This window comes from Actinosynnema sp. NPDC059335 (assembly GCF_042752395.1).
GTDB lineage: Bacteria > Actinomycetota > Actinomycetes > Mycobacteriales > Pseudonocardiaceae > Actinosynnema.
Genome location: NZ_JBHYXZ010000028.1, coordinates 5919 through 49635 on the forward strand (window position 1 = coordinate 5919; position 43717 = coordinate 49635).

A 43717-nucleotide genomic window follows, 5' to 3' on the forward strand; every position below is an offset into this window, starting at 1 on the left:
AACGCGCGCCGCGCCGGCGGCCCTCTCGACTGCGCGGGCGCGAGAGCGCACGAGCAGGGACTGCTGGTCGGGCGGTGGTTGCGCGCCTAGCGCCCCCCCCCCCCCCACCCCGGCGTTCAGGCCCCCTTGCGGAACAGGGCGCGTTTCTGCAGCGACTCCTCCAACGCGCGGAACGCGAGGTCCAGCGCGGTGTTGTACTCGCTCTGGTCGCGCGGCGGCACGGACTCGTCCGGCGCGGGCACCGTGGTCATGGTGAACCACCGCTCGTCCCACAGCAGCCCGACCACGGCCTCCCAGTGCTCCGCGACGACCTGCTTGACCAGCTTCTCCTGGTCGATGACCTCGGCCATCCGGTCCTGCGAGGCGGCCAGCCGCTCCAGCAGCACCCGCACCCTGGCCCGGTCGGCCGCGCGCATCCGCTCCACCGACTCGCCGGCCAGCGCGACGACCTCCCGGTACCGCTCGATCGCCGAGACCGCCTCGACCTCCGGCGCGCCGTGCCCGCCGGCGCGCTGCGCGGGCACCACTGAGGCGTGGGTGGTCATGGTTCCTCCCCGGGGTCGAACGGGATGACGACCTGCGGCCGCGAGTGCTCGAACCGGTCGAAGAACAGGCCCCGCCGCGGTCGGGGCGACCACGCGATCACCTGCTCCGGTCCGAACGACAGCAGCTCCTTGCCCTGGATGTCGAACGCGATCCACGCGCCGATGTCGTCGTAGACGCCCGGCGGCAGGCTGTTCTTCAGCCGCTGCGCGCCACGCCACCAGCCCAGCACGTGGGTGCGGTTCTCCGGCCCGTGCTTGAGCACGGTCCGCAGGTGGTCCAGCCCGGAGACCCGTGTCGTCGGGTTCTTCGCCTCCAGGAGGGTGTGCGCCGCGTCCACCGCGTAAACCACCAAGTAGTGGGGTTGCGGCGGCGCGCCCGTCTCGCCGGTCATGCTCGCGGTGATGCCGCCCGCCGTGCGCTCCAGCAGCGCCTGCACGCCGTCCAGGCCCAGCACGTCCACCGAGTGGCCCGCGTCCTCCAGCCGCTTGGCCAGCCGCTGCGCGTGCGGCCAGGCGTCCTCGGCCAGGCACGCCAGGGTGAACCGGGCGTCGCCCGGCTCGTGCTGGCGGGCCAGCGACAGCGCCGCGCCGCCCAGCACGCCCGCCGCGTCGTCGGCCAGCGAGCCCAGCACCGCGATGTTGCGGCCCGGCGTGCGGGCGAAGCGCACCTTGGCCGCGCTGCCCGCCACGTCGATCACCTGGCCCAGCAGCACGGTGGGCGCGCCGCCGTCGACCGGCCGCAGCGCCCGGAAGTCCGGCAGCGCCCGCAGCACGGGCACCTTGCTGCCGTCGAACAGGATCGGCTCGGCCAGGTCCGGCGGGCGCAGCCGGTGCAGCTCGGCCTGGAGCACGTCGAACGTGCCCTTCGCGGTGGCGTCGGGGATGCGCGCGACCTCATTGCCCGGCCGCACTCCCGACTCGTGGTTCACCACCGCGTGCCAGCGCGGCAGCTCCACCGCGGCGTCGTTCTGCGGCTCGGCCAGCACCCGCCGCGCCTTCGGCAGCGCGATCCGCACGGTGAACTGCTCGAAGATCGCCGACTTGCCCCAGAAGCCCTCGATGCCGGACACGTCCTGGCTCGACAGCACCAGGTGGATGCCCTGCGACCGGCCGCGCCGCGCCACGTCCTCCAGCAGCTGGGTGGCCTGCGCGGTGACCTGGTCGCGTTCGCCGAACAGGTACTGGAACTCGTCGATCACCGCCACGATCCGCGGCCAGTGCCCGTGCGGGTCCTCCTCGCGCAGCTGCTCCAGCTTGGTGACCTCGTGCCGCTTGGCCGCGTCCGCGCGCCGGCGCATCTCGTCGGCCAGGAACGCGAGCAGCGCCACGCCGAACTCGCGGTCGGTGTTGACGTTCACCCCGACCAGCCGGGCGTGCGGCAGCCACGTCGGGTCCTTGCGGCCCGGCGCGAACTGCGCGAACGACACGCCCTCCTTGAAGTCCAGCAGGTACAGCTCCAGCTCGTCCGGCGCGTACCGGGCGGCGAGGCTGCCGAGCATGGCGTAGAGGAAGTTCGTCTTGCCCGAGCCGCTGGGACCGCCGATCAGCGCGTGCGGCGACGTGTCGCCCAGCCCCACGTGCACCGGCTCGCCCTCCAGGAACCCGACCGGGGCCAGGACGCCCGCCGAGGAGTCCTCCGCCCAGAACCGCTCCGGCAGCAGGTCGGCGAACGTGCTGAGCCGGTTGCGGCGCTCCTCCCGCTTGTCCGCGATCGCCGCGCACGCGCGGGGCACCTGCGCGCGGGGCAGCGGCGGGTCGAGCGCGACGGTGACGTGCCGGCCGGTCATCGTGCAGGTCGCGGACTGGTCGGCGGCGACGGTCACGGTCTCGATCGGCGAGTTGACCGTGACCGGGATGTCCACGATCACCAGCTGGATCCCGGCCGCCAACCCGTTGCGCGCCACGCGTTGCAGCTGCTGCTGCTGGTCCTCCTTCAACGGCTGCCGGTTGCCGAACAGCACCGCCACCCGCCACGGCTCGGTGCGCCGCCCGCCCGCCGCCCGGACCGACTGGTGGCCCTCGGTCAGCACGCCGGTGTGCACGCGCCGGATGTGGTCGGACAGCTCGTCCAGCAGCTCGTGCAGCCGCGCCGGGTCGTGCACGGTCAGCAGGCCCGCGCGGGTCAGCGGGTACAGGCCGGGCAGCGCGCCGGTGAGCTGGCCGACGTCCCACACGTGGACGTGCACCAGGCCGGGCTGGAAGTGGCTCAGCACCCGCAGCAGCAGGTTCTCCACCAGCGCCTCGGCGGTCGCGCGGCTCTCGTGCACGGAGGAGACGTGCAGGTGCGAGTGGTCGAGCAGCGGCACCGCCACCGGGAACCGGCGCGGCTCCGGCGCGCCGCGCACCACGCCGGTGCCGATGCGCCACAACTCGGGCACGCCCTCGCCGTCGGCCGTGCCGGGCGTGCCGAGCCACGCCTCGGGCGGCCACGACGCCGGGCCCTCGGCCGCCGCGTTCACCAGCGCGGTCAACTGGTCCGGCCCGCGTTCGGACCACTCGCGGAACGCCTCGACCCGGTCGACCATCGCCTGCGCGACCTGCTGCGTGAACAGCGGGTTGGCCAGCGCCTTGGCCAGCAGCGGGTCCTCCAGCGCCCGGTCGACGCCGTCGCCGCGCAGCATCACCTCGAACATGTCGCGGGCGCGCTCGTCGGCCAGCAGGCGGTGCTCGCGCGCGGCGTTGCCGAGCGCGGCGGCGACCGCCCTGCGGAACTCCGCGAAGGAGGTCTCGATCCTCCTGCGGCGCTCGTCACGCCTGCTCACGTCACAGCTCCACGGCTAGGCGTTGGACCAGTTCCAGGCTGCCCACGATCAGCTCCAGCTCGGCGGCGAACTTCTCGCCCGCCGCCGCGAACCCGGCCGGCACCAGGGACTCGTGGTGGTCGGCGCCCGCCTCCAGCAGGATGTCGACCGCCTCGTCCAACGCGTGCTGGGCCTCGCGGACGCTGCGGTAGGCGTCCCGGAGCAGCTCGCAGCTCTGTTCCAGCGCGAGCCTGACCTCGCCTACCGACGTCACGTCACAGCCTGGAGTTGATGCTCTCGGCCTGGGAGATCCCCGCGCCGAGGTGCTTCTGCAGGTCGGACACGCCGCTGACGACCTCGGCGAACCGCGCGTTCGCCTGCTCGACGTCGGCCTGGACGCTGCCCTGGGTGGCCGTGCTGAGCAGGGCTTGCGCGTCCTCGGCCAGGTCGGCGGCCTGTTGCAGGGCGTTGACGCTCTGGCCCGCCTTCTCGACGGCCTGAGCGATCGCGTTGCGGACCTCTTCGATGCTGGCCATGTCGGCTCCCGACCCCTCCTGCGGACTGCCTGGGTTCCTATAGTTGAAAGTAGTACCTAAAGTTTCACGATTCACAAGCAAGATCGGCTGACCGGGTGGGATGTGAAAACCACTCGATCGGGGCAGCGCGAACGATCTCAGTCGGGCACCGTCCACACGAATGCCGAGGCCGGTGTCGCGGTGAGTTCCATCGCGGCGATGCCCGCCGCCGGCGCCGGCGCCGCCGACCAGCGGATCGACCCGGACGGGCCGGACCACTCGACCGGCGACCACCCCGAACGGCCCAGCGACGCCACCGCGTCGTGTAGCGCGACCGTGGGCGAACTGACGCTCGAACCGAGATCCATGTGCACGCTCAGTAGGTGCCCGTGCGGAGCCACCCGGGTGATCTTGCCACTGCGCGCGACCCGGCTCGCTACCGCCCGCGCTTGCCACTCGGCGCTCGCGGACCGGTCCGTGGCCACGTCGACGCGCAACGACAGCCGGGTCTCCGACCCCGGGTCGGCGGTGATCACCCGTTCGGGCGCGGGCGTGTCCGTCGAACGGCCCTGCGGCTCGCGGTCCCGCCCGGCGTCGGGCGCGCCGGCCTCCCGGGTGTGGTGCTGCTGCGAGGGGTCGCCGCCCGCCCACGCCTCGACCAGCAGCCGCTCCGCGCCCGGCACCAGGGGGTCGAGCAGCGCGGGGTCCTCCAGCACGGTCCACGCGGTCGGCGGCTCGCACGCCACCCGCGGGGTGGGGAACTCGTCGCCGAGCTGCCGCACGAACGCGCGCACCGCCCGCGCCAGCGCGCCGGCCACGTTGCCCGACGCCCGCTCGCCGCTGACCCGGCTGATCGTGACCGACCAGCAGCCGGGTTCCTCGTCGGAGCAGTCGAAGGCGCGCACGACCCGCCCGCCGACCCGGCGCAGCAGTGCGGCGCAGGCGGCGCGCGCCTGCTGCTCGTCGTCGGCCGCCACCACCGCGGTGATCAGCAGCTCAAGGTCCTCTACCACCATCTCGGGAACGAATTGTCCACGACACGCCTGTTGCGCGTGAGGGTGCCACTGATGTCACCCATAAGCAGGGACTTGCGCCCACCCCTCGTGATGTCCGCTGATCAGGCCGTTTTCGCCACTTCAACCTTCGTTCACACGATGCGGTCGGCGACCTCCGACGCGCCGCCGTGCGAGGTAACGATGTGAGCGCATGGCCAACGACACCAAGGAGGTTCCACCATGCGCAGCATCATCCGACTGGTCGCGGCGGGCGCGCTTTCGCTCCCGATCATCATCGGTGCCGCGGGCATCGCGTCGGCCGACGTCGAGTTCGACCAGTCCGACGTGGCCGCCACATCGCAGGGCGCCAGTGTCTACGACCAGGCTGCGGGTGCCGACGACTACGGCAACTCCTACTACTACGAGCAGTACCAGCTCGCCGGTGAGGATGGCGCCGGGTCGTTCCTGGTCGTGTCCTGGGTGTACGACGGCCACGCGGGTTACTTCGACAACTACAGCTGGTCCGGCCCCGATGGCGCGTGGACGGGCGACACCTCGGCCACCGCCGACGCCCCGGACTACTACGACGATGACGACTACGACGGTGACGACGACTACGACGACGAAGACCACTACGACGACTGATCACTGACGGGGTGGGGCGGCGCGCCGCGTGCCGCCCCACCCGTTCATGTCCGCGGCTTGACCTGGAGCGCGCTCCGGCGTGTTGGGTGGTCCCATGACGAACTTGCGGGACAAGGTCGCGCTGGTCACCGGCGCGTCGTCGGGCATCGGGGAGGCGACCGCCGTCGCGCTGGCGCGCGAGGGCGCGGCCGTGGTGATCGCCGCGCGGCGCGTGGAACGGTTGCGCGCACTGGAAGAACGGCTCGCGGGCGACGGCGCGCGGGTGCTGTCGATCGCGCTGGACGTCACGGACGAGGCCGCGTGCCGGGACGCGGTGGCGCGCACCGTCGAGGTGTTCGGCGGGTTGGACGTCCTGGTCAACAACGCGGGCGTGATGCTGCTCGGCCCGGTGGAGGGCGCGGACACCACCGACTGGACCAGGATGGTGTCGACGAACCTCCTGGGCGTCCTGTTCCTCACCCACGCCGCCCTGCCGCACCTGGTGGCGCGCAAGGGTTCGGTGGTGCAGGTGTCGTCCACGGCCGGCCGCGTCGCCCGCGCCGGCACGGCGGTCTACAACGCCACCAAGTTCGGCGTCAACGCGTTCAGCGAGGCCCTGCGCCAGGAGGTGACCCAGCGCGGGGTGCGGGTCGTCGTGGTCGAGCCCGGTGTCGTGGAGACCGAGCTGCGCGAGCACATCACGAACCAGGCGGCCAAGGAGGACATCACCGCGCGGGCGCGGGCGATGCGGCAGCTCCAGGCGGAGGACGTGGCCGCCGCAGTGTGCTACGCCGTGACGCAGCCGGACCACGTGTCGGTCAACGAGATCCTGGTGCGGCCGACCGACCAGCCCTGGTGAGCGCCCCTCAGCGCGGCCCCAGCACGCGGCGCGCGAACGCCAGCACGTCGGCGACCACCTCGGCCGAGTTGGTCTCGTGGAACACGTCGTGCCGCGCGCCGGGGTAGAGGCGCTCCTCGAACAGCAGGCCCCGCAACCGGTCGGTGCCGGTGCGGGTGTCGGCCGCCGGCACCCACTCGTCGGCGTCGCCGTGCAGCCACAGCGTCGGCAGGTGCTCCAGCGCGGGCCCGTAGTTGACCTGGTCGAGCGCGCGTTCCAGCGCCTCCAGCGTCTCCCGCCGGTACGGCCCGTGCCACACCAGGGGATCGGCCGCGTACCGCTTGCCGACCTCCGGGTCGCGCGACAGCAGCGCGGGGTCGAACGGCTCGGTCGCGGACTCCGGCGAGCCGAGCTGGTCCAGCCCCTGCCACGTGCCGAGCACCGGCGCGGACAGCACCAGCGCGGTCGGCGGGTCGAGCTGCGCGTACCGGGCGGCGACCAGCCCGCCCTCGGCGTGCCCGATCAGCACGGTCGGCAGGTCGGACGCGGCCGAGGCGACCGCGGCGGTGACGTCGGCCAGCACGCCGTCGAAGTCGGTGATCAGCGCGCGTTCGCCCTCGGAGCGGCCGTGGCCGACGAGGTCGGGCGCGACGACGAGCGCGCCCGCGCCCACCAGGGCCTCGGCCACGTCGGCGTACCGGCCGCTGTGCTCGCCGTAGCCGTGCACGATGACGGCGAGCCAGTCGGCGTCCAGGTTGGGCCAGGTGCGGACGGCGAGTTCCCCGGCGTGGCCGGGGACGTTGGACTCGATCACCTAGGCAGCGTAGAACGCGCTGATCTCGATCTTCCCGCCGGCGCACACCGGACCCAGGCCCCACTGGAGGTTCACCGGCTCGGTCTCGTCCGGCGGGATGGCCGCGGCCCGCGGCGCCTCGGCCTGGCACGGCCGGTCGACCGGCTCGTCACCGGTCGGCACGACGGTCCAGTGCAGGTTCGCCGCCGCGGCGGCCCCGGGCGTCAGCGTCACCGGCGACGGACCGGGGTCGGGGGTGCGCTGGAGGTCGGTCGGCAGCGGGTTGCCCGCGGCGTCGAGCAGTTGCAGGCCGCTGTAGCCGTTGACCGTGCACGGGGCCGCGCCGTTGTTGGTGATCACGAGCTTGCCGTACCGGTTGCCCGCGCCCGCGTCGGTCGGCTCCACGGCGCCCGCGAGCACGGCGGCGGTGCAGCGGCCGGCCGCCTGGCCGGTCGCCTGGCCCGACGACGGCGCGACCGACGAGGGCGGCACCGGGGCCGCCTCGGCGGACGAGGACGTCGAGGCGGGCGGCTCGACCCCGAGGGTCGACCGGTCCGCCGCTTGTTGGGGGCTCCCGCACGCGGTGAGCGCGACCGCCAGGGCGCCGAACGCCACGAGTCGCCTCATGTCCACCTCCCGGCTCGGAACGGGTCCTTGTTCCCAGGACGTACCCCGGCCCCGGTCGGTTGGGTGGATCGGCGAGGAATTCACCGGATCGGGGGCATCATTGACGGTTCTCGACCCAGCCGTCCGGCAGCAGCGGCATGCCGGCGACGGGGGCCGTCCACAGGTAGGTCCAGCACATCCGCCCGTCCGGCAGCGCCACGCGCACGCGGCGGTACTCGTCGCCCTCGTACTCGTCCAGCGCCGGGAGGGCCTCCTCGGGGCGTTCGAGGCGCAGCACGTGCCCCGGCACGGCGGCCTGGCCGAAGGGGTGGCGGGAGGCGTTCGGGCCGGAGGTCTCGGGCGCGGGGCGCAGCGCGGGGTAGCCGCGGCCGGTGTCGTGCAGGGCGCCGGGCAGCCGGGCGGGCTCCGGGTCGCCCACCACGAACGGGGCCACCAGGGGCCACGCGGTCGAGCCGGGCCGGAGGGTGCCGTACACGAAGAGGCGGTCGGGCCAGTCGTCCGGCGACGGGTCGCCGTGCACCGGGGTCACGTCGAGGCCGTCGCCGTCGGCGGGCCGGCCGCCGAGCCGTCGCGCGCCGCGCTGGTCCACGTCGGCGCAGCGCACGGGTCTGCCGTTGACCAGCAGCGGCATCCGCCGGGTGCCCGCGCCGGTGTAGGCCAGCACGGAGTCGACCACGGCCCCGTTGAACAACGTCACCCGGCCGGTGTGCACGCGCACGAGCCGGTACCGCAGGCCGCGCCCCTCGCAGCGGTCGAGGACGCGCAGCTGCTCCGCGGTGGCGAACCACACCGCGTGCTCCTCCTCGACGCCCGGCGCGGCGGCGAGGGTCGCCGGGCGCTGGCCGTCGGTCTTGCGCAGGCCCGCGGCCCAGACGGCGGCCAGGCCGTCGCACCGGGCGCGCAGCACGACCGCCGGGCCGGTCAGTCCCAGTTCCTCGCGCAGCCAGGTCACCTTGGCGGGGTTGGCGTTGGAGCCGTACGCCAGCACCGGCATCCGGCCGGCGAGCGGCGGTTCGCCGTGCCGGGCCAGCCACTCGTCCAGGTCCTCGCCGTCGGGCGCGACGCGCCACCCGGAGTCGGCGCCCGGGTCCGGCGTGACCGGCCACCCGGCGCCGTCGAGGTGCACGAAGCAGTGTCCCGGCCGAGCTCCCGGATAGGGCTCGGCCGGGTGACTATCGTCGGTGAACGGCTGCGTCATGGCTCCCATTCTGGCAAACCTCACTCGGAATTCATCCGTTGTTGGTTTCTACGGAGTGGAAGAGGTCCGAGCTTTCGAGGCGTCCGGAGGGAGCTGTCTCGGGTGTTTCGGCCGAACTGGATCGCTTCACATCGGATGTGTGAACGTGACCTGTCACACGTTCTCGGCCCGCCGCGCGTCGTACTCCTCCTGTGCCGCCCGGAAGTTCGGCAGGTTCTCCTCGATCCAGCCGAACAAGTTTCGGATCTGCTTCGCCGCATGGGTGCCCAGCGGCGTGAGCGAGTAGTCCACCCGCGGCGGGATGGTGGGGTGGGCCTCGCGGCGCACCAGCCCGTCCCGCTCCAGCGCCTGGAGCGTCTGGGCGAGCATCTTCTCGCTCACCCCGGTCACCGCCCGGCGCAGCTCGCCGAACCGCTGCGTGCCGTCCAGGAGCTTGCCGAGCACCAGGCTGCCCCAGTGGCCGGTGGCGTGGTTCGCGATGACGCGGGAGGGGCAGTTGCGGTCGTATACGTCACCTCGCGGCTCCATGGCGGCCACGGTACCTGGATGCTTTCCGAGTCGTCAGTACCTGACGTTCGGGTAGGTGCTTTCGAATGGTTAGCGTCGTGCCTACCGTGGGCCGCATGACGACCTTGATCACCGGCGCGACCGGCCACCTCGGCTCCCTGATCCTCAAGCACGCCCTCGACCGCCTGCCCGCCGACCGGCTCGCCGTGTCCGTCCGCGACCCGGAGAAGGCCGCGGGGCTGGGCGTGGAGGTCCGCGCGGGCGACTTCGACGGCCCCCTCGCGGACGCGTTCGCCGGCGTGGAGACGCTGTTGATCGTGTCGGTGGACGGGCCGGACGAGATCCGCGTCCGCCGGCACCTGAACGCGGTGCGCGCGGCGGCCGACGCCGGCGTGCGGCACATCGTCTACACGTCGGTGACCGACGCCGACACCTCGCCGCTGGGCCTGGCCGCGGTGCACAAGGCCACCGAGGAGGCGATCCGCGCGGTGGGCGTGCCGTTCACGTTCCTGCGCAACGGGATGTACCACGAGAACTACCTGCCGCAGGGCCCCGGCCCGATCGTCACGGCGGCGGGCGACGGGCGGATCGCCAGCGCGTCGCGTGACGACCTGGCGCTCGCGGCCGCGGTCGTGCTGAGCACGCCGGGGCACGAGAACGCGGTGTACGAGCTGACCGGGCCGCGGGCGTGGAGCTTCGACGAGCTGGCCGCGGCGGCGGGCACGACGCACCGGGCGGTGGGCGCGGAGGAGCGCGTGGCCGGGCTGAAGGGGTTCGGGCTGCCGGACTTCCTCGCCGAACTGCTGACCGACATCGAGGTGAACATCGGTCGCGGCGTGCTCTCGGAGGTCCGGCCGGACCTGGAGAAGCTGATCGGGCGTCCGCCGGTGGCGATCGAGGACGTCGTGCGGGCCTGATTCCCGGCCGTGGCGCGGCTGCTCCCGGGGGCGGGGCGGCTGTCGCCGGACGACCGTGCGCGGTCGACGATCGGCGGCTGTCCGGCCGGCGTGCGCGGTCGGCCGCTCAGCCGTCGATGAGCAGGGCGGCGTCGATCTCGCGGTGGGCCTCCGGGTGCTCCTCCCACCACTTCGCGTAGCCGGGGTTGCGGGGCAGCACCGCGCGGTACGCCTTGGCCGCGGCGGTGAAGACGTCGTGGGCCCGCCCGGCGGCGGGCCCCTCGCGGCGGGTCGCCAGGAGCAGGTCCACCATCAGCGGCGAGCCGCGCAGCGGGCGGATGACGATGCCGTCGCCGCTGCGCGACTGCGGCAGCGCGAACGACACCGCCCCGTTGGTCACCAGGCTGCGGGCGGTGCTCGCCTCGTGCGCGTGGTGGGTGAACCGGGGCGTGAACCCGGCCGCCGCGCACGCCGCGAAGATCTGGAGCCGGTTGCCGACGAACTCGTCCGGCGGCGAGACCCAGTCCCGGTCGGCGAGCTGCCCGAGGTCCACCTCCTCCTGCGCGGCCAGCGGATCCGTCTCGGGCAGCGCCACGAACTGCGGCTCGCTCACCAGCCGGCGGACCTCCAGCCCGCGCAGCTCACGTCGCTCCAACCCCTCGAACCGGTCCAGCACGGCGAGCTGCACCCGGCCGGACACGAGCAGCTCCAGCAGGTTCGACGCGCCGCGCGTGATCTCGGTGCGGACCTCCGAACACGGGATCACCCGCCGCAGCTCCTCCACGAAGTGCCCGAAGAACAACGTGGGCACCCCGCCGACCAGCAGCGGTCCGGGCGTGCCGCCCCCGCTGCGCTGACGGGCCAGCGAGACGAGCTGGTCGACCTCGTCGAGCACCAGCCTCGCCGTGCCGACGACCTGTTTGCCCAGGTCCGTGGGCGCGGAACCGCCGGGCGTGCGGTCGAACAGCCGACCGCCGACGATCCGCTCCACGGTCCGCAACTGGGCGCTCATCGCCGGTTGCGTGAGCCCCAGGCGGGAGGCCGCCTTGGTGAGGCTGCCTTCTTCGGCTATCGCGCACACCGCGCGCAGGTGGCGCAGCTCGAGCTCGGGCATAACGCTCTTCTATCCCCCTTCCGTATGAGCCGCCAGCCCTGGCGGGCGTCATAGTTGGCCAGTCCCCACTGCTGCGGAGGAGAACAGATGCGCCACCCGAGCCAGATCTACCGCACGAGCCGGATCCACTGAGCAGCGGCTCGGCCGTGCCGTCCCGTCGAGCGGCCCGCGCCCCGTTATACGCGGGCGGGGTCCGGGCGACGCCGGGGGCGGTGACGGCCAAGGGGGTGCGAGGCGGACGTCCCCACCCCGAACGGGGCCGCCGGTCGCCATTGCGGAGTGCGCGACCGGCGGCCCCGCCGCGCAGTCGGTACGTTCGAACCATGTCGGTGGTGGACAGCCCAGTCGACTGGGTGAAAGAGCACATCCGCAAGTACGTCGCGACCGGCGGCGCGGAGGGGCACGAGTGGCAGCCGGGCGTCTTCACGCTCCTGCTGACCACGATCGGCCGCAAGTCCGGGCAGCCGCGTCGGACCGCGTTGATCTACCAGCCCTACGGCGACGCGTACGTGGTCGTCGCGTCCTACGGCGGCGCGCCGAAGCACCCGTCGTGGTACCGGAACCTGGCCGAGCGCAACGAGGCCGAGGTCCAGGTCGGCCCGGACGTGTTCCGGGCCCGCGCCCGCACCGCGACCGGTGAGGAGCGGGACCGGCTGTGGAAGCTGATGACCGAGGCGTGGCCGGCCTACGACCAGTACGCGAAGAAGACCGACCGGGAGATCCCGGTGGTGGTGCTGGAGCGCGTCGGGTCGTAGGCGCGGCCCGGTCCGGATCGCGGACCGGGAGCGCGGTCCGGGCGCGTCACCCGGTGATCGGCACGGCGGAGCCCGTCACGGTGACCCGCGGGTCGTCGGGCGCGACGCAGATCTCGAGCAGGCTCGGGCGGCCCAGGTCCACGCCCTGGTGGATGGTCACGGACCTCGGCCGTTCGACCCGCCCGATCGCCCGCAGGTAGCCGCCGAACGCCGCCGCGGCGGAGCCGGTCGCCGGGTCCTCGACCACGCCGCCCACCGGGAACGGGTCGCGGGCGTCGAACACGTCCTCCTCGCGCTGGTGCACCAGCTGCGCGGTCACGGCGTCGTGGGCGCGCAGCAGGTCGGCCAGCGCGTCGAAGTCGTAGTCCAGCGCGGCCAGGCGGGCGCGGGTGCGGACGGCCAGGACGAGGTGGCGCGAGCCGCCGAACGCCCAGTGCGGCGGGTAGCGGTCGTCCAGGTCGTCGGCGGACCAGCCCAGCGCGCGCAGCGCGGCGGTGACGTCGGCGGGCGCGGCGGGCGTGGCGTGGGTCGGCACGCTGGTCAGCGTCGCGGTGGTGGGGGTGGTGGCGACGTCGACCAGGCCGGCGGGGGTGTGGAAGCGCAGGGTTCCGGGCCGGCCGAGGGCGACGGCGGCGGCCACGGTGGCGTGGCCGCAGAACGGCACCTCGACCAGCGGGCTGAAGTACCGGACGTCGAAGTCGTCCGGCTCGGCGGGCCGGGGGACGACGAACGCGGTCTCCGAGTAGCCGACCTCGGCGGCGATCTCCAGCATGCGGGCGTCGGTCAGGCCGGTAGCGTCGAGCACGACGCCGGCCGGGTTGCCCCCGGCGGGGTCGGTGGCGAAAGCGGTGTAGCGGAGCACGGTCGGTCCCTGCGCGTCGGTCATGGGACGAGCGTCCCCCAGGAGGGCGCATCGAGTCCAACGATTCCCAGTGATGTGCGCTATCGGTATTGTCGATGTGGTGGACACCCGCCTCCTGCGCACCCTCCTGGTGCTCGCCCGTACGGGCAGCTTCACCGCCACCGCGGCCGAGCTGCACCTCGTGCAATCCACGGTGACGAGCCAGGTCAAGGCCCTGGAACGGCACCTCGGGGCCCGCCTGTTCGACCGGCTGCCCAGCGGGGCGCGGTTGACCGAGGCGGGTCGGCAGGCCGTCGAGCACGCCCGGGAGGTGCTGACGTCCGAGCAGCGGTTGCGGGACGCGGTGCGGGGGAGCACGGCGGTGGAGGGCGACGTGCGGATAGCCGCACCCGAGTCGGTGTGCGCCTACCGGCTGCCGCAGCGGATCGCGGACGTGGCGATGCGGTGGCCGGGGATCTCGGTGCACCTGTCGCCGGCGGGCACCCGGCAGGCGTTGGCCGGGGTGCGCAACGGGACCTTGGACCTGGCGCTGGTGCTGGAGGACTCGCTGGCCGCGCCGGGGTTGAAGGTGACGGCGGTCGGGGTCGAGCCGATCGAGCTGGTGTCCGCGCCGGGGGTGGTGCTGGACGAGCGGTACTTCCTGCTGGAGGAGGGGTGTTCGTACTGCGACCGGTTCGTGCGCGAGTTGCCCGCGACGCCCAGCATCACGCGGTTCGGCAGCATCGAGGCCGTGCGGTCGTGCGTGGTGGCCGGGTTGGGGTGGGCCGTGCTGCCTCGGGTGGCGGTGGCCGAGCAGTTGGACGCGGGCACGTTGCAGCGGGTGCGGGAGCTGCCCGACAGCACGCTGTTCCTGGTCACGGACCCGCGCCGCACCCCCTCGGCCGCCGTCCGCGCCGTCGCCGCCGCCCTCGACTGACCCACGCGTGTCGAACACTCAGGACCCGTGTGTCCTACGTTGAGAACGCGAGAGTCCTACGTTCAGGACCCGTGAGTTCAACGCTCGCGTCCGGCTCGATGTGACACGGGCAGGCCGAAGCCGGCAGGCCCGGGGATAGTGCGTCCCGCCGCGCCTGCCGGCTCCGACCGGTCGGATCGAGCCTCAGGTGGTCGGTGGCGGGCCCGTTCGGCGGGCCCGTTGGGCCAGCTCGGTCAGCTCGGCGAGGAACTCCCGCGCCGGCAGCGGCTTGCCCTCCTTGCGGAACGGGGACGGGGCCAGCGGCACGACGAGGTCCGTCACGGGGGAGTGCAGCCAGAGCGCCATCACGTAGAGGGGGGCGATGCGGAGCAGGCGCAGTTCGAAGCCGGCCACCGCGAGCTGGGGCAGCAGGCGGACGGCCTTGACGGCCTTGTCGGTCTCGGCCACGAACGGGCCCTCGGTGAACTGCGACACCTCCTGGGCGCCGTCCGGGCCCGGGGTCGTCTCGGCGCTCGCGATGGCCTGCCCGCCGTCCTCGACGAGGTAGCGCCAGCCCACCGGTTGCGCCCGGTCGAGGCCGCCGCCGGAGGTGATGTCGTCGATCCCCAGCGTGAAGACCTGGTGCGGCGTGGAGAGGTCGAGCCGGTCCTTCCGCGCGCCGCGCAGGGCCTTGGTGGAGAAGTGGGCTCCGTCCACGAAGGAGTGGAGGGTCGCCTTGACCCGGTCGGGCAGTCCGGTCGGCGGGTCGGGCAGGTGCAGTGGCATGGCAGCTCCTTCAGCCCCGGGCCTTGGTCTTGTAGCTGACGTTCCAGAGTCCGCTGTTCTGGTACCTGTTGCGGAAGTTGTCGTAGGTCATGTCGAGGTCGCCGGACCACGGGTCGCCCACGCTGACCCACTCGACCCCGTCGCGCACCGAGCGTCCCCGCACCGCGACGATGTGGCCGCCCCAGATGAAGCCGTTCTGGTCGCGCCACGCGATGTTCACCACGACGGGCGCGGACTTCGCCAGCTCCGCACCGAGTTGCACGGTGGTCAGCGAGTCGTTCAGGCGCTCCCTGAAGTTCCCGACGCGCTGCAGCGCCGTGTCCGGCCACCGCCCTTCGTTGGCGGGCGACTCCTGACCGGCGGGGACGCAGGCGTCCTTGCGGTTGAACTCCGCGTTGGCGAGCGAGCACTGGGTCCACGGCGAGGCCGGGTCGTAGAACCTGGAGACGCTGACCGTGGCCGCGCTCCAGCACCACATGGTCTGCTCCTGGTGCTGCATGACGAAGTCGACGTTCTGGTCGGCCATGTCGAACGCGAACTCCGCGAGCGTGCTGCTGCCCGGCTCACCGGTGGCCGTCCCGCCCCCGGTGCTCGTGGTGGCGGTCAGCCCGCTGCCGTTGAGCCGCAGGAACACGTTCGGGAAGGTCGCCGACTCGATCGTGAACACACCGCCGGACTGGACGGTGAGCTTGAACTTCTCGTACAGGCCGGGCGCCCCGAATTGGCAGTTGACCGTTCCGACGCGTGAGCTGCCCGGCTCCACCCCGCTGCCGTCCAGGCGCAGGTACACGTTCGGGAAAGTCGCCGACTCGAACGAGTACGTGCCGTCGGATTGGGGACGGACCTTGAACTTCTCGGTGGCTCCGGCTTTGAACTGGGCGTTGACCTTGCCGCTGCCGGGATCGGTGAACGACGTCAGGTGAGGTTGTCCCGCGGAACACCGGTCACCGGTTCGACGGGGTGTGCCGCGGCGGTGTCACGACCCGGTTGGCGCAACGGGGTGGTCTGTCGTGGACTACGCGGGTTGTTCGGTCAGCAGACCTTCGCAGGTCCGAACGACCACGGCCGCGGCGCGGCGTTGGGCGTGGTCCAGGAGCGGGTCGGCGGCGTGGTCCCGCCAGCGGTTCAGGGTGTGGTGGAGCACGTGGTGCAGTTCGTCCGGCCGCGGCTCGTGGTCCAGGCCGAGGCGGGTCAGGGGATCGGCGCCCAGGCCGCCCACGAGGCGGGTGGCTTCGGCTTCCAGGCCGTCGGGCAGCCGGATCCGTCCACTGTGGATCGCCGCGAGGAGGCGCAGCTCGCGGAAGTCGTGGGCGGAGGCGAGGATCCGTTCCGTGGTGGTGGCCAGGGTGGCGGCGGTGGGACGGGGTTCGGCGCGCAGGACGACGTCCAGGCCCAGGAGGGCGGATCGGGCCTTGAGCACGTCGTGGCGTTCGGTGAAGTGGATGCCGATCGAGTCGCGCAGTTCGCCCAGGCCGCTGCGCTGCACCAGTTGACCGGTGAGCTTGACCTGGGTGTCGAAGCCCTGGCGGATGAGGGTGGTGGTCAGGCGGACGCCGAAGATGCCGAAGCGGTCGACCAGCGCGCGGCGGGTGGCGGGGTCCAGGGGGACCGGGAAGTCGTCGCCGACGAAGCGGTCGGCGGAGAGCAGGTGCTCCTCCAGCGCCGTGCGGGGCAGGCCGGCCAGCGTGGCCAGGGCGGCGAACTCGTCCGGCCGGACGGTGCGCGCGGCCACGGCGAGGAGGCCGGCGACGGCGACGACGTTCTGGCACAGCGGGGTGACGGCCGCCTCCCGGCGGTAGCGGCGGGCGATCTGCTTGGCGGAGGTCAGGGCGTCGATCCGGCCGCCGCCGATCTCGTCGGCGCGGGAGAGCACGACGACGGTGTTCACCGGGGTCGCGCGGGCGACCGGGTGGTCGTGCGCGGCCTGGAGGAAGCGCAGGTCTGTGTTGTGCATGTGCCGGGTCAGGTAGAGCACGGCGTCCGCTTCGCCGTAGACGTGCTCGACCGGGGCGCCGGCGGGGGTGTCGATCAGGGTGACGTCCCGCAGCGAGCGGGAGGGCCACTCGACCACGACGCGCTCGGCGTCCGGGGCGTCCACGAACGCCCTGCCGTCGCGGCGCACGACCGGGACCTCGTAGTGGCCGACGTGGGCCTTCGGCTGGGGGCCGTCCTGGTACCAGGTGGTCGCGCCGGTCGAGGTCAGCTCCTCGCCGATGAGGGCGCTCACCACGGTGGACTTGCCCGATCGCGGCGCGCCGGCGACGGCGACGCGCAGCGGTTCGGCGAACCGGGCGCGGTGCGCGCGCAGCCAGGTGACGGCACGGGGGCTGTCGCGGTAGATCGCCAGGGCGTCGTCCAGCAACGCCAGGACCTCGTCGGCCAACCCCATCAGGCGCTGATCCCCAGCGGTGGCGCCTGGCCGCCCGCCAGCGCCTGCACGCGCTGGTAGAGGGCGACCAGCTCGTCCAGCTCCCGCCTGGCGTCACGGCTGCGGCGCTCGCGTTCCGACGTGTCGTCCTGGACCGCGCGGCGGGCGCTGCGGGCCGACTCGAGCAGCGTCTCCTGCAACTCCTCGGCCAGCGTGGAGAAGTGGTTGCGCAGGCTGCGCTGGATGTGCCGGGCCGCGTCACGGCAGTCCTTGCTGAACTTCACGAAGAAGTCGTCCACGTGCCGGGCGGCGGCGGCCTTGGCTGCGGCCTGCCGGCGGCGCAGGCGCTGGTCGCTCTCGTCCATGATGGACTTCCCGCCGAACAGCGCGCCGGCGCCCAGGGAGATCGCGTTGATGAGCGGCATGCCGGCGAGGCTGGTGGCCAGGCCGAACATCAGCACGCCGCCGTAGGAGCCCTTCAGGCCGGTGAACGCCTTCTGCGCCAGGCTGAACTTCTCGATCAGCGGCTTGTCCATGGGCGCGACGCGGTCGAGCACGTCGTCCGGGAAGATCGACTCGGGCAGGAGGTCGTCGCGGGCGACCGGGAAGCTCTTCGCGACCTTCTCCGCCACCCACTCCGAGCGGTCCAGGAGCCAGGCGAAGTTGGTGGTGGCCGCCTCGGTGAGGTTGTCCTCCAGCCACGTCTCGAACCTGTCCCAGCCCAGCGCCGGGTCGGCGGTCTCGAAGGTCTTCTCGACCTCGCGCATGATCCTGCGGGTGCGGTCGCGCAGGTCGTACTCGATGTCGGAGACCAGGTCGGCCATCTCGTCCGCCAGCACGGTCTGCCAGCGGGCGGAACGGCGGCGCAGCTCGTCGATCCGGCGCTGCGCCTCGTTGAGCGCGGCGATGGTCTTCTCCGGGCCCTGGGCGGCGCGGGTGGACAGCTCCTCGCGCACCGGCGCGACGAGCTGCCGGATCGCGGACGCGGCCGTGACGGCGACCGTGCGGCGGGCCAACTGGTCGGCGGCGGCGAGGATGTCCTGCCGCACGCACGCCAGCAGCTCGGGGAAGCCGGACTCGGCGTTGAGCGCCTTGTCGCCCGTCCTGGCCGCGCGCAGCCGCAGCGCGGCGGACACCGGGATGAGCTTCGCGGTCACGCCGGCGCGGGCCAGGTGGGCGCGGTTGCGCTCGACCACGCGCCGCCACTGCGCCGCGATGTCGATCTTGGTGAGGACCACGATCACGTTGGGGCAGGACGTCATGACCTGCTTGATCAGCTCCAGCTCCGAGCCGGTCAGCTCGGTGGTGGCGTCGGAGACCATGAGCACCGCGTCGGCCTGCAGCAGCGCGGTGAACGTGCTGGCGGTGTGCGCGGGCCGCAGGTCGCCCACGCCGGGCGTGTCGATCAGCACCAGGCCCGAGTCCAGCAGGGCGCGGGGGATGCCGACCTCGGCGCGCACCAGCTCCCCGCCGTGGTGGCTCGCGCTGACCTCGCTGGCGAGCCGGTCGAGGGGCACCGGGATCCGCTCGGTGGGGGTGTTCGCGACGGACGCGCCCCGCACCAGCGCGGCCGACGGTGTCTCCGCGTGCTGCACGAACGTGGGAACGGTGGTCGTGACGTCGTCACCCACCGCGCACACCGGGGCGTTCACCATCGCGTTCACGAGCTGGCTCTTGCCCTGCTTCGGCTCGCCGATCACGAGCACGCGGAGCTTGGGGTCGAGCTGGCGGGCGCGCTTCTCGCGCAACCGTTCGGCCAGGTCGGGCCGGTTGTGCGCAGCGCAAGCCCGGATCGTGTCGTCGAGCACGTCGAGCCAGGGCGCGGACATCACCTGGCAGAGTGTGCCCGCAAAAGCACTCCGGGTGAAAGTCCGGACGGGGCGAGGGCCGGTCCCGCCCCCCACGGGCAGGACCGGCCCTCCGGTGGTGGATCAGTCTCAGAAGAGCAGGTCGTCCACGCCGAGCGAGTCGACGACCGGCAGGTCCAGGTGGTCGACCGTGCCGGTGACGTTGCTCACCACGCCGCCGACGCCGGCGGTGTCCGCGACGCCCGCGACGGTGTCGGTCACGCCGGACAGGGGTGCGGCGCCGGCGAGGTCGGTGGCGCCGGAGACGTCGAGGGTGTCGCCGAGGTCGGCGACGTTGCCCAGGTTGGCGGGCAGCGCGCTGGTGAGGCCACCGGTCACGGAGCCGACCACGCCGTGCAGCGTGTCGACGGCGCCGAACGCGGTGCTGGTCAGGCCGTCCGCGCCGGGCAGCGAGCCGGTGACCCCACCCGCGGTGGCGACGGCACCGTCCAGCGTGCCGGTCGCCGTGGCGGTCAGGTCCGAGACCTGACCGGTGGCGGTGTGCAGCGTGCCGTCCAGGGTGTCGGTCACGTCACCCACCGCGGAGAAGTCACCCTCGACCGACAGCTCCGCCGCCGCGGAGCCGTCCAGCAGGTCCCAGCTCGACACGCCGCCGAACAGGGCCAGGCCGTCGGCGTCCGCGCTGAGCGTGCCCGCCACGGCGGCCTTGACGTCGCCCGCGCCGGTGGCGCCCGACACGGCGAGCTGGTCGGCGACGGCCTTGAGCCGGAAGATCGCGCCGGCCTGGCCCGCGTCGACCAGGTCGAGCGGCAGGTCCTCGAGCAGCGCGCCGTCGAGAGCGGGCAGGCTCCCGGTCGGCACGTAGTCGAGCACCAGCGGGATGACTTCCTGCACGTCCAGGGCGCTGATGTCGCTCAGGCCCGCCGCGGCCAGGGAACCCTCGGCGTCGGCCTGGAAGTCGGCCAGCGCGGTCGGGTCGCTGAGCAGGTCGAGGACGAAGTCGTGCAGCGTGGTGGGGCTGGAGCCCATGATCGATCTCTCCTGGTCGAGTAGGACGCGGGAAGCCGGCCCGGCAGGGGTGGGATCCGGCCTGGACCACGCTAGGAGCAGGCCGCCGACCGGCCATCGGGGATTACTCCCCGTAGATGCCGCAACCACTATGGGGTGGGACTCGTTCACTCCCTAGGGGATTAGGGGATGGACTTGTGACCATCTCGTGACCCGTGTAGGCACTGGCCGTAATTCGTTCAGGTGAGTGAGGAGGCCGCCGCGTTGCCGTACGTCCTGGGGGTCGACGTGGGCTCCACGCGCACCGCGGCGGCCGTGTGCCGGCTGGGCGGCGCGGGTCGCGGCGAACCGGAACCGGTCGACCTGGGCGGCCCCGGCGGCGGCGTGGCCTCGACGCTCCAGCTCACCCCCGACGGCGCGTTCGCGGTCGGCGAGCCGGGCGACCCGCGGTGGACCGCCACGGGCTTCGTCCGCCGGCTCGGCGACACGACCCCGGTCGTGCTCGGCGGCGTCGAGCGGATCCCGGCCGAGGAGCTGACCGCGCTGCTGGTCATGTGGGTGGTCGACCAGGTCGCGGCACGCGAGGGCGAGCGCCCCGAGCACGTCGTGCTCGCCCACCCGCCCGGGTGGGGGCCGCACGCCAAGGGGTTGGCGCACCGGGCGCTGCGGTCGGTCGGGGTGGCGGCGTCGCTGGTGCCCGAGCCCGTCGCGGCGGCCGAGAACCACGCGTTCACCCGGTCGCCCGTCGGCCCGCTCGGCGTGTTCAGCCTGGGCAGCCACGCGTTCAGCGCCTCCGTGGTGGGCCGGGGGTTCGAGCTGGTCGCCACCGCCGACGGGGTGGACCAGGCGGCGGGCGCCGACTTCGACGACGCGGTGCTCGCGCACGTGCGGACCTCGCTCGGGCGGGAGCTGACCGACCTCGACCCCGACGACCCCCGCACCCGCGGCCTGCACGCGCGGCTGCGCCGCGACTGCGAGGCGGCCAAGCGCGTGCTGTCCGGCACGGTCGAGACGGCGATCCCGGTGCACCTGCCGTCCGGGCGGGTGGACGTGCCGATCACCCGGGCGCAATTCGAGGACCTGGTCCGCGCCGACGTGGAGCAGGCCGTGTCGCTGTTCACCAGGGTCGCGTCGGGCGTCGCGATGACCGTGCTCGTCGGCGGCAGCGCCCGCATCCCGCTGGTCGCGGCGTCCGTGCCGGGCCGGGTGGTGCTGGAGGCCGCGCCGGAGACGTCGGTGGTGAAGGGCGCGGCGCTGGCGGCCCGCCGGCTCGTGGTCGGCCCGGACGCCGAGCCCGAGCCGATCGAGACGTCGGTGCTGGTGCGGGACGACGACCCGCTGCTGAGGTTCCCCGTGGGCAGCCTGGACGTGCCGGACGCGGAGTTCACCGCGCCGCCGCCGCGGCCACCCGTCGACATCACCCCCCTCGACCTGCCCGAGCGGCGCACGGTGAAGCGCGTCGTGCGCGGGCTCGTCGTGACCGGTGGGCGCCGCGCCCGTGATCCCGAGGATGGCCGTTGAGCTTGAGCACGACCGCGCGTCCGGTGTTGTCCCCGGAAGTCACGCAGGTCCTGGACGCCGTCGCGGCGGGAGCCGTCGTGCGGCTCGGCGTCGTCGCGCCCGGCGGGCACGGCAAGACCACCGTGCTGCGGGAGCTGGAGCGGGCGTTCGAGGACGCGGGCGCGTCGGCCACGGTGGTGGACGACGCGCACCTGCTGCCCGACGCCGAGCTGCTGTCCCTGCGCGCCCGCGTCGAACGCGGTGACGCCAACGTCGTGGTGGCCTACCGGCCCTGGCCGCGGTCGCGGGCGCTGGCGGCGCTGGCCGAGTCGCTGGGCCGGGCCCGGCCGGCGCTGGCGCTGGAGCCGTTCACCCGGGAGCAGGTGCGGGCGGTGCTGCCGCCGTCCGCGCGCGGGCTCGCGGACTTCGTGCACCAGCAGACCGGCGGCGTGCCGCGGTTCGTGCGGCGGCTGGCCGGGCTGACCGCGGCCGAGCTGACGCCCGAGGTGGTGGCGTCGTTCCGGGCCGACCTGGACTGGCTGGACGCCGACGTGCAGAAGTACCTGCTCGCCGCCGAGGCGGGCGCGGCGCTGCGGCTGGACCTGCTCGGCGGGCTGCTCGGGCTCGACGCCGACGCGGTGGGCGACGTCATCGAGGCGGGCCGGGCCACCGGGCTCGTCGGGGCCGACGGCGCGTTGCCGCCCGTGGCCCGGGTGGCGGTGGCGGCGTTGAGCCGCACGGACCGGCGCATCGCGGTGCGGCAGCGGCTGGCGGAGTTGCAGCTGCGGTCGGGCGGACCGGTGCTCGACCTGGTGCGGCCGCTGATCGGGGTCGCCGGGCCGGAGCTGGGGCGCGTGTTCCGGGCGGCGGCGGACGAGGCGTTGGCGACCGACCCGGCGCTGGCGGCGCGGCTGCTGGAGTCCGTCGGCACGGCCGGTCCCGACGTGGCCGTGCGGCGCGCGGTGGCCTCGGCGATGGCCGGCGACCTGGACGCCGCGCTGCGGCTGGCGGACGGCGTGCTGTCCGGCGGCGACCCGGAGCACCGCGGCGCGGCGGCGGAGGTGGCCGCGATCGCGTTGGCGCACCGGGGCCAGCTCGCCCGCGGCACGGAGCTGCACCGGTGGTCGTCCAGCGCCACGTCGGCGGCGTTCGCGGTGATCGGCCGGGTCGGGACGGGGCGGTTGCCGGACGAGGCGCTGCCGGAGGCGCCGCCGACCATGCTCGACGGCGGCGCTTCCCTGATGGCGCAGGGCGTGGTGGAGTCGGTGACGTCGTCCGCGACCACCGCGCTGTCCACTTTGGTCCGCGCGGCGGGGTTGCTGGAGCCCGCCGGGCGGGCCGTGCTGCTGCCGGACACGCCCGCCGCGCTGGCCGCGCTGGTGGCGTTGCACAGCGGCGAGCCGGGGATCGCCGAGTCCGTGCTGGACCGGGCGCTCGCGACCGCGTCGGGCGGCGCGCTGATGGCCGTGCGGCACCGGCTGCTGCGGGCCTGGATCGCGATGCAGCGCGGCGACCTGCCGCGGGCCCGCGAGACGTTGGCCGCGCTGCGGAAGGCGGGCCGCCCGCTGGAGCCGCGCGACTGGCTGTTCGCGGTGGCGCTGGAGATCGGCGTCGCGCGCCGCACGAGCGACCTGGCCACGTTGAAGCGGACGTGGGAGCAGGCGTGCGAGGCGGTGCTGCGGCACCCGGTCGACCTGTTCACGTTCCTGCCGCTGGGCGAGTTCGCCACCGCCGCCGCGCGGCTGCGCGACCAGCACCGGCTCGCGCCGCACCTCGCGGCGGCGCGGACCCTGTTGCGGGACCTGGGCGATCCGAGCCTGTGGTCCGTGCCGCTGCACTGGAGCGCGCTGCACGCGGCGATCATCGCCGAGGAGACGTCGGTCGCCGAGGAGCACGCGGCGTCGCTGGCCGCGTGCCGGGACCGCAGCCGGTACGCGCGCGTCGTGTCGGCGGCGGCGGAGAGCTGGCTCGACGTGGTGGCGGGCAAGGTGGACGCCGACCAGGTCGAGGAGTCGGCGCGCGGGCTGCAGGCCGTGGGCCAGTGGTGGGACGCGGCACGCCTGGCCGGCCAGGCGGCGATAAGGACGTCGGACCGGCAGGCGATGGTGCGCCTGCTCGACTGCGCCCGGCTGCTCCAGGGCCGGCCCGCCGCGACCGCGCGCAAGCAGCCCGAACCCGTGGCGGAGGTGGACGCGGGCAAGCTCAGCGACCGCGAGCGCGAGGTGGCGGAGCTGGTCGTGGGCGGGCTGACCTACAAGCAGGTGGGCGACCGCCTGTTCATCTCCGCGAAGACGGTCGAGCACCACGTGGCCCGGATGCGGCAGCGGCTGGGCTGCGCCAGCCGGGCCGAACTGCTCGACCAGCTCCGCCAGATCGTCGGCTAGGCACGGCAAAACCGCTGCTCCCGGCCGGGCCGTCAGGCGGGGAGACGGCCCCCGGTCCGGAGAGGTCAGTCGCGCTTGCCCGCGTGCAGCAGCACGAGCCCGAGCGCGGCGATGACGAAGTTCTGGAACGCGGCCGACAACCCGTTCCAGTCCTTGGACTGCCACATGACGAACCACTCGCCGCCGATCGCGATGAACCCGCCGCCGAACAGCAGCACCTGCATGACCCAGCCCGCGGACGACAGCCGGCGCGCCGACTCCTCGCGCCGCCGCAGCCAGGCCACCAGCCCGGCCAGCAGGACCAGCGCGGTCACCGCCTCCCACGCGATGATCAGCACGTAGGCGACGGTCACGACGGTCGGGTTCGTGATCGCGCGCCACGACGTGTTGGGCGAGCCGAACGTGGTGTCCATGGCCAGCACGTGTTGCACGAACGCGTGGTTGGTCTCGTAGTCGGTGATGTTGCCGAACACGACGAGACCCATGTAGAGCGCGGTGATCCCGGTCAGCGCCGTGATCGCCGCCTGTGAGGTCCCCACCCTGGCAAGTGCGCGCATGTTCTGTAGAACCTAGTCACGATCCACCGGAAGTCCACGGGAAGAATTCACCAGTCAAGACGACCGTTCGGGGTGCCGTCCGCCGGGTCGCCCCGTCACGGGCACGGCGGCTCGTAGTCGAGCTGCGGCAGGTGCTCGCGCCAGCGCTCCTCCGGCAGCACGCCCTTGGTCTTGCTGCACAGCCGCTCGATGACGTGGTCCAGGTCCAGCTCCCACAGCCGCACCGTGCTGTCGGAGCTGGTGGAGGCGAGCCGCTTGCCGTCCGGGCTGAACTGCAGGTCGCGCAGCCCGCCGTCGTGCCCGGTCAGCATCCGGCCGACCGCGATGGGCCGCTGCGCGTCGTGCACGTCCCACAGCCGGATGGTCCGGTCCTCGCCGCCGCTGGCCAGCGTCGTCCCGTCCGGGCTGAACGCCACCGCCACCGCGGCCTCCACGTGCCCGGTGAGCGGCCGGCCGAGCGGCTCGGGCCGGTCGGGCCTGCTCACGTCCCACAGCCGGACCGTCCGGTCGTCGCTCGCGGTCGCCAACGTCCGGCCGTCCGGGCTGATGTCGGCCGCACCCACCGCGCCGGTGTGCCCGGTCAACGGGTGCCCCGAGGGCTGGGCGGCGGCCGGGTCGGACACGTTCCACAGCCGCACGGTCTTGTCCGCGCTCGCCGTGACGAGCGTCCGGCCGTCCGGGGCGAACCCGACGTAGTGCACGTACTCGGTGTGCCCGACGAGCGGGTTGCCGAGCCGTTCCGGGTGCTCCCGGTCGCTGATGTCCCACAGCTGCACGGAGGTGTCGGTGGCGCCGGTGGCCAGCACCTTGCCGTCGGGCCGGAACGCCACCGGCGAGCTGTAGCGGGTGCCCACCTCGATCGGCTCGCCCAGCGGGCGCGGGCGCTCCGGGTCCGACAGGTCCCACAGCCGCACCGCCTTGTCGCTGACCGTGGCGAGCGTCAGCCCGTCGTCGCTCAGCTCGACCGCCCACACGGGCGCGCCGTGCGACACCACCGCGGCCGACTCGGGCGTGGCCGGGTCGCCGGTGTCCCACACCCGGACCGACCGGTCCTCGCTGCCCGACACCAGGTGGTGGCCGTCGGGGGTGAAGACGGGGCCCACGGTGCGCGCCGAGTGGCCGACCAGCACGCCGTGCGGCAGCGACCACAGCCGCACCACGGAGTCGTGGCTGCCGGTGGCCAGGGTCCGGCCGTCCGGGCTGAACGACACCGCGTAGACGATGCCGCTGCGCCCGGCCAGCGGCCGGCCGAGCGGCTGCGCGCGCTCCGGGTCGGTGACGTTCCACATCCGCGTGGTGCCGTCGCCGCCCGCGGACGCCAGCACCCGGCCGTCCGGGCTGAACGCCACCGACCACACGCCCTCGGTGTGGCCGGTCAGCGGGCGGCCCAGCGGCCGCGGCGCCGCCGGGTCGGCCACCCCGAACAGCCGCACCGTGTGGTCCTCGCTGCCGACGGCCAACACCCGGCCGTCCGGGCCGAACGCGAGCGAGTGCACGCGGTGGTCGAACCCGGTGATCGGCGCGCCGAGCGCCTTCGGGGCGGCCCGGTCGCGGAGGTCGAAGAGGATCACGGTGTTGTCGTCGCCGCCGGTGGCCAGCAGCGCGCCGTCCGGGCTGACCGCCACCGCGCGCACCTGCGCGGTGTGCCCGCCGAGCGGTTCGCCCAGCGGTCGCGGCGCGGCCGGGTCGGCCACGTCCCACAGCCGCGCCGTGCCGTCGGCGTTGGCCGTGACCAGGGTGCGCGAGTCCGGCGTGAACGCGAGCAGGTAGACGGTGTCGTTGCCGCCCGTCAGCGGCTGGCCGAGCGAGCGCGGCCGCTCCGGGTCCGTCACGTCCCACAGCCGCACGGTCTGGTCGTTGCCCGCGGTGGCGAGCGTCCGACCGTCCGGGCTGAACACGGCCGAGGTGACCCAGCTGCGGTGCCCGGTCAGCGGCGAGCCGAGCGGCTTCGGGTCGTCGGGGTCGCGCAGGTCCCACAGCCGCACGGTCTGGTCGAAGCTCGCGGTGGCCAGGAACCGCCCGTCGGGGGAGTACGAGGTCAGGTACACCGGACCGGTGTGCCCGGCCAGCGGGATCGCGAGCGGCGTGGTCTGCGTGGACAGCAGCCGGGTCTGCACGTCGCGGTCGTCGGGCCGCATCCGGTGCGCCACCAGGGCGAGCTGCGCCGACAGCGACGGGTCGGACTCCTGCAACCGGTCCGCCTCCGCCACCACCTGCCGGAACACCGCGTCGTCGCGCTGCCGCACGGCCACCACCGCGGCCGTGGCGGCGATGAGCGCGAGCACCACCACGCACGCCACCGCCGCGCGCCGGCCCCACGCGGCCCGCCGGCGGTACTGCATCGACACCGCCAGGAAGTCCTGCGCGGTCCCGGTCAGGCCCTCGGGTCCGGCGGCGTCCGCCCAGTGCCGCGCCGTCTCCAGCCGTGCGCCCCGGTACAGCAGCGACGGGTCGCGGTCCTGGCCCGCCCACGTCCCCGCGTCCTCCTCCAGGCGCTGCCGCAGGAGCTGGCCCTCCCGGTCCTGGTCGATCCAGCTCCGCAGGCGCGGCCACGCCTGGAGCAGCGCCTCGTGCGTGATCTCCACCGAGCCCGCGTCGAGCGTGACCAGGCGGGCCCGCGCGAGCACCTCCAGCGCCTCCTCGCCCGCGGTCCGGTTCGCGGCCTGCTCGACCAGCTCGTGCCGGGTCGAGCGGCGGCGGGTGTCCTGCGTGTCCTCGCCGACCCGCACCAGCCGCAGCAGCAACGGCCGCGCCGCCTGCTGCGCGGGCGGCGCGAGGTCCGCCCACGCCCGTTCCGCGGTGGCCGCCACCGCACCCTGGATGCCGCCCGCCGACCGGTAGCCCGCGATGGTCAGCTTGCCCGCCTGCCGGCGCTGCCAGGTGGCCAGCAGGGCGTGCGACAGCAGCGGCAGCGCGCCCGCGTCGTACGCGCCCTGGCCGCCGCCCGCCTTCGCCCGGCCGCTGCGCACGCCGAGGTCGCGCAGCATCAGCTCGATCAGGCCCGGCTCCAGTTGCAGGCCCGCCGCCTTCGCGGGCCGCGACACCGCCTCCCGCAGCTCCGCCGACGTCATCGGCCCCAGCACCATCTGCCGGTCCTGCAACGCGTCGGCCAGCTCCGGGAACGCCAGGCAGCGGCCGTAGAAGTCGGCCCGCACGCCCACCAGCACCACCGCGGGGGCCGTGCCGCCGGGCACCGCGGGCGTGCACGCCACGTGCAGCGCCTGCACGAACACCTGCACCCGGTTCTCGTCCGAGGACAGCGTGAACGCCTCCTCGAACTGGTCCACGACGACGACCACCCGCTCGCCGCCGTGCCGCGCCGCGTACGCCGCGAACGCGGCCCGGATCCGCGCGGCGAACCGCGGCACGCCCAGCAGCGCCTGCCCGAGGAACGTGTCGGGCCCGTGCCCGGCCGCCACCAGGTCGTGGTCCACCGCGTCCGGCGTGAGCGCCAGGTCGAGCACGTCGGACAATTCCGGGATCTGCCGGACCAATTCCTTCACCGGGTCGACGCCGGGCGTGATGACCACCGCCGGCCAATTCGTCGAACCCTCCAGCGCCAACGCGCCGTCGCGAATGGACGGGATCACGCCGGCGCGCACCAGGGACGATTTCCCGGCGCCCGACGCGCCGACCAGCATCACGATTCCGCCGGTTTCCGCGGCACTGCCCAGTCGGGACACCAGCGCGGCCGTGCTGCGTTCCCGGCCGAAGAACCAGCTCGAATCCTCCGGCTGGAACGCGGCCAATCCCCGATAGGGGCACACGCCGATTTCCTCGGAACTCGGCGGGTCCTCGACGTCCGACGAGGACACCGGGCTGGCCAGCGCCTCCTCCCACAGCGCGCGCCACGCGTCCAGGTCGTACAGGCCGGGCGCCGGCGGCTGCGGCCGCGACTTGCGGGCCTCGCCGATCAGGATCTCGAGGACTACCGAGAGTGCCGGAAAACGGGCGGGCACGTTTCGCCCGCGACGCCAGTCGCTGACCCGCTGCGCGGTCGCGCGGACCGGGCGACCGCGTTCGTCGGTGCGCCGCGCGCGGGCGACGGACTCGGTCACCTTCTTCAAAGGCGGGTCGCCGGCTTCGGCGTAGAGCAGCGCGAACCGCTCCGCGAACAGGGCGCGGGGACCCGACCCCGGACCGGAACCAGCCATCCGCGACGTGCCTCCTCAAGATCCGGCGTTCCGGACCGGAAAACCGGATGTGAGCGCGTGAACAGGTCGTTTGCCGACCGGTGGAGCCCTTGTGAGTCCACCCTAACGACTTGCGCCGACAAACTGGTCGAGACGTTCCGATGACGTCGTCGAGGGCATGCGGAGGGACCGGTCGAAGTGGTGTCGCAGGCAACTACCGCGAGTGGCAGCTCGTTCGTCGCTGAGGGGTCCTGGGGGTCTTCTCAGCGGTGCGCCCCCCACCGGCACGACCGGTGGAACGGCGCGGCGACCTGCCACGCCGGGCGGAGTTGACCCGGTGCGGCCCGCGCCCGTGCCGGTCACGGCCCGTGAGGACCGGGGTGTCCCCGGTGAAGCACGGGTCTGCCCGATCGTGAGGACGGTGCTGGACGCGCACGGTCGGGACCGTGCCGAGGTGGGTCTGGACCTCCTGGCCAGGCTCGCCGTCCCGACGCACCGCTAGCCGGTGTCGGGCCCAGGGGCCGCCGAGCCCTCCGGGTGCGCCGCACGACGCGGTGCGGCGCGACCCGTCCGGCCCGGTTTTCCGCCATGTCGCATTTCCGCCGGCCACCGGGTGCCGCTTTGACCGATGCTGGTGCCGTGCACGAAGAAGCGGAACGCTGCGCCCGGGCCGTGCGGTCGAAAGACGCCCGGTTCGACGGGTGGTTCTTCACCGGGGTCCTGACCACCCGGATCTATTGTCGACCGAGTTGCCCGGTCACCGCGCCCAAGGTCGAGAACATGCGGTTCTACCCGAGTGCGGCGGCCGCGCAACAAGCGGGATTCCGGGCGTGCAAGAGGTGCCGTCCCGACGCGTCGCCGGGGTCCCCGCTGTGGAACCACCGCGCCGACGCGGTGGCGAAGGCCATGCGGCTGATCGCCGACGGCGTGGTGGACCGCGAGGGCGTGCCCGGCCTGGCCGCCCGCCTCGGCTACAGCGTGCGGCAGCTCGAACGGCTGCTGATGGCCGAGCTGGGCGCGGGACCGCTGGCGCTGGCCAGGGCGCAGCGCGCGCAGACCGCCCGGCTGCTCATCGAGACGACCGCGTTGCCCATGGCGGAGGTCGCGTTGGCGGCCGGGTTCGCGAGCGTCCGGGCGTTCAACGAGACGGTGCGCGAGGTGTTCGGCCTGTCGCCGACCGACCTGCGCGCCCGCCGGCGCCCCGCGCCCGACACGCCGGGCGTGCTGTCGCTGCGGCTGCCGTTCCGCGCGCCGCTGCGGCCGGACAACCTGTTCGGCCACCTCGCCGCGACCGGCGTGCCGGGGGTGGAGGAGTGGCGTGACGGCGCGTACCGGCGCACGCTGCGGCTGCCGCGCGGGCACGGCGTGGTGTCGTTGACGCCGCAGGCCGACCACGTGGCGTGCCGGCTCGCGTTGAGCGACCTGCGCGACCTGTCGATCGCCATCGCGCGGTGCCGGCGGATGCTCGACCTCGACGCCGACCCCGTCGCGGTGGACGAGCGACTGCGCGCCGACCCGCTGCTCGGACCCGTGGTGGACGCCGGACCGGGCCGCCGCGTGCCGGGCACGGTGGACGCCGAGGAGTTCGCCGTGCGCGCGGTGCTGGGGCAGCAGGTGTCCACGGCCGCCGCCCGCACCCACGCGGGCCGGCTCGTGGCCGCCGCGGGCGAGCCGATCACCGACGTCGGGCTGACCCACCTGTTCCCGACGTCGTCGGCGCTGGCCGCGCTGGACCCCGCCGTGCTGGCGATGCCGCAGGCCCGCAAGACCGCGTTCCGCGCGCTGGTCGAGGCGCTGGCGGACGGGAAGATCGACCTCGGGGTCGGCGCGGACTGGGCCAAGGCGCGGGCCGACCTGCTGGCCTTGCCCGGGTTCGGGCCGTGGACGGTGGAGGTGATCGCGATGCGGGCGCTGGGCGACCCCGACGCGTTCACCCCCACCGACCTCGGCATCCGCATCGCCGCCCGAGCCCTCGGCCTGCCCGACACACCCGCCGCCCTGGTGCGGCGGTCCGAGGCGTGGCGCCCGTGGCGGGCCTACGCCGTCCAGTACCTGTGGGCCACCGGTGACCACGCGATCAACCGGCTGCCCGCCCGAGAGGACGTCCGTCGATGAGCCACACCACCGTCGACAGCCCCGTCGGACCGCTCACGCTGGTCGCGCGGGACGGCGTGCTGTCGGGGCTGTACCTGGCCGAGCAGCGGTACCGGCCGCCGCACGAGTCGTTCGGCCCCGAAGACCCCTCGCCCTTCGGGGACGTGATCGCGCAGCTGGCCGAGTACTTCGACGGCGCGCGGACGTCGTTCGACCTGCCGCTCGACCCGGTCGGCACGCCGTTCCAGCGCACCGTGTGGCGGCTGCTGCGCGAGATCCCGTACGGCGAGACCACGACGTACGGCGAGCTGGCCCGGCAGCTGGGCCGGCCGTCGGCCGCGCGGGCCGTCGGGTTCGCCAACGGGCACAACCCGATCAGCATCATCGTGCCGTGCCACCGGGTGGTCGGCGCGAACGGCGGCCTCACCGGGTACGCGGGCGGGATCGTGCGCAAGCGGCAGCTGCTCGACTTCGAGCAGCGGTCAGACGCCTACCGGCTGCCGATCTGAGGCCGGGGCGCGGCGGGCGCGGCGCCTGCGGGCGTCGCCCCGTTCCAGCCACCACTCGGCCAGCAGCAGCGGGATCGTCCAGCCGAGCCACGCGGCCAGCCCGGAGACCGTCTGGAGCAGGGCGACCTCGCTGCCGCCGAACGCGGTGTCCAGCCGCGGCGACAGCGTGATCGCGGCGACGGCCGCCCAGATCCGGTTGCTCATGATCGACGCGGTGAGCGCGAAGCTGCGGATCATCCACCGGCGGTGGTCGACGTGCCGGCGTTGGCGCGCCATCCGGAAGCCCGCCACCGTGAACGCCAGCCACAGCGCCCCCATCAGCACGTTGCCCACCTGGTTGAGCGGCCCGAACGGCGAGACCGCGCCGATGGCCAGCGCCGTCACCCCGCCCGGCAGCACACCGGCGAACACGTAGACGCGCCCGACCCGCCGGTGCGCCACCGGGTACCGCTGCCGGAACCACGGCCACACCTGCACCACGCAGGTCAGGATCGCCACCGACCCGAACAGCACGTGCGCCACGAGCACCGGGAAGTGCCACGGGTGCGCGGGCACCTCGGGCACCCGCGACAACGCCGGGTCCAACGTCACGTACGGCGGCACCGAGAACGCCACGAACACCAGCACCAAGAACCCGAACGGCACCACCCAGGGCCGCCGGTACCACTTCGTCATCCCCATGCCCGCACCCAACCGCCCCCCGCTGACCAACCACGCACCATCCCCGCACAACCCGCGTGTCCTACCTCCAGAACGCGCGTGTCCTACGTTCGCGCACCCCGAGTTGAACGTTCAGGACGACCGGCCTTGTTCTGAACGCTCAACTCGGCCGTTCCGGACGTAGGACACGCGTGACGCGGACGTAGGACACGCGCGGCCGACAAGGTCTGTTGGCTTGACAAGAGAAGTTGTCGGTGAGAGGGTTCCGGCATGTTCGAAGTGGCGGTGATCGAGGACCCGGCGGTGGCCGAGGTCTCGTTGGACCCGGTGCGGGCGAGGTTGTTGGCCGAGCTGGCCGAACCGAACTCGGCGACCACGCTGGCGGCGAAGATCGGGCTGCCCCGGCAGAAGGTCAACTACCACCTGCGCACGCTGGAGCAGCACGGCCTGGTCGAGCTGGCCGAGGAACGCCGCAAGGGCAACATGACCGAACGGGTCATGCGCGCCACCGCCGCGTCCTACGTCATCTCGCCCACGGCCCTGGCCGCCGTCCAGCCCGACCCGGAACGCGCGCCCGACCGCCTGTCGGCCCGCTGGCTCCTGGCCGTGGCCGCACGGCTGGTCCGCGACGTCGGCACGCTGATCACCGGCGCGGCCAAGGCGGACAAGAGGGTCGCCACCTTCGCCCTCGACGGCGAGGTCCGCTTCGCCACCGCCGCCGACCGCGCGGCGTTCGCCGAGGAGCTGGCCGCCGCCGTCACGACCCTGGTCGCCAAGTACCACGACGAGTCCGCGCCCGGCGGACGACCACACCGCGTGGTCGTCGCCGTCCACCCGAGCATCCCGAAGGAGTGACGATGGGTCACGCGTTCGAAGGCGTCAACGAAGCCGAGCTGGACGGCGTGACGCCGGAGCAGGTCTGGGAGGCCATCGCCACCGGCCCCGGCATCGACTCCTGGTTCATGGGCTCGAACGAGGTCGAGCCCGGCGAGGTCGTCCGGCAGGCGTTCGGCGACTACCGCCCCGCCCACTCGATCACCGCCTGGGAGCCCGGCAAGCGCCTCGCCTACGGCGGCGACGAGGAGCCCGACGGCCGGTTCGTCGCCTACGAGTTCCTGATCGAGGGCCGCGACCGGGGCAGCACGGTGCTGCGCATGGTCGCGAGCGGCTTCCTGCCCGGCGACGACTGGGAGGACGAGTTCGAGGCCATGCTCGCGGGCGGCGAGATGTTCTGGCAGACCCTCGTCACCTACCTGCGCCACTTCGCCGGCCGCACCGCCCGCCCGGTCACCGCCTTCGGCCCTCCGGTCGCCGACTGGCCCGCGACGTGGGCGAAGCTCGGCCGCAAGCTCGGCCTCGACCGCGCCCCCCGCACCGGCGACGAGGTCGCGCTCGACGGCGAGCCCGGCGTCGTCTACTTCGCCAACGCCCAGACCGCGGGCATCCGCACGGACCGCGCGCTGTACCGCTTCTTCCAGGGGATCGCCGGCTTCCCCACCGCCATGCACCACGTGTTCACCGACGACCACCGCGACGAGCGGACGTGGTCGACCTGGATGGAGGACCTCGCATGACCACGGAACGGGTCGTGTCCAAGGACGGCACGACGATCGCCTGCACGCGCGTCGGCTCCGGCCCCGCGCTGATCATCGTGGACGGCGCGCTGTGCCACCGCGCCTTCGGCCCGGCCACGGCCCTGGCGGGCGAGCTGGCCGCGCACTTCACCGTCTACACCTACGACCGGCGCGGCCGGGGCGAGAGCGGCAACGCCACGTCCTACGACGTCGAGCGCGAGGTCGAGGACATCGCCGCTCTCATCGAGCACGCGGGCGGCTCGGCGCACCTGTTCGGCATGTCCTCCGGCGGCACTCTGGTCGCCGAGGCGGCGCACCGCGGCGTGGCGGCCGAGCGGATCGCGATCTACGAGTCGCCGATGATCGTCGACGACACCCGCGAGCCCATGGCCGACGACCTGCCGGACCGGGTGCGCCGCGCGCTCGCCGAAGGCCGCCGGGGCGACGCGGTCAAGCTGTTCATGCGGTACGTCGGCACGCCCGGCCCGGTGATCGCGCTGCTCCGGGTCATGCCGCCGTGGCGGAAGCTCAAGGCCGTCGCGCACACCCTGCCGCACGACTTCGCGCTCGTCGCCGAGTTCCAGCGCGGCACGCCGCCGGCCGCCGACCGGTGGGCCGGCGCGGAGGCGCCCGCGCTCGTGATCGCCGGCGGCAAGAGCCCGGAGTACCTGCGCAACGCGCAGCGGCGACTGGCCTCGACCCTGCCGAAGGGCGAGCTGACCGTGCTCCCCGGCCAGACGCACATGGTCAAGGCCAAGGTGACCGCGCCGGTGCTGGTCGACTTCTTCCGCCGCTGACCGCGCGGAACCGGGTGGTGGGCGGGGTCCCCCGTCCACCACCGCCGCACGCGACGCCGTCAGGGCTTGCGGCCGACCGCGCCCGCGATGCAGTGGCTCACCGCGTCGAGCGCCTTGAGCCGCGGGCCGTCCGGCCACCAGTCCGCGCAGATCACCACGCCCGGCTCGACCAGTTCGAGCCCGTGGAACAGCCCCTGCAGCTCGTTCATCGTGATGAACCGCCCGCTGCCCATCGGGGAGTGCAGGAACGTCTGCTCCATGCGGCGCGCGATGGCCGAGTGCTCCTCGGTCTCCGGGTCGAGGAAGTGCGAGATCGCGACGTACGAGCCGGACGGCAGGGCGTCGATGTACTCCGCCATGATCTCGGCCGACGTGGGCGAGTCGCCGTTGTAGTGGTGCAGCGTGCCGAGCTGGAACAGCGCCACCGGCTCGCTGAAGTCGATGTGCTTGCGCACGACCTCGTCGTTGAGGATCTCCCGCGGCTTGAAGATGTCGGCGGCGGAGAAGTGCGTCTGGTCGTTCTCCTCCAGCAGCGCGCGACCGTGGGCCAGTACCACCGGGTCGTTGTCCACGTACACCACTCGTGCATCCGGGTTGATCCGTTGCGCCACTTGGTGGGTGTTCTCGGCGGTGGGCAACCCGGACCCGCAGTCCAGGAACTGCGAGATCCCCGTCTGGCTCGCGACGAACCGGGTGACGCGGATCAGGAAGCTGCGGTTGTCCACGGCGAGCGTGGCCGCTTCCGGCGCGACCTGCTGCACCCGGCGCAGCACTTCACGGTCGATCTCGTAGTTGTCCTTGCCGTTCAGGAAGGCGTCGTAGACCCTGGCGATGCTGGCCTTCGTGGTGTCGATGTAGACGGGGGCGGCGGCGTCCGAGGACGAACCCGGCATTGTGGTGACCTCGCATTACGGGGATGGGAGTGATGTCTTGTGCACCGCGTCACAGTCCGCTCAGCGTAAGGGTATGGGCTCAACGCGTGAGTGGGACTCATACGTCTGACCGGGCAAGATCATGGGTGTACGTTCAGTGACGATGCGAGTCGGCACTCCCCGGACGCAACCGCTGTTCGGGTGGGACGGTCACAACGGGCGGGAGGATCGGCGATGGCGACGGACGAACCCACCCCGGAGCGGGACAGCGGTCCCACCGCGCTGCGCATCGTGCTCGGGGCGCAGCTGCGCAGGTTGCGGGAGGCGGCGGAGATCAGCCGCGCGGACGCGGGCTACGCCATCCGCGGCTCGGAGTCGAAGATCAGCCGGATGGAGCTGGGCCGCGTCGGCCTGAAGCCGCGCGACGTGGGCGACCTGCTCACCATGTACGGCGTCGAGGACCCGGGCGAGCGGGAGAAGTTCCTCGACATGGTCCGGCGCTCGAACTCCCCGGGCTGGTGGCACCGCTACACCGACCTCATGCCGGACTGGTTCCACGACTTCGTCGGCCTGGAGGAGGCCGCGTCGCGGATCCTGGTCTACGAGACGCAGTTCGTGCCGGGCCTGCTCCAGACCGAGGAGTACGCGACGGCGATCTCCAGCCACGGCCGGCCCGAGCTGGTCACGCCCGAGGTGCGGCGGCGGGTGGCGCTGCGGATGCAGCGGCAGCGGATCCTGGCCCGGCCGGGCGCGCCGCGGCTCTGGGCGGTGGTCGACGAGTCGGTCCTGTACCGGACGATCGGCGGCCGCCAGGTCCTCGTCAACCAGATCGACTACTTGCTCAGCGTGACGAAGGACGGCCCGGTCACGCTCCAGATCGTGCCGTTCCCGTTGGCCGGGTACGCGGCCAAGGGACCTTTCGCGATGCTCAGGTTCGGCGAGCCGGACCTGCCTGACATCGTGTACCTCGAACACCTCGCCGGTGCCCTCTACCTGGACAAAGTCGAGGAGCTGGAGATCTACAGCAGGGTGTTCGACCGGCTGACGGTGGACGCCGAGACGCCCGACCGGAGCCGGCAGATGCTGGCCAAGCGGCGGGCGGAGCTGTAGCTGTCGTCCAACCGGGCGAAGTTCACGCTCCGCATCTGCACGTGCATTTACCCGTGCAGTCGCCGGTGCTACGGTCCGTGCACAACCGGATGCACGTGCAGATGCATCACATGGCTCGGAGGGTGATCTCGAATGGCCATCAAGGTTCACAACGGCATGTCCGCGGCCGACCTGAACGGCGTCACGTGGACCAAGAGCTCCCACAGCGACGCGATCGGCAACTGCGTCGAGCTGGCCGCGCTCGACGGCGGCGACGTGGCGATGCGCAACTCCCGGTTCCCCGACGGTCCCGCGCTGGTCTACACGCGGGCGGAGATCGCCGCGTTCGTGGCGGGGGCCAGGGACGGGGAGTTCGATGACCTCGTCCACTGACCACTCGTCCCGGACGACGTTCCAGCTCCGGGAGCTGATCGCGCGCGGGTTCCAGTTCCTGCACCCGCGTGACGCCCGGGGCGAGTTGGCGGCCGTGGTCGGGGTGCGGGCGCACGACGCGGTCATCGACGTCGTGCGGTTGCACACCGAGGACGACGCGGTCGCCATGCGGATGCCCGCCGACGAGGTGAACGTGCTGTCGCCCAGCAGGTTCTCGTGGCGCCGTTGCGGACCGGCCACGCACGTGCTCGAAGAGCTGCTCGACCTGCCCGACGACGACCGGGTCGGGTGAGGCTTCCCGTCCGCGTCCGCGGTGGCGGACGGGACCGAGGGGGTTGGCGGCCCCCTCACGGCGAACTTGACCTGGAGACGCAGCGGGAGTCGACTCCGCGCCCGAAGACGTCGACGCCACGCTCGGAGCGCAACTCCGTGTTCGTCGCATCAGCGGCGTGGGGGCCGAGGTCGGCTTCGGTCCCCACGCCGGCCACCCCGTCTCGGCCCGTCGTTCGGCGGCAGGCTGTTGGTCGGCGGCGGGTCGTTCAGGAGCGGGTCGTTCAGGGGCGGGTCGCTCAGGGGCGGCGCAGACCGCTCAGCACCACGTCCAGGCCGCGGCGGAACTCGAGGTCCGGCGTGATCGTGCGCGCCGTCGCGGCCGTCTCGGCCAGCAGCGGGTACCGCTCGCCCAGCGCGGCCATCGCCTCCGTGCCCGGTCCGGGCAGCGGGCTGCGGTGCTCGATCTCGGTCGCCCCGATCACGTAGCTCAGCAGCGCCCGCAACGCGATGACCCGCTGCTCGCCGGTGAACCCGGCCGCGGTCAGGACCTCCAGCACGGACTCCGACCAGCGCAGCAGGCTCGGGCACCGGTGCCGGTGCGCCATCGTGAGCGGCACCGCGTTCGGGTGCGCGGCGATCGCCGCCCGGACCCGTTCCACCAGGACCGCGACCTGCTTGTCCCACAGCGCCCGCGGCGGCCGGGTGTCCACATCGGACAGCATGTGGTCGACCGCCAGCGCCTCCAGCTCGTCCCGGTCCGCGACGTACCGGTAGAGCGACATCGTGCCCATGCCCAGCTCCGCGGCGACCGCGCGCATCGACAGCGCCGCCAGGCCCTCGCGGTCGAGGACGGCGAGCGTGGCGGCGGCGAGCGCGGCCGGGGACAGCGACTTGGGACGCGGCATGGCGCACGACAGCGTACTGGAGTTGACAGCGTACGCAGTACGCGCATAGCGTCGTGAGCGTACAGCGCACGCTTACCGGACCAGGGGGAACGCCGTGAAGGTCGACGCACGCGAGTGGGAGTCCGTCTCAGGTGGCGCGGTGCGGGTGCCGGACCCGGACCGCCTGGTGCACCTGCAGTTCCGCCGCTTCGCCGGCTGCCCGGTGTGCAACCTGCACCTGCGGTCGATCGTGGCGCGGCACGACGAGATCACCGCGCACGGCGTCACCGAGGTGGTGGTGTTCCACTCCTCGGCCGCCGAACTGCGCCCGCACGTGGCCGACCTGCCGTTCGCCGTGGTCGGCGACCCGGAGAAGCGGCTGTACGTGGAGTTCGGCGTCGAGTCCGCGCCGCGCTCGCTGCTCGACCCGCGCGCCTGGGGCGCGATCGCGCGCGGCGTGGTCCGCGACCTCGGCCCGGTGCTGCGCGGTCGCCGCCCGCTGCCGAAGCCGGAGGGCGGACGGCTCGGCCTGCCCGCCGACTTCCTCATCGCGCCGGACGGCTCGGTGGTTGCGGAGAAGCGTGGACAACACGCGTACGACCAGTGGTCGGTGGAGGAACTGCTCGCCCATGCACAGGCCCTGACCAGCAAGGACTGAGTTGTCCACAGGGTTGTCCCCAGTTGTGGACGGTCGAACACCCGTTCGACCTCGGCCCGGGGGCCCCCCCCCCCCCCCCCCCGGGGGGGGCCCCCCCCCCCGGCCGGGCTCAGCGGGACGGGTCGCGGTTGAACAGGACCCGCGCCCTGGCGTACCCGACCGCGGCGAGGACCAGGCACCAGCCGACCGCCCAGTACCCGCTGTCCCCGATCGGCGTGCCGACGAGCAGCCCGCGCAGGGTGTCGCCCACGGTCATCACCAGGATGCCCGGCACCAGGTAGTCCACGTAGGACGCGCCGGCGCCGGCGGCCGGGCCGAGCGAGCCGCCGAAGACGTGCACGAACAGCAGCATCATCATCACCGGCATGCCGATCGTGCCGATCGACATCATCGGGAAGCGCTGCATGTGCCGCAGGTTGCGGCGCAGCATGGTGGTGGTGTCGCGGATGGCCGTGGTGCTCATCGCCGTGCGGTCCTCTCGGTGGTGAGGGCGAAGAAGACGTCGTCGAGGTCGGGCGTGTGCACGGACAGGTCCTGCACGTCGACCGCGGCGCCGTCCAGCCGGTCGAGCAGCGCCCGCAACTGGTGCACGCCGCCGTCGCCGGGCACGTCCAGGGTCAGCGCCGCGTCGTCGGGGGAACCGCCGAGCGCCCTGGCCGCGAGGTCGAGCGTGCGCGCGGTCGGCGAACCGCAGCCGCACGTGCCCGCCCGGGACCAGCCGCTTCAACTCCGCCGAGGTGCCCTCGGCGACGAGCCGGCCGCCGTTGAGCACGGCGATCCGGTCCGCGAGCTGGTCGGCCTCCTCCAGGTACTGCGTGGTGAGGAAGATCGTGACGCCGTCCGCGACCAGGCCGCGGATGACCTCCCACATGGCGTGCCTGCTGCGCGGGTCCAGGCCGGTCGTCGGCTCGTCCAGGAAGATCAGCCGCGGCTCGCCGACCAGCGTCATCGCGAGGTCGAGGCGTCGGCGCAGGCCGCCGGAGCAGGTGGCGGCGGGCTTGCGGGCGGCGTCCACGAGGTCGAACCGCGCCAGCAGCTCGGCGGCGCGGCGACGCCGGTCCCGGCGGCCGAGGTGGTTGAGGTCCGCCATCAGCAGCAGGTTCTCCTCGCCGGTGAGGAGGTTGTCCACGGCGGAGAACTGGCCGGTGACGCCGATGGCCGCGCGCACGCCGGCGGGGTCGCGGACGAGGTCGTGGCCCGCGACCACCGCCTCGCCGCGGTCGGGGGAGATGAGCGTGGACAGGATCTGCACGGTCGTCGTCTTGCCCGCGCCGTTGGGGCCGAGCAGGGCGAACACCGTGCCGGGCGCGACGCGGAGGTCGAGGCCGTCGAGCACGACGTGGTCGCCGTAGGTCTTGCGCAGGCCGGAGGCCGTGATGGCCATGGTGGTGCTCCTGGTCGATGAGCGGCGGCAGGCTTCGCGCGCCGGTGAGGTGGGGGCGGGGACGTCGGCTTCCGACAGCGACTCCCCGGTGGCGGACGGGAGGGGCGGTCCGCCCGGACCCGTGAGCCGGTCCGGGTGGGCGTCGAGGGCCGGCACGGTGGTGTGGTTCAGGCGCGGTGGATGACGATGTCCCCCAACGAGGTCCGGCCGTGCACCTCGACCCGCTCCTCGTGCTCGCCCGGAGCGTCCACGTTGGTCAGCTCGTTGCGCACGCGTCCGGCCGCGGACCGGATGTCGAGCCAGGCGGCCGTGCCCTCGCCGATGCCGACCTCCAGGTCGCCGGACTGCGTCCGCAGCACGACCGACCCGCGCACGACCTGGTCGAGCCGGATGTGGCCGCTGGCGGTCTTGGCGTCCACGTCGCCGCCGCAGCGGCCGACGGAGATGTCCCCGTTGGCGGCGCTGATCAGGACGTCGCCGGTGAGCACGTCGAGCGCGAGGGTGATGGGTTCGGGCGTGGCGAAAGAAGGCATGGCTGTCCCCTGTGAACGGGTCTGGTGGGTGTTCGGGCTGCTAGCGGACCCAGCCCGTGAAGTGCCGGCCGGGCGCGACCGCGCCGGTGGAGGTCCGGCCGCGACGACCCAGGCCGGCCGCGGCGGTGCGCACCAGCCAGGCGTTGACGGAGACGCCCTCGCGGCTCGCCGCCTCCTCGACGCGCAGCTTCAGGGGCTCGGGCAGCCGCAGGTTGATCCGCGCGACCGGGCCCTCGTCCGGGCGCCACAGTGGTGCCATGGCAAGCCCGCGTGGCGTCACGGCAGTGTGTGGTGAGGGTTGAGGCGTCTCCACCCGTTCGGGTGGAATAGTGGGGTTATGGGACCACTGGTCCATTCCGGAACGTGACGGCGTGCGGTGATCGTTTTATTCCAGCTCTCCTGGGGTGGAATCGAGCACCTCGCGCCGCACGCGTGGCGGAATATGCGTCGGCAGTGTTCCGACTATCGGCCAGCACCCACTTGACCAGCGCAGATGACCTGATCAACGGGCGATGGCCCGTAATCTTGCGGAACGGTACGAAAGTAGTGACTCGTTCGGCCTAACGGCCCATCTGCGTCGATGTGTAGTGAACTGCCAAGTAACTTCACTTCGTCCCGTGAACGCCTTGCCAGGATGTCGGCTCCCGGTGCAAGCTTCCCGCCATGAATTTCCGCCCCCTGCCCGACGGGCAGTGGTCGCCGGTGGCAGGGCTCCCCGGCATCCCCGAAGCACTGCGGCGTGAAGGCGCCTACCTGCCGCCGCCGCTGCCCTCCGACCTGACGCTGCCCGCCGCGACCTACCGCGCGTGCGCCGAGGCCGAGCACGCGCTCGGCCGGCTGGACGAGGCGGCCGACCGGCTGGGGGTCAGACCGGCGCTGGTGCGGGCCACGCAGGTCCGTGACGCGAACAGCTCGGCCGGCCTGTCCGGGGTCGCGGTGGGCCTGCGCGAGACGTTCGCGGCCGACCTGCTCGCGTCCGAGGACGGCCCGCCGCCCACCGACAGTGCCGCGCCGTCCCAGCTCGTCGCGCCGTTCCTGCGGGCCTTCGCGCACGGCCTGGCCCGCGTCCGCGCCGGCGCGCCGGTCGACGCCGACCTGGTCGGCGAGGTCGCCGCGATCATGACCGGCGGCGAGCCCGGCGGCAGCGCGCGGGACGTGCTGCGGCACGCGCCGGGCCGGCTCGGCCTCAGCGACGAGCGGGCCTACCTGCTGACCGCGACCGGCGCGCACCTGGTCGCGCTGCTGGAGCAGTGGTCGACGTGGGTGCGCGAGGAGGACGAGCAGCCGAGGATCGCCAAGATCGCGCTCGCGCACTACCAACTCGAGGTGCTGCAACCGTTCCCCACCGCCAACGGCCACGTCGCGCGCACGTTCTCGACGTTGGAGCTGGTGCGGTCCGGGCTGGTGCGCGACCAGGTGCTGCCGCTGTCGGTGTGGCTGGACACCGCGCTGGCCGAGTACCAGTGGCAGATCCGGGCGGTGGTCGACACCGGCCGGGTGGACCGGTGGGTCGACTTCTTCGCCGCCGCCGTCCGCGACCAGGCCCTGGCCCAGCTCCGGCTGATCGGCCACCTGGAGGCGCTGGCCGCCGAGTACGCGGCCCGCCTGCCGCGCAAGGGGAAGCTGCCGCTGGTCGCGGCGGAGCTGATCGGCTTCCCGGCGGTGGACCACCGGTCCCTGCGCACCCGGTACGGCGTCACCGCCAAGGCCGCCACCGACCTCACCGCCCGCCTGGTCGAGCTGGGCGTCCTCGTGCCGTGGGAGTTCCGCGGCTACCGGCGGGTGTTCCTGTGCCGGGACGTGCTGCGCCTGCTGGCCGACAACCCCGACACCACGCCCTGACCCGTCACGGGTCCCGGTCCGCCTCCAGCTCGGCCACCAGGTCCCGGACGCGCTGCGCCGCTTCGTCGTCGGCGCCGATGAGCAGCGCCAGCGCGCGGTTGAACCGCCGGTGCGCCACGGCCCGGTCGCCCGTCAGCCACAGCGCCCGGCCGAGCAGGGTCAGGCACTCGGCGCGTTCGACGGTGGTCGCGGTCGTGGGGCGGGGCAGCTCCTCGAACACCTTGTCCGCGCGGGCCAGGTAGGTGACCGCCGAGTCGGGGCGGCCCACCTCGACCATCAACGCGCCCAGGTGCGCCAGCGCCCGCGCCGTGCCGGGCCGGTCGTCGTGCAGCAGGCACAGCTCCAGCACCTCGTCCGCGCACCCGACGACCTTGTGCATCCGGCCCTCGGCGCGGTAGGTCGCGGCCAGGTCGTGCAGCGCGCCGGCGGTGGCGTCCGGGTCGTCGTCCCGCAGGCGGTGGATCGCCAGCTCGCGCATGCCCGCGACGGCGGCCAGGCGCAGCGACCCCCGCGCCCGCAGAGCCTCGGCGGCACGGCGGAAGCCCGCGGCCAGCAGCAGGGACGTGGGCAGCGCTGCGGCGAGGTCCGCGCCGACCGCCAGCAGGTCGCGCGCCCACGTCTCGTCCACGTCGTCGGGCAGCGCCGGCCACACGTCGGCGAACAGCGCCGCCGCGGCCTCCGGCTCGGCCACCGCGTCCCGCAGCGCGGCCAGGAGCCCGTCGCGGTGGGCGGCGAACCAGGCCGGCCCGGTCGTCCGCCGGTCGGTCGGCAGCTCCCGGCGCCACCGCGCGACGGCGTGCCGTGGTTCGTCGCTCACCTCGTGCCACCCCCGCTCACGTCACTTGATCACGAGTGTCGCCCAGACGGGTGAGGGCGCACACCGCTGATGTAGCGGACTCTCGGCGGTCCGGTGTCACACGGGCGCGGGACGGCAAGGCCACGGACCGTCATCACCGCTGCGTGGGGACGATCTCGAACAGGTCGTGGAACTGCATCGGCGCGAGGGCGGTCAGCGCGCCCCCGATGAACGCCGGGCCCGGCTGGAGGTCGCCGCTCAGGACGCGCGCGACCGTGGAGCGGTTGACGTCCATGGCCTTCGCCAGCGCGTAGTCGGACGAGAACCCGGCGAGCCGCGCGGCTTTGGTGAAGACATCGGTGCGGAGCTTGATCGTGTTCGGCATGGGCCAGCCTCGTGTTGTGCATACCCAACGCGTGTTGTGCGGACCCAACCTAGCAGTGAGTTGTGCTCGCGCAATGACAGTTGTGTGCGCACAACGTGCAGGTCGGGGGTTACCTGTGGGGAGCGCGCAACACCCGTTGCGCACACGCATCTACGATGGCGCGGTGACCACAGACAAGAGCGCGGGCGCGCCCTGGTGGGACTTCGTGCAGCGGCAGCTGGACGACCGGGGGATGACCACGGCGGACCTGACCAAGGCGACCGGGATCGACAAGAGCCGCTTCACGCAGTGGCGGCAGGGCAAGCGGGCGTCGCTGGACAGCGCCCGGCTGATCGCCAAGGCGTTCGGCATGAGCCCGTTGGAGGTGATGGTGGAGGCGCGGCTGCTCACCGCCCAGGAGGTCAACCTCGACCGCGTCTCGCCGGACCCGGCGCAGTTGACGAACCAGCAGCTGCTGGCCGAGCTGGACCGACGGCTCAAGCGTTTGGACTGACCGGGCGTCCCGGGGCGGACCCGTGCGGGGGC

The 43717-nt window shown here is 73.5% G+C and carries 44 protein-coding genes and 1 pseudogene; 18 read left to right on the forward strand and 27 right to left on the reverse strand.

Annotated features, from left to right (window positions below; translation table 11 throughout):
• Nucleotides 1–116: 116 nt before the first annotated feature.
• From ACFXGA_RS11665 to ACFXGA_RS11685, 5 genes are all read right to left on the reverse strand, one after another.
• On the reverse strand, nucleotides 117–545 hold the full coding sequence (locus ACFXGA_RS11665; RefSeq protein ID WP_378086802.1) for a hypothetical protein: 429 nt from the start codon (nucleotides 543–545) through the stop codon (nucleotides 117–119).
• Nucleotides 542–3307 carry an FtsK/SpoIIIE domain-containing protein gene (locus ACFXGA_RS11670; protein ID WP_378086804.1) on the reverse strand — a complete coding sequence of 922 codons (2766 nt, stop codon included), beginning with the start codon at nucleotides 3305–3307 and terminating at the stop codon, nucleotides 542–544. The genes ACFXGA_RS11665 and ACFXGA_RS11670 overlap by 4 nt, the downstream gene beginning before the upstream one ends.
• Nucleotide 3308: 1 nt before the next feature.
• Entirely contained in the window at nucleotides 3309–3560 is a 252-nt protein-coding gene (locus ACFXGA_RS11675; protein WP_378086807.1) for a hypothetical protein, read from the reverse strand.
• A 1-nt stretch (nucleotide 3561) separates the two neighbouring features.
• On the reverse strand, nucleotides 3562–3822 hold the full coding sequence (locus ACFXGA_RS11680; protein ID WP_378086809.1) for a hypothetical protein: 261 nt from the start codon (nucleotides 3820–3822) through the stop codon (nucleotides 3562–3564).
• Nucleotides 3823–3959: 137 nt separating this feature from the next.
• Nucleotides 3960–4817, reverse strand: coding sequence for a hypothetical protein (locus tag ACFXGA_RS11685; RefSeq protein ID WP_378086811.1), 858 nt, complete (start codon nucleotides 4815–4817; stop codon nucleotides 3960–3962).
• A gap of 219 nt (nucleotides 4818–5036) precedes the next feature.
• Between ACFXGA_RS11685 and ACFXGA_RS11690 the strand changes: the two genes are divergently transcribed.
• A complete protein-coding gene (locus ACFXGA_RS11690; RefSeq protein WP_378086814.1) occupies nucleotides 5037–5441 on the forward strand; it encodes a hypothetical protein in 405 nt (134 codons plus the stop codon).
• Nucleotides 5442–5535: 94 nt separating this feature from the next.
• Entirely contained in the window at nucleotides 5536–6279 is a 744-nt protein-coding gene (locus ACFXGA_RS11695; protein WP_378086816.1) for an SDR family NAD(P)-dependent oxidoreductase, read from the forward strand.
• Between the two features lie 7 nt (nucleotides 6280–6286).
• Here the strand turns inward: ACFXGA_RS11695 and ACFXGA_RS11700 are convergent, their stop codons facing one another.
• The 4 genes from ACFXGA_RS11700 to ACFXGA_RS11715 form a co-directional block, all read right to left on the reverse strand.
• A complete protein-coding gene (locus ACFXGA_RS11700; RefSeq protein WP_378086818.1) occupies nucleotides 6287–7072 on the reverse strand; it encodes an alpha/beta fold hydrolase in 786 nt (261 codons plus the stop codon).
• A complete protein-coding gene (locus ACFXGA_RS11705; protein ID WP_378086820.1) occupies nucleotides 7073–7678 on the reverse strand; it encodes a DUF4232 domain-containing protein in 606 nt (201 codons plus the stop codon).
• A 97-nt stretch (nucleotides 7679–7775) separates the two neighbouring features.
• Entirely contained in the window at nucleotides 7776–8804 is a 1029-nt protein-coding gene (locus ACFXGA_RS11710) for a gamma-glutamylcyclotransferase (RefSeq protein WP_378086822.1), read from the reverse strand.
• Nucleotides 8805–9029: 225 nt separating this feature from the next.
• Entirely contained in the window at nucleotides 9030–9404 is a 375-nt protein-coding gene (locus ACFXGA_RS11715; RefSeq protein WP_378086824.1) for a winged helix-turn-helix transcriptional regulator, read from the reverse strand.
• A 95-nt stretch (nucleotides 9405–9499) separates the two neighbouring features.
• Between ACFXGA_RS11715 and ACFXGA_RS11720 the strand changes: the two genes are divergently transcribed.
• Nucleotides 9500–10300: an SDR family oxidoreductase gene (locus ACFXGA_RS11720; protein WP_378086826.1), complete on the forward strand. Its 801-nt coding sequence runs from the start codon at nucleotides 9500–9502 to the stop codon at nucleotides 10298–10300.
• Between the two features lie 106 nt (nucleotides 10301–10406).
• Here ACFXGA_RS11720 and ACFXGA_RS11725 read toward each other — a convergent pair whose 3' ends face one another.
• Entirely contained in the window at nucleotides 10407–11393 is a 987-nt protein-coding gene (locus tag ACFXGA_RS11725) for a LysR substrate-binding domain-containing protein (protein WP_378086828.1), read from the reverse strand.
• Between the two features lie 323 nt (nucleotides 11394–11716).
• Between ACFXGA_RS11725 and ACFXGA_RS11730 the strand changes: the two genes are divergently transcribed.
• Complete coding sequence (locus ACFXGA_RS11730) at nucleotides 11717–12148, forward strand: nitroreductase family deazaflavin-dependent oxidoreductase (RefSeq protein WP_378086830.1); 432 nt, start codon at nucleotides 11717–11719, stop codon at nucleotides 12146–12148.
• A gap of 46 nt (nucleotides 12149–12194) precedes the next feature.
• Here ACFXGA_RS11730 and ACFXGA_RS11735 read toward each other — a convergent pair whose 3' ends face one another.
• Entirely contained in the window at nucleotides 12195–13034 is an 840-nt protein-coding gene (locus ACFXGA_RS11735) for a PhzF family phenazine biosynthesis protein (protein WP_378086832.1), read from the reverse strand.
• A 76-nt stretch (nucleotides 13035–13110) separates the two neighbouring features.
• Here ACFXGA_RS11735 and ACFXGA_RS11740 point away from each other — a divergent pair, with 76 nt between their 5' ends.
• Nucleotides 13111–13926 (forward strand): LysR family transcriptional regulator, encoded by an 816-nt coding sequence (locus tag ACFXGA_RS11740; RefSeq protein ID WP_378086834.1) that lies wholly within the window; start codon nucleotides 13111–13113, stop codon nucleotides 13924–13926.
• Nucleotides 13927–14109: 183 nt separating this feature from the next.
• Here ACFXGA_RS11740 and ACFXGA_RS11745 read toward each other — a convergent pair whose 3' ends face one another.
• From ACFXGA_RS11745 to ACFXGA_RS11765, 5 genes are all read right to left on the reverse strand, one after another.
• On the reverse strand, nucleotides 14110–14691 hold the full coding sequence (locus ACFXGA_RS11745; RefSeq protein ID WP_378086836.1) for a hypothetical protein: 582 nt from the start codon (nucleotides 14689–14691) through the stop codon (nucleotides 14110–14112).
• A gap of 10 nt (nucleotides 14692–14701) precedes the next feature.
• Nucleotides 14702–15481 (reverse strand): papain-like cysteine protease family protein, encoded by a 780-nt coding sequence (locus ACFXGA_RS11750; RefSeq protein WP_378086838.1) that lies wholly within the window; start codon nucleotides 15479–15481, stop codon nucleotides 14702–14704.
• Nucleotides 15482–15706: 225 nt separating this feature from the next.
• Nucleotides 15707–17080: a GTPase domain-containing protein gene (locus ACFXGA_RS11755; protein ID WP_378086840.1), complete on the reverse strand. Its 1374-nt coding sequence runs from the start codon at nucleotides 17078–17080 to the stop codon at nucleotides 15707–15709.
• Nucleotides 17080–18888: a dynamin family protein gene (locus ACFXGA_RS11760; protein WP_378086842.1), complete on the reverse strand. Its 1809-nt coding sequence runs from the start codon at nucleotides 18886–18888 to the stop codon at nucleotides 17080–17082. The genes ACFXGA_RS11755 and ACFXGA_RS11760 overlap by 1 nt, the downstream gene beginning before the upstream one ends.
• A 108-nt stretch (nucleotides 18889–18996) precedes the next feature.
• Complete coding sequence (locus ACFXGA_RS11765; protein WP_378086844.1) at nucleotides 18997–19896, reverse strand: IniB N-terminal domain-containing protein; 900 nt, start codon at nucleotides 19894–19896, stop codon at nucleotides 18997–18999.
• Nucleotides 19897–20118: 222 nt separating this feature from the next.
• Here ACFXGA_RS11765 and ACFXGA_RS11770 point away from each other — a divergent pair, with 222 nt between their 5' ends.
• Nucleotides 20119–21396 (forward strand): Hsp70 family protein, encoded by a 1278-nt coding sequence (locus ACFXGA_RS11770; RefSeq protein WP_378086846.1) that lies wholly within the window; start codon nucleotides 20119–20121, stop codon nucleotides 21394–21396.
• Nucleotides 21393–23759 (forward strand): LuxR C-terminal-related transcriptional regulator, encoded by a 2367-nt coding sequence (locus ACFXGA_RS11775; RefSeq protein WP_378086848.1) that lies wholly within the window; start codon nucleotides 21393–21395, stop codon nucleotides 23757–23759. The genes ACFXGA_RS11770 and ACFXGA_RS11775 overlap by 4 nt, the downstream gene beginning before the upstream one ends.
• 65 nt (nucleotides 23760–23824) lie before the next feature.
• On the opposite strand, the gene ACFXGA_RS11780 is transcribed toward ACFXGA_RS11775, so the two are convergent.
• Nucleotides 23825–24298, reverse strand: a complete 474-nt coding sequence (locus ACFXGA_RS11780) for a DUF2165 domain-containing protein (RefSeq protein WP_378086849.1) — start codon at nucleotides 24296–24298, stop codon at nucleotides 23825–23827.
• 113 nt (nucleotides 24299–24411) lie between these two features.
• Nucleotides 24412–28470 (reverse strand): AAA family ATPase, encoded by a 4059-nt coding sequence (locus tag ACFXGA_RS11785; RefSeq protein ID WP_378086851.1) that lies wholly within the window; start codon nucleotides 28468–28470, stop codon nucleotides 24412–24414.
• Nucleotides 28471–29088: 618 nt separating this feature from the next.
• On the opposite strand from ACFXGA_RS11785, the gene ACFXGA_RS11790 reads away from it, so the two are divergent.
• Both ACFXGA_RS11790 and ACFXGA_RS11795 read left to right on the forward strand, forming a co-directional pair.
• On the forward strand, nucleotides 29089–30564 hold the full coding sequence (locus ACFXGA_RS11790) for an AlkA N-terminal domain-containing protein (RefSeq protein ID WP_378086853.1): 1476 nt from the start codon (nucleotides 29089–29091) through the stop codon (nucleotides 30562–30564).
• Nucleotides 30561–31052: a methylated-DNA--[protein]-cysteine S-methyltransferase gene (locus tag ACFXGA_RS11795; protein WP_378086855.1), complete on the forward strand. Its 492-nt coding sequence runs from the start codon at nucleotides 30561–30563 to the stop codon at nucleotides 31050–31052. The genes ACFXGA_RS11790 and ACFXGA_RS11795 overlap by 4 nt, the downstream gene beginning before the upstream one ends.
• Here the strand turns inward: ACFXGA_RS11795 and ACFXGA_RS11800 are convergent.
• Nucleotides 31026–31733, reverse strand: a complete 708-nt coding sequence (locus ACFXGA_RS11800) for a DUF2306 domain-containing protein (protein WP_378086857.1) — start codon at nucleotides 31731–31733, stop codon at nucleotides 31026–31028. The genes ACFXGA_RS11795 and ACFXGA_RS11800 overlap by 27 nt on opposite strands.
• 249 nt (nucleotides 31734–31982) lie before the next feature.
• Between ACFXGA_RS11800 and ACFXGA_RS11805 the strand changes: the two genes are divergently transcribed.
• The 3 genes from ACFXGA_RS11805 to ACFXGA_RS11815 are packed head-to-tail and all read left to right on the forward strand — an operon-like array spanning nucleotide 31983 to nucleotide 34083.
• Nucleotides 31983–32567, forward strand: a complete 585-nt coding sequence (locus ACFXGA_RS11805; RefSeq protein WP_378086859.1) for an ArsR/SmtB family transcription factor — start codon at nucleotides 31983–31985, stop codon at nucleotides 32565–32567.
• 2 nt (nucleotides 32568–32569) lie between these two features.
• Complete coding sequence (locus ACFXGA_RS11810; RefSeq protein ID WP_378086861.1) at nucleotides 32570–33286, forward strand: SRPBCC domain-containing protein; 717 nt, start codon at nucleotides 32570–32572, stop codon at nucleotides 33284–33286.
• Nucleotides 33283–34083: an alpha/beta fold hydrolase gene (locus ACFXGA_RS11815; protein WP_378086863.1), complete on the forward strand. Its 801-nt coding sequence runs from the start codon at nucleotides 33283–33285 to the stop codon at nucleotides 34081–34083. Before ACFXGA_RS11810 ends, ACFXGA_RS11815 begins: the two co-directional genes overlap by 4 nt.
• Before the next feature lie 59 nt (nucleotides 34084–34142).
• On the opposite strand, the gene ACFXGA_RS11820 is transcribed toward ACFXGA_RS11815, so the two are convergent.
• Nucleotides 34143–34976 (reverse strand): SAM-dependent methyltransferase, encoded by an 834-nt coding sequence (locus ACFXGA_RS11820; protein WP_378086865.1) that lies wholly within the window; start codon nucleotides 34974–34976, stop codon nucleotides 34143–34145.
• A gap of 213 nt (nucleotides 34977–35189) precedes the next feature.
• On the opposite strand from ACFXGA_RS11820, the gene ACFXGA_RS11825 reads away from it, so the two are divergent.
• From ACFXGA_RS11825 to ACFXGA_RS11835, 3 genes are all read left to right on the forward strand, one after another.
• Nucleotides 35190–36065, forward strand: coding sequence for a helix-turn-helix domain-containing protein (locus tag ACFXGA_RS11825; RefSeq protein WP_378086867.1), 876 nt, complete (start codon nucleotides 35190–35192; stop codon nucleotides 36063–36065).
• Between the two features lie 132 nt (nucleotides 36066–36197).
• Nucleotides 36198–36437: a DUF397 domain-containing protein gene (locus ACFXGA_RS11830; protein WP_378086869.1), complete on the forward strand. Its 240-nt coding sequence runs from the start codon at nucleotides 36198–36200 to the stop codon at nucleotides 36435–36437.
• Nucleotides 36421–36729 (forward strand): hypothetical protein, encoded by a 309-nt coding sequence (locus ACFXGA_RS11835; RefSeq protein WP_378086871.1) that lies wholly within the window; start codon nucleotides 36421–36423, stop codon nucleotides 36727–36729. Before ACFXGA_RS11830 ends, ACFXGA_RS11835 begins: the two co-directional genes overlap by 17 nt.
• 277 nt (nucleotides 36730–37006) lie before the next feature.
• On the opposite strand, the gene ACFXGA_RS11840 is transcribed toward ACFXGA_RS11835, so the two are convergent.
• Nucleotides 37007–37615: a TetR/AcrR family transcriptional regulator C-terminal domain-containing protein gene (locus ACFXGA_RS11840; RefSeq protein ID WP_378086872.1), complete on the reverse strand. Its 609-nt coding sequence runs from the start codon at nucleotides 37613–37615 to the stop codon at nucleotides 37007–37009.
• Between the two features lie 94 nt (nucleotides 37616–37709).
• Between ACFXGA_RS11840 and ACFXGA_RS11845 the strand changes: the two genes are divergently transcribed.
• On the forward strand, nucleotides 37710–38252 hold the full coding sequence (locus tag ACFXGA_RS11845) for a peroxiredoxin-like family protein (protein ID WP_378086874.1): 543 nt from the start codon (nucleotides 37710–37712) through the stop codon (nucleotides 38250–38252).
• A gap of 109 nt (nucleotides 38253–38361) precedes the next feature.
• Here ACFXGA_RS11845 and ACFXGA_RS11850 read toward each other — a convergent pair whose 3' ends face one another.
• The 4 genes and pseudogenes from ACFXGA_RS11850 to ACFXGA_RS11865 form a co-directional block, all read right to left on the reverse strand.
• Nucleotides 38362–38715: a hypothetical protein gene (locus ACFXGA_RS11850; RefSeq protein WP_378086876.1), complete on the reverse strand. Its 354-nt coding sequence runs from the start codon at nucleotides 38713–38715 to the stop codon at nucleotides 38362–38364.
• A pseudogene (locus ACFXGA_RS11855) lies at nucleotides 38712–39636 on the reverse strand (ATP-binding cassette domain-containing protein). Before ACFXGA_RS11855 ends, ACFXGA_RS11850 begins: the two are co-directional and overlap by 4 nt.
• Before the next feature lie 167 nt (nucleotides 39637–39803).
• A complete protein-coding gene (locus ACFXGA_RS11860; protein ID WP_378086878.1) occupies nucleotides 39804–40169 on the reverse strand; it encodes a DUF4097 domain-containing protein in 366 nt (121 codons plus the stop codon).
• A 40-nt stretch (nucleotides 40170–40209) separates the two neighbouring features.
• On the reverse strand, nucleotides 40210–40428 hold the full coding sequence (locus ACFXGA_RS11865) for a toxin-antitoxin system HicB family antitoxin (protein WP_378086880.1): 219 nt from the start codon (nucleotides 40426–40428) through the stop codon (nucleotides 40210–40212).
• A 404-nt stretch (nucleotides 40429–40832) separates the two neighbouring features.
• Here ACFXGA_RS11865 and ACFXGA_RS11870 point away from each other — a divergent pair, with 404 nt between their 5' ends.
• Nucleotides 40833–42011 (forward strand): Fic family protein, encoded by a 1179-nt coding sequence (locus ACFXGA_RS11870; protein ID WP_378086882.1) that lies wholly within the window; start codon nucleotides 40833–40835, stop codon nucleotides 42009–42011.
• A gap of 4 nt (nucleotides 42012–42015) precedes the next feature.
• Here ACFXGA_RS11870 and ACFXGA_RS11875 read toward each other — a convergent pair whose 3' ends face one another.
• Together ACFXGA_RS11875 and ACFXGA_RS11880 are read right to left on the reverse strand one after the other, a co-directional pair.
• A complete protein-coding gene (locus ACFXGA_RS11875; RefSeq protein ID WP_378086884.1) occupies nucleotides 42016–42828 on the reverse strand; it encodes a tetratricopeptide repeat protein in 813 nt (270 codons plus the stop codon).
• Between the two features lie 133 nt (nucleotides 42829–42961).
• Entirely contained in the window at nucleotides 42962–43192 is a 231-nt protein-coding gene (locus ACFXGA_RS11880; RefSeq protein ID WP_378086886.1) for a transcriptional regulator, read from the reverse strand.
• Nucleotides 43193–43355: 163 nt separating this feature from the next.
• Between ACFXGA_RS11880 and ACFXGA_RS11885 the strand changes: the two genes are divergently transcribed.
• Nucleotides 43356–43685, forward strand: coding sequence for a helix-turn-helix domain-containing protein (locus ACFXGA_RS11885; protein ID WP_378086888.1), 330 nt, complete (start codon nucleotides 43356–43358; stop codon nucleotides 43683–43685).
• The last annotated feature ends 32 nt before the right edge of the window (nucleotides 43686–43717 follow it).

Bases quoted from the DNA above. Each gene is read 5' to 3' on its own strand.
- ACFXGA_RS11665 (WP_378086802.1), bottom strand. From the start codon at position 545: ATGACCACCCACGCCTCAGTGGTGCCCGCGCAGCGCGCCGGCGGGCAC.
- ACFXGA_RS11680 (WP_378086809.1), bottom strand. From the start codon at position 3,822: ATGGCCAGCATCGAAGAGGTCCGCAACGCGATCGCTCAGGCCGTCGAG.
- ACFXGA_RS11685 (WP_378086811.1), bottom strand. From the start codon at position 4,817: ATGGTGGTAGAGGACCTTGAGCTGCTGATCACCGCGGTGGTGGCGGCC.
- ACFXGA_RS11690 (WP_378086814.1), top strand. From the start codon at position 5,037: ATGCGCAGCATCATCCGACTGGTCGCGGCGGGCGCGCTTTCGCTCCCG.
- ACFXGA_RS11695 (WP_378086816.1), top strand. From the start codon at position 5,536: ATGACGAACTTGCGGGACAAGGTCGCGCTGGTCACCGGCGCGTCGTCG.
- ACFXGA_RS11705 (WP_378086820.1), bottom strand. From the start codon at position 7,678: ATGAGGCGACTCGTGGCGTTCGGCGCCCTGGCGGTCGCGCTCACCGCG.
- ACFXGA_RS11715 (WP_378086824.1), bottom strand. From the start codon at position 9,404: ATGGAGCCGCGAGGTGACGTATACGACCGCAACTGCCCCTCCCGCGTC.
- ACFXGA_RS11720 (WP_378086826.1), top strand. From the start codon at position 9,500: ATGACGACCTTGATCACCGGCGCGACCGGCCACCTCGGCTCCCTGATC.
- ACFXGA_RS11725 (WP_378086828.1), bottom strand. From the start codon at position 11,393: ATGCCCGAGCTCGAGCTGCGCCACCTGCGCGCGGTGTGCGCGATAGCC.
- ACFXGA_RS11730 (WP_378086830.1), top strand. From the start codon at position 11,717: ATGTCGGTGGTGGACAGCCCAGTCGACTGGGTGAAAGAGCACATCCGC.
- ACFXGA_RS11735 (WP_378086832.1), bottom strand. From the start codon at position 13,034: ATGACCGACGCGCAGGGACCGACCGTGCTCCGCTACACCGCTTTCGCC.
- ACFXGA_RS11745 (WP_378086836.1), bottom strand. From the start codon at position 14,691: ATGCCACTGCACCTGCCCGACCCGCCGACCGGACTGCCCGACCGGGTC.
- ACFXGA_RS11755 (WP_378086840.1), bottom strand. From the start codon at position 17,080: ATGGGGTTGGCCGACGAGGTCCTGGCGTTGCTGGACGACGCCCTGGCG.
- ACFXGA_RS11760 (WP_378086842.1), bottom strand. From the start codon at position 18,888: ATGTCCGCGCCCTGGCTCGACGTGCTCGACGACACGATCCGGGCTTGC.
- ACFXGA_RS11765 (WP_378086844.1), bottom strand. From the start codon at position 19,896: ATGGGCTCCAGCCCCACCACGCTGCACGACTTCGTCCTCGACCTGCTC.
- ACFXGA_RS11785 (WP_378086851.1), bottom strand. From the start codon at position 28,470: ATGGCTGGTTCCGGTCCGGGGTCGGGTCCCCGCGCCCTGTTCGCGGAG.
- ACFXGA_RS11795 (WP_378086855.1), top strand. From the start codon at position 30,561: ATGAGCCACACCACCGTCGACAGCCCCGTCGGACCGCTCACGCTGGTC.
- ACFXGA_RS11800 (WP_378086857.1), bottom strand. From the start codon at position 31,733: ATGGGGATGACGAAGTGGTACCGGCGGCCCTGGGTGGTGCCGTTCGGG.
- ACFXGA_RS11805 (WP_378086859.1), top strand. From the start codon at position 31,983: ATGTTCGAAGTGGCGGTGATCGAGGACCCGGCGGTGGCCGAGGTCTCG.
- ACFXGA_RS11810 (WP_378086861.1), top strand. From the start codon at position 32,570: ATGGGTCACGCGTTCGAAGGCGTCAACGAAGCCGAGCTGGACGGCGTG.
- ACFXGA_RS11815 (WP_378086863.1), top strand. From the start codon at position 33,283: ATGACCACGGAACGGGTCGTGTCCAAGGACGGCACGACGATCGCCTGC.
- ACFXGA_RS11820 (WP_378086865.1), bottom strand. From the start codon at position 34,976: ATGCCGGGTTCGTCCTCGGACGCCGCCGCCCCCGTCTACATCGACACC.
- ACFXGA_RS11825 (WP_378086867.1), top strand. From the start codon at position 35,190: ATGGCGACGGACGAACCCACCCCGGAGCGGGACAGCGGTCCCACCGCG.
- ACFXGA_RS11830 (WP_378086869.1), top strand. From the start codon at position 36,198: ATGGCCATCAAGGTTCACAACGGCATGTCCGCGGCCGACCTGAACGGC.
- ACFXGA_RS11835 (WP_378086871.1), top strand. From the start codon at position 36,421: ATGACCTCGTCCACTGACCACTCGTCCCGGACGACGTTCCAGCTCCGG.
- ACFXGA_RS11840 (WP_378086872.1), bottom strand. From the start codon at position 37,615: ATGCCGCGTCCCAAGTCGCTGTCCCCGGCCGCGCTCGCCGCCGCCACG.
- ACFXGA_RS11850 (WP_378086876.1), bottom strand. From the start codon at position 38,715: ATGAGCACCACGGCCATCCGCGACACCACCACCATGCTGCGCCGCAAC.
- ACFXGA_RS11860 (WP_378086878.1), bottom strand. From the start codon at position 40,169: ATGCCTTCTTTCGCCACGCCCGAACCCATCACCCTCGCGCTCGACGTG.
- ACFXGA_RS11865 (WP_378086880.1), bottom strand. From the start codon at position 40,428: ATGGCACCACTGTGGCGCCCGGACGAGGGCCCGGTCGCGCGGATCAAC.
- ACFXGA_RS11870 (WP_378086882.1), top strand. From the start codon at position 40,833: ATGAATTTCCGCCCCCTGCCCGACGGGCAGTGGTCGCCGGTGGCAGGG.
- ACFXGA_RS11880 (WP_378086886.1), bottom strand. From the start codon at position 43,192: ATGCCGAACACGATCAAGCTCCGCACCGATGTCTTCACCAAAGCCGCG.